Source organism: Pseudomonas sp. RHF3.3-3, assembly GCF_048069595.1.
GTDB lineage: Bacteria > Pseudomonadota > Gammaproteobacteria > Pseudomonadales > Pseudomonadaceae > Aquipseudomonas > Aquipseudomonas fuscovaginae_B.
In genome coordinates this window covers 6113545-6167899 of sequence record NZ_CP182250.1, presented here as the reverse complement: position 1 = coordinate 6167899, position 54355 = coordinate 6113545, and the positions used below count along the sequence as shown (strand labels likewise).

Annotated in this window: 60 protein-coding genes (1 of these 60 cut by a window edge); 31 read left to right on the top strand and 29 right to left on the bottom strand. The window is 64.0% G+C overall.

Going from position 1 to position 54355, the window contains the following annotated elements; genetic code table 11:
- The 5 genes from prfA to ACMGT0_RS27110 all read left to right on the top strand — a co-directional run.
- Positions 1-766, top strand: the 3' portion of a protein-coding gene (prfA, locus tag ACMGT0_RS27130; protein ID WP_054060645.1) for a peptide chain release factor 1. Its footprint begins 317 nt before the window's first position; only the last 766 of its 1083 coding nucleotides appear in the window; the start codon falls outside the window, past its left edge; the stop codon is at positions 764-766.
- On the top strand, positions 767-1597 hold the full coding sequence (gene prmC, locus ACMGT0_RS27125) for a peptide chain release factor N(5)-glutamine methyltransferase (protein WP_416770539.1): 831 nt from the start codon (positions 767-769) through the stop codon (positions 1595-1597).
- Entirely contained in the window at positions 1591-2346 is a 756-nt protein-coding gene (locus ACMGT0_RS27120) for a molybdopterin-synthase adenylyltransferase MoeB (protein WP_416770537.1), read from the top strand. The genes prmC and ACMGT0_RS27120 overlap by 7 nt, the downstream gene beginning before the upstream one ends.
- Entirely contained in the window at positions 2339-3130 is a 792-nt protein-coding gene (murI, locus tag ACMGT0_RS27115; RefSeq protein ID WP_416770535.1) for a glutamate racemase, read from the top strand. The genes ACMGT0_RS27120 and murI overlap by 8 nt, the downstream gene beginning before the upstream one ends.
- A 108-nt stretch (positions 3131-3238) precedes the next feature.
- A complete protein-coding gene (locus ACMGT0_RS27110; protein WP_054060979.1) occupies positions 3239-3757 on the top strand; it encodes an acyloxyacyl hydrolase in 519 nt (172 codons plus the stop codon).
- Positions 3758-3768: 11 nt separating this feature from the next.
- Here the strand turns inward: ACMGT0_RS27110 and ACMGT0_RS27105 are convergent, their stop codons facing one another.
- From ACMGT0_RS27105 to ACMGT0_RS27060, 10 genes are all read right to left on the bottom strand, one after another.
- A complete protein-coding gene (locus tag ACMGT0_RS27105; RefSeq protein ID WP_054060980.1) occupies positions 3769-5040 on the bottom strand; it encodes an SAM-dependent methyltransferase in 1272 nt (423 codons plus the stop codon).
- Entirely contained in the window at positions 5027-5827 is an 801-nt protein-coding gene (locus ACMGT0_RS27100; RefSeq protein WP_273823975.1) for a DUF1365 domain-containing protein, read from the bottom strand. The genes ACMGT0_RS27105 and ACMGT0_RS27100 overlap by 14 nt, the downstream gene beginning before the upstream one ends.
- Entirely contained in the window at positions 5824-7065 is a 1242-nt protein-coding gene (locus ACMGT0_RS27095; RefSeq protein WP_416770532.1) for an NAD(P)/FAD-dependent oxidoreductase, read from the bottom strand. The genes ACMGT0_RS27100 and ACMGT0_RS27095 overlap by 4 nt, the downstream gene beginning before the upstream one ends.
- On the bottom strand, positions 7062-7844 hold the full coding sequence (locus tag ACMGT0_RS27090) for an SDR family NAD(P)-dependent oxidoreductase (RefSeq protein WP_416770530.1): 783 nt from the start codon (positions 7842-7844) through the stop codon (positions 7062-7064). The genes ACMGT0_RS27095 and ACMGT0_RS27090 overlap by 4 nt, the downstream gene beginning before the upstream one ends.
- Complete coding sequence (locus ACMGT0_RS27085; protein ID WP_054060984.1) at positions 7841-8263, bottom strand: nuclear transport factor 2 family protein; 423 nt, start codon at positions 8261-8263, stop codon at positions 7841-7843. Before ACMGT0_RS27085 ends, ACMGT0_RS27090 begins: the two co-directional genes overlap by 4 nt.
- The gene (gene phrB / locus ACMGT0_RS27080; RefSeq protein WP_416770528.1) at positions 8256-9701 is read right to left on the bottom strand and encodes a deoxyribodipyrimidine photo-lyase; all 1446 of its coding nucleotides are present in this window, start codon (positions 9699-9701) and stop codon (positions 8256-8258) included. The genes ACMGT0_RS27085 and phrB overlap by 8 nt, the downstream gene beginning before the upstream one ends.
- Before the next feature lie 25 nt (positions 9702-9726).
- Positions 9727-10662 (bottom strand): MerR family transcriptional regulator, encoded by a 936-nt coding sequence (locus ACMGT0_RS27075; protein WP_054061756.1) that lies wholly within the window; start codon positions 10660-10662, stop codon positions 9727-9729.
- Between the two features lie 2 nt (positions 10663-10664).
- A complete protein-coding gene (locus ACMGT0_RS27070; RefSeq protein WP_416770526.1) occupies positions 10665-11633 on the bottom strand; it encodes a YbgA family protein in 969 nt (322 codons plus the stop codon).
- A gap of 113 nt (positions 11634-11746) precedes the next feature.
- On the bottom strand, positions 11747-11965 hold the full coding sequence (locus ACMGT0_RS27065) for a TIGR02450 family Trp-rich protein (protein WP_054060988.1): 219 nt from the start codon (positions 11963-11965) through the stop codon (positions 11747-11749).
- Positions 11962-12948, bottom strand: coding sequence for an NAD(P)/FAD-dependent oxidoreductase (locus tag ACMGT0_RS27060; RefSeq protein WP_273823964.1), 987 nt, complete (start codon positions 12946-12948; stop codon positions 11962-11964). Before ACMGT0_RS27060 ends, ACMGT0_RS27065 begins: the two co-directional genes overlap by 4 nt.
- 188 nt (positions 12949-13136) lie before the next feature.
- On the opposite strand from ACMGT0_RS27060, the gene ACMGT0_RS27055 reads away from it, so the two are divergent.
- Entirely contained in the window at positions 13137-14039 is a 903-nt protein-coding gene (locus ACMGT0_RS27055; protein WP_054060691.1) for a TIGR01777 family oxidoreductase, read from the top strand.
- A gap of 13 nt (positions 14040-14052) precedes the next feature.
- Positions 14053-15078: a ferrochelatase gene (gene hemH / locus ACMGT0_RS27050; protein WP_416770523.1), complete on the top strand. Its 1026-nt coding sequence runs from the start codon at positions 14053-14055 to the stop codon at positions 15076-15078.
- A 73-nt stretch (positions 15079-15151) separates the two neighbouring features.
- On the opposite strand, the gene ACMGT0_RS27045 is transcribed toward hemH, so the two are convergent.
- Positions 15152-16426, bottom strand: a complete 1275-nt coding sequence (locus ACMGT0_RS27045) for a uracil-xanthine permease family protein (RefSeq protein WP_054060693.1) — start codon at positions 16424-16426, stop codon at positions 15152-15154.
- A gap of 2 nt (positions 16427-16428) precedes the next feature.
- Positions 16429-17067 (bottom strand): uracil phosphoribosyltransferase, encoded by a 639-nt coding sequence (gene upp / locus ACMGT0_RS27040; protein WP_416770520.1) that lies wholly within the window; start codon positions 17065-17067, stop codon positions 16429-16431.
- 187 nt (positions 17068-17254) lie between these two features.
- Here upp and ACMGT0_RS27035 point away from each other — a divergent pair, with 187 nt between their 5' ends.
- From ACMGT0_RS27035 to ACMGT0_RS27025, 3 genes are all read left to right on the top strand, one after another.
- Positions 17255-17812, top strand: a complete 558-nt coding sequence (locus ACMGT0_RS27035) for a hypoxanthine-guanine phosphoribosyltransferase (RefSeq protein WP_054060695.1) — start codon at positions 17255-17257, stop codon at positions 17810-17812.
- A gap of 3 nt (positions 17813-17815) precedes the next feature.
- Entirely contained in the window at positions 17816-18289 is a 474-nt protein-coding gene (locus ACMGT0_RS27030) for a WbuC family cupin fold metalloprotein (RefSeq protein ID WP_054060696.1), read from the top strand.
- 72 nt (positions 18290-18361) lie between these two features.
- Complete coding sequence (locus ACMGT0_RS27025) at positions 18362-19303, top strand: AEC family transporter (RefSeq protein WP_054060697.1); 942 nt, start codon at positions 18362-18364, stop codon at positions 19301-19303.
- A gap of 16 nt (positions 19304-19319) precedes the next feature.
- Here the strand turns inward: ACMGT0_RS27025 and ACMGT0_RS27020 are convergent, their stop codons facing one another.
- From ACMGT0_RS27020 to gatC, 6 genes are all read right to left on the bottom strand, one after another.
- Positions 19320-19700, bottom strand: coding sequence for a carboxymuconolactone decarboxylase family protein (locus ACMGT0_RS27020; RefSeq protein WP_054060698.1), 381 nt, complete (start codon positions 19698-19700; stop codon positions 19320-19322).
- An 11-nt stretch (positions 19701-19711) separates the two neighbouring features.
- Positions 19712-20764, bottom strand: a complete 1053-nt coding sequence (locus ACMGT0_RS27015; RefSeq protein ID WP_416773557.1) for a calcium/sodium antiporter — start codon at positions 20762-20764, stop codon at positions 19712-19714.
- Positions 20765-20814: 50 nt separating this feature from the next.
- Complete coding sequence (locus tag ACMGT0_RS27010; protein ID WP_054060699.1) at positions 20815-21186, bottom strand: septal ring lytic transglycosylase RlpA family protein; 372 nt, start codon at positions 21184-21186, stop codon at positions 20815-20817.
- Positions 21187-21330: 144 nt separating this feature from the next.
- The gene (gene gatB / locus ACMGT0_RS27005) at positions 21331-22791 is read right to left on the bottom strand and encodes an Asp-tRNA(Asn)/Glu-tRNA(Gln) amidotransferase subunit GatB (protein ID WP_275044046.1); all 1461 of its coding nucleotides are present in this window, start codon (positions 22789-22791) and stop codon (positions 21331-21333) included.
- 134 nt (positions 22792-22925) lie between these two features.
- Positions 22926-24377 carry an Asp-tRNA(Asn)/Glu-tRNA(Gln) amidotransferase subunit GatA gene (gene gatA, locus ACMGT0_RS27000; RefSeq protein WP_416770516.1) on the bottom strand — a complete coding sequence of 484 codons (1452 nt, stop codon included), beginning with the start codon at positions 24375-24377 and terminating at the stop codon, positions 22926-22928.
- A 16-nt stretch (positions 24378-24393) separates the two neighbouring features.
- The gene (gatC, locus tag ACMGT0_RS26995) at positions 24394-24681 is read right to left on the bottom strand and encodes an Asp-tRNA(Asn)/Glu-tRNA(Gln) amidotransferase subunit GatC (protein WP_054061518.1); all 288 of its coding nucleotides are present in this window, start codon (positions 24679-24681) and stop codon (positions 24394-24396) included.
- Between the two features lie 210 nt (positions 24682-24891).
- On the opposite strand from gatC, the gene mreB reads away from it, so the two are divergent.
- The 8 genes from mreB to tldD all read left to right on the top strand — a co-directional run bounded on the left by mreB (position 24892) and on the right by tldD (position 36107).
- Positions 24892-25929, top strand: a complete 1038-nt coding sequence (gene mreB, locus ACMGT0_RS26990) for a rod shape-determining protein MreB (protein ID WP_002555108.1) — start codon at positions 24892-24894, stop codon at positions 25927-25929.
- 190 nt (positions 25930-26119) lie between these two features.
- Complete coding sequence (gene mreC, locus ACMGT0_RS26985) at positions 26120-27187, top strand: rod shape-determining protein MreC (RefSeq protein ID WP_416773555.1); 1068 nt, start codon at positions 26120-26122, stop codon at positions 27185-27187.
- Positions 27187-27678 (top strand): rod shape-determining protein MreD, encoded by a 492-nt coding sequence (gene mreD, locus ACMGT0_RS26980; RefSeq protein WP_019361976.1) that lies wholly within the window; start codon positions 27187-27189, stop codon positions 27676-27678. Before mreC ends, mreD begins: the two co-directional genes overlap by 1 nt.
- 67 nt (positions 27679-27745) lie before the next feature.
- Positions 27746-28342, top strand: a complete 597-nt coding sequence (locus tag ACMGT0_RS26975; RefSeq protein WP_416770512.1) for a Maf family protein — start codon at positions 27746-27748, stop codon at positions 28340-28342.
- Positions 28343-28398: 56 nt separating this feature from the next.
- Entirely contained in the window at positions 28399-29856 is a 1458-nt protein-coding gene (gene rng, locus ACMGT0_RS26970) for a ribonuclease G (protein WP_054058956.1), read from the top strand.
- Positions 29857-29934: 78 nt separating this feature from the next.
- A complete protein-coding gene (locus tag ACMGT0_RS26965; RefSeq protein WP_054061747.1) occupies positions 29935-33753 on the top strand; it encodes a YhdP family protein in 3819 nt (1272 codons plus the stop codon).
- A gap of 45 nt (positions 33754-33798) precedes the next feature.
- Positions 33799-34644 (top strand): carbon-nitrogen hydrolase family protein, encoded by an 846-nt coding sequence (locus tag ACMGT0_RS26960; protein ID WP_054058958.1) that lies wholly within the window; start codon positions 33799-33801, stop codon positions 34642-34644.
- Positions 34645-34664: 20 nt separating this feature from the next.
- Positions 34665-36107 (top strand): metalloprotease TldD, encoded by a 1443-nt coding sequence (gene tldD, locus ACMGT0_RS26955; protein ID WP_054061746.1) that lies wholly within the window; start codon positions 34665-34667, stop codon positions 36105-36107.
- Positions 36108-36156: 49 nt separating this feature from the next.
- Here the strand turns inward: tldD and yjgA are convergent, their stop codons facing one another.
- Positions 36157-36678: a ribosome biogenesis factor YjgA gene (gene yjgA / locus ACMGT0_RS26950; protein ID WP_054058960.1), complete on the bottom strand. Its 522-nt coding sequence runs from the start codon at positions 36676-36678 to the stop codon at positions 36157-36159.
- Positions 36679-36800: 122 nt separating this feature from the next.
- Here yjgA and pmbA point away from each other — a divergent pair, with 122 nt between their 5' ends.
- The 5 genes from pmbA to ACMGT0_RS26925 all read left to right on the top strand — a co-directional run bounded on the left by pmbA (position 36801) and on the right by ACMGT0_RS26925 (position 41169).
- Positions 36801-38147 carry a metalloprotease PmbA gene (gene pmbA / locus ACMGT0_RS26945; protein ID WP_416770508.1) on the top strand — a complete coding sequence of 449 codons (1347 nt, stop codon included), beginning with the start codon at positions 36801-36803 and terminating at the stop codon, positions 38145-38147.
- Between the two features lie 177 nt (positions 38148-38324).
- Positions 38325-38720 (top strand): hypothetical protein, encoded by a 396-nt coding sequence (locus tag ACMGT0_RS26940; RefSeq protein ID WP_054058962.1) that lies wholly within the window; start codon positions 38325-38327, stop codon positions 38718-38720.
- Entirely contained in the window at positions 38713-40089 is a 1377-nt protein-coding gene (locus tag ACMGT0_RS26935; RefSeq protein ID WP_054058963.1) for a class II fumarate hydratase, read from the top strand. The genes ACMGT0_RS26940 and ACMGT0_RS26935 overlap by 8 nt, the downstream gene beginning before the upstream one ends.
- 26 nt (positions 40090-40115) lie before the next feature.
- Entirely contained in the window at positions 40116-40556 is a 441-nt protein-coding gene (locus ACMGT0_RS26930) for a hypothetical protein (RefSeq protein WP_054058964.1), read from the top strand.
- 1 nt (position 40557) lies between these two features.
- Complete coding sequence (locus ACMGT0_RS26925) at positions 40558-41169, top strand: superoxide dismutase (protein ID WP_054058965.1); 612 nt, start codon at positions 40558-40560, stop codon at positions 41167-41169.
- Between the two features lie 238 nt (positions 41170-41407).
- Here the strand turns inward: ACMGT0_RS26925 and ACMGT0_RS26920 are convergent, their stop codons facing one another.
- The 10 genes from ACMGT0_RS26920 to ACMGT0_RS26875 form a co-directional block, all read right to left on the bottom strand.
- Positions 41408-41680: an HPr family phosphocarrier protein gene (locus ACMGT0_RS26920; protein ID WP_054058966.1), complete on the bottom strand. Its 273-nt coding sequence runs from the start codon at positions 41678-41680 to the stop codon at positions 41408-41410.
- Positions 41681-41696: 16 nt separating this feature from the next.
- Entirely contained in the window at positions 41697-42554 is an 858-nt protein-coding gene (gene rapZ, locus ACMGT0_RS26915; protein WP_017904305.1) for an RNase adapter RapZ, read from the bottom strand.
- Between the two features lie 2 nt (positions 42555-42556).
- Positions 42557-43021, bottom strand: coding sequence for a PTS IIA-like nitrogen regulatory protein PtsN (ptsN, locus tag ACMGT0_RS26910; protein WP_029532608.1), 465 nt, complete (start codon positions 43019-43021; stop codon positions 42557-42559).
- Positions 43022-43030: 9 nt separating this feature from the next.
- Positions 43031-43336 carry a ribosome hibernation-promoting factor, HPF/YfiA family gene (gene hpf / locus ACMGT0_RS26905; RefSeq protein ID WP_040064265.1) on the bottom strand — a complete coding sequence of 102 codons (306 nt, stop codon included), beginning with the start codon at positions 43334-43336 and terminating at the stop codon, positions 43031-43033.
- Between the two features lie 79 nt (positions 43337-43415).
- Entirely contained in the window at positions 43416-44912 is a 1497-nt protein-coding gene (locus ACMGT0_RS26900; RefSeq protein WP_054058967.1) for an RNA polymerase factor sigma-54, read from the bottom strand.
- A 194-nt stretch (positions 44913-45106) separates the two neighbouring features.
- Positions 45107-45832, bottom strand: a complete 726-nt coding sequence (lptB, locus tag ACMGT0_RS26895) for an LPS export ABC transporter ATP-binding protein (protein WP_054058968.1) — start codon at positions 45830-45832, stop codon at positions 45107-45109.
- A complete protein-coding gene (gene lptA, locus ACMGT0_RS26890; protein WP_054058969.1) occupies positions 45832-46377 on the bottom strand; it encodes a lipopolysaccharide transport periplasmic protein LptA in 546 nt (181 codons plus the stop codon). Before lptA ends, lptB begins: the two co-directional genes overlap by 1 nt.
- On the bottom strand, positions 46364-46936 hold the full coding sequence (gene lptC / locus ACMGT0_RS26885) for an LPS export ABC transporter periplasmic protein LptC (RefSeq protein WP_054058970.1): 573 nt from the start codon (positions 46934-46936) through the stop codon (positions 46364-46366). Before lptC ends, lptA begins: the two co-directional genes overlap by 14 nt.
- Before the next feature lie 8 nt (positions 46937-46944).
- Positions 46945-47469: a KdsC family phosphatase gene (locus tag ACMGT0_RS26880; RefSeq protein WP_054058971.1), complete on the bottom strand. Its 525-nt coding sequence runs from the start codon at positions 47467-47469 to the stop codon at positions 46945-46947.
- On the bottom strand, positions 47470-48444 hold the full coding sequence (locus ACMGT0_RS26875) for a KpsF/GutQ family sugar-phosphate isomerase (protein ID WP_054058972.1): 975 nt from the start codon (positions 48442-48444) through the stop codon (positions 47470-47472).
- 290 nt (positions 48445-48734) lie between these two features.
- Here ACMGT0_RS26875 and ACMGT0_RS26870 point away from each other — a divergent pair, with 290 nt between their 5' ends.
- The 8 genes from ACMGT0_RS26870 to hisG all read left to right on the top strand — a co-directional run bounded on the left by ACMGT0_RS26870 (position 48735) and on the right by hisG (position 54224).
- Positions 48735-49544 carry an ATP-binding cassette domain-containing protein gene (locus tag ACMGT0_RS26870; protein WP_017904297.1) on the top strand — a complete coding sequence of 270 codons (810 nt, stop codon included), beginning with the start codon at positions 48735-48737 and terminating at the stop codon, positions 49542-49544.
- Positions 49544-50341 carry a lipid asymmetry maintenance ABC transporter permease subunit MlaE gene (mlaE, locus tag ACMGT0_RS26865; protein WP_017904296.1) on the top strand — a complete coding sequence of 266 codons (798 nt, stop codon included), beginning with the start codon at positions 49544-49546 and terminating at the stop codon, positions 50339-50341. Before ACMGT0_RS26870 ends, mlaE begins: the two co-directional genes overlap by 1 nt.
- Positions 50341-50808, top strand: a complete 468-nt coding sequence (gene mlaD, locus ACMGT0_RS26860) for an outer membrane lipid asymmetry maintenance protein MlaD (protein ID WP_017904295.1) — start codon at positions 50341-50343, stop codon at positions 50806-50808. The genes mlaE and mlaD overlap by 1 nt, the downstream gene beginning before the upstream one ends.
- An 11-nt stretch (positions 50809-50819) precedes the next feature.
- Positions 50820-51479, top strand: a complete 660-nt coding sequence (locus tag ACMGT0_RS26855; RefSeq protein WP_054058973.1) for an MlaC/ttg2D family ABC transporter substrate-binding protein — start codon at positions 50820-50822, stop codon at positions 51477-51479.
- Entirely contained in the window at positions 51472-51777 is a 306-nt protein-coding gene (locus tag ACMGT0_RS26850) for an STAS domain-containing protein (protein ID WP_416770500.1), read from the top strand. The genes ACMGT0_RS26855 and ACMGT0_RS26850 overlap by 8 nt, the downstream gene beginning before the upstream one ends.
- A gap of 115 nt (positions 51778-51892) precedes the next feature.
- On the top strand, positions 51893-52132 hold the full coding sequence (locus ACMGT0_RS26845) for a BolA family protein (protein ID WP_017904292.1): 240 nt from the start codon (positions 51893-51895) through the stop codon (positions 52130-52132).
- A gap of 24 nt (positions 52133-52156) precedes the next feature.
- The gene (murA, locus tag ACMGT0_RS26840; RefSeq protein WP_054061742.1) at positions 52157-53422 is read left to right on the top strand and encodes a UDP-N-acetylglucosamine 1-carboxyvinyltransferase; all 1266 of its coding nucleotides are present in this window, start codon (positions 52157-52159) and stop codon (positions 53420-53422) included.
- A gap of 166 nt (positions 53423-53588) precedes the next feature.
- Entirely contained in the window at positions 53589-54224 is a 636-nt protein-coding gene (gene hisG / locus ACMGT0_RS26835; RefSeq protein WP_054058976.1) for an ATP phosphoribosyltransferase, read from the top strand.
- Positions 54225-54355 lie beyond the last annotated feature (131 nt).

Below are 54355 nucleotides of genomic sequence, written 5' to 3'. Positions count from 1 at the left end.
CCCCAACGACGGACGCAACGTGTTCCTCGAGATTCGTGCCGGTACCGGCGGCGACGAGGCGGCGATCTTCTCGGGCGATCTGTTCCGCATGTACTCGCGTTACGCCGAAAAACGCGGCTGGCGGGTGGAGATTCTCTCGGAAAGCGAGGGCGAGCATGGCGGCTATAAAGAGGTCATCGCCCGGGTCGAGGGCGAGAATGTCTACGGCAAGCTGAAATTCGAATCGGGCGCCCATCGTGTGCAGCGCGTACCGGCCACCGAGTCCCAGGGGCGTATCCATACCTCGGCCTGCACCGTGGCCGTGTTGCCCGAGCCGGACGAACAGGAAGCCATCGAGATCAACCCGGCCGACCTGCGCATCGACACCTACCGCTCCTCGGGGGCGGGCGGCCAGCACGTGAACAAGACCGATTCGGCGATCCGCATCACCCACATTCCGTCCGGGATCGTGGTGGAGTGCCAGGAAGAGCGTTCCCAGCACAAGAACCGGGCACGGGCCATGGCCTGGCTGTCGGCCAAGCTCAATGACCAGCAGGCCAGCGCCGCCGCCAACGCGATTGCCAGCGAGCGCAAGTTGCTGGTGGGCTCCGGCGACCGCTCCGAGCGTATCCGTACCTACAACTTCCCCCAGGGCCGGGTCACCGATCACCGTGTCAACCTGACCCTGTACTCCCTGGACGAAATCATGGCCGGTGGAGTCGAGGCGGTGATCGAACCGCTGCTGGCCGAATACCAGGCCGACCAACTGGCGGCGCTGGGTGACTGAATGACTATTATTGCCAGCCTGCTGCGCGCCGCTGAACTGCCCGACTCGCCAACCGCGCGCCTGGACGCCGAGTTGCTGCTGGCGGCGGCCCTGGGCAAATCCCGCAGTTACCTGCACACCTGGCCGGAAAAGATCGTCAGCAGCGAGGACGCGCAGACCTTCGGCGATTTCCTCCAGCGCCGCCGCGAAGGTGAGCCGGTGGCCTACATCCTGGGCCAGCAGGGCTTCTGGAAGCTCGACCTGGAGGTCGCGCCGCACACCCTGATTCCGCGCCCGGATACCGAGTTGCTGGTGGAAGCCGCCCTGGAACTGCTGCCGGCCACCCCGGCCAGGGTGCTCGACCTCGGCACCGGCACCGGCGCGATTGCCCTGGCCCTGGCCAGCGAGCGCCCGGCCTGGCAGGTCACGGCGGTGGACCGCGTGCCGGAAGCGGTGGCCCTGGCCGAACGCAATCGCCAGCGTCTGGGCCTGGATAACGCCACGGTGCTGCACAGTCACTGGTTCAGTGCCCTGCAAGGCCTGCGTTTTCAATTGATCATCAGCAACCCCCCCTACATCGCCGCGGCCGATCCGCACCTGGCCGAGGGTGACGTGCGCTTCGAGCCGGCCAGTGCCCTGGTGGCCGGTGCCGATGGCCTGGAGGACCTGCGCACGATCATCGCCCAGGCACCCGCGCACCTGGAGGCCGGTGGCTGGTTGCTGCTCGAGCACGGTTACGACCAGGCCGACGCGGTGCGCGGGCTGCTGGCGGCGCAAGGTTTCAGCGAGGTGCACAGCCGCACCGACCTGGGCGGTCATCAGCGCATCAGCCTGGGACGGCTGCCGTGCTGAACGATCAGGAGCTGTTGCGCTATAGCCGGCAGATCCTGTTGCGACAGGTCGATATCGACGGCCAGTTGCGCCTGAAACACAGCCGGGTGCTGATCGTCGGTCTTGGCGGCCTCGGTGCGCCGGTGGCCCTGTACCTGGCTGCCGCCGGCGTGGGCGAGTTGCACCTGGCGGATTTCGACAGCGTCGACCTGACCAACCTGCAACGCCAGATCATCCACGACACCGACAGCGTCGGTTCGAGCAAGGTCGACTCGGCCGTGCGCCGGCTGACCGCGCTCAACCCCGAGGTGCGCCTGGTCGCCCATCGCCAGGCCCTGGATGAGGACAGTCTGGGCGTGGCCATCGCCGCTGTCGACCTGGTGCTCGACTGCTGTGACAACTTTGCCACCCGCGAGGCGGTCAACGCCGCGTGCGTGGCGGCCGGCAAGCCGCTGGTCAGCGGAGCGGCGATCCGTCTCGAAGGCCAGTTGTCGGTGTTCGACCCGCGTCGCGCCGACAGCCCGTGCTACCACTGCCTGTACGGCCACGGCAGCGAGGCCGAGTTGACCTGCAGCGAGGCCGGAGTAGTTGGCCCGCTGGTGGGATTGGTCGGCAGCCTGCAAGCCCTGGAGGCGCTGAAGCTGCTCGCCGGCTTTGGCGACCCGCTGGTTGGCCGGTTGTTGCTGGTCGATGCCTTGAGTACGAAGTTCCGTGAGCTACGGGTCAAGCGCGACCCGCAGTGCAGCGTCTGCGGTAGCCGCCATGCGTGAGGCGCCGATCGGGGTGTTCGACTCGGGTGTCGGCGGCCTGTCGGTACTCAATGAAATCCACCGTCTGCTGCCCAACGAATCGCTGCTGTATATCGCCGACTGTGGGCACATTCCCTACGGTGAAAAAAGCCCGGAATACATTCGCCAGCGTTGCGAGGTGATTGCCGGCTTCCTGCGCGAGCAGGGGGCCAAGGCATTGGTGATCGCCTGCAATACCGCCACTGTCGCCGGGGTCGCCGACCTGCGCCAGCGTTACCCGGACTGGCCGCTGGTGGGCATGGAGCCGGCAGTCAAGCCGGCCGCCGCCGCCACCCGCAGTGGCGTGGTCGGCGTGCTGGCGACCACCGGTACCTTGCAGAGCGCCAAGTTCGCCGCCTTGCTCGACCGCTTCGCCAACGATGTGCGGGTGGTCACCCAGCCCTGTCCCGGGCTGGTCGAGATGATCGAGGGCGGCGACCTGCACAGCCAGGCCCTGCGCCAGCTGTTGTCCAGCTATGTCGAGCCATTGCTGGCGGCCGGTTGCGACACCATCATTCTCGGCTGCACCCACTATCCGTTCCTCAAGCCGCTGCTGCTGGAGATGGTTCCCGCCTCCATCAGCCTGATCGACACCGGCGCCGCAGTAGCCCGGCAGCTCCAGCGCCTGTTGCAGGCCCGCGACCTGTTGTCCACGGGGCCAGCCCGCGAGGCGCGGTTCTGGACCAGTGCTGATCCGCATCACCTCGGAAAGATCCTGCCCATGCTATGGAATAAACCAGGCAGCGTGGAAAGCTTCGAACGTTAGGAAAATTCTTGAAAAAGCCCTGGAATTTGCTGAACTTCTGCCTCGCGTCACGCTTCTATTGAAGGTCTTCCTCGCTGTAAAACATCCCTTTGAAATAGGATATTTCTGATGAAGAGATTGTTCTGTCTGGCTGCGTTGACGGCCGCGACCCTGATGTATGGCGTGACGGCACAAGCGGCCGGTGTCGAGTTTTCCCTTGGCCAGACCAGCGATTCGACCCAGACCTACCGCTTGGGCCTGCAATGGGATTGGGATAAAAGCTGGTTGCAAAGCGACGTCGGTCGCCTGACCGGCTACTGGAACGGCGCTTACACCTACTGGGACGGCGATAAGGTTTCCAGCAACCACAGCCTGTCGTTCTCGCCGGTGTTCGTGTACGAGTTCTCCGGGGCTTCGGTCAAACCCTATATCGAGGCGGGGATCGGCGTGGCGCTTTTCGCCCACACGGAAATCGAGGACAACAAGCTCGGCTCGGCCTTCCAGTTCGAGGACCGTCTCGGTTTCGGCCTGCGCTTTGCCGGTGGGCATGAAGTGGGGATTCGCGCCACCCACTATTCCAATGCCGGTATCCGCACGCCGAACGACGGTATCGAAAGCTACGCCCTGCATTACACGATGCCGCTGTAGCGTCCCGTCGTTCAGCCCTCGAAGCGCCCGAGCAACGGCTGCGGCCGTGCCGCCGGTTTGGCCAGCAGCAGTTGCGCGGTGCCCAGGGCGCGTTCGAGGAAACCGCCTTCGCAGTAACACAGGTAGAACTCCCACAGGCGCAGGAAATACACGTCATAGCCCAGCTCGGCCAGGCGCGGATGGGCCTGCTGGAAATTCTCGTGCCACAGGCGCAGGGTGCGCGCGTAGTGCAGGCCGAAGTCCTCCATGTGCAGCAGGTTCATGTCGGTGTGTTGACCGGCCACCTCAAGCAGCTTCTGCACACTGGGCAGCGCCCCGCCAGGGAAGATGTAGCGCTGGATGAAGTCGACGCTGTTCTTCGCCTGTTCATAACGTTGCTCGCGGATGGTGATGCTCTGCAGCAGCATCAGGCCGTCGCTCTTGAGCAGGCGGGCGCACTGGCGGAAGTAGTCGGGCAGGAAACGATGGCCGACGGCTTCGATCATTTCGATGGAGACCAGCTTGTCGTATTGGCCGGTGAGGTCCCGGTAGTCTTCCAGCAGCAGGGTGATCCGGTCCTGCAGGCCCAGGGCCTCGACGCGTTGGCGGGCATAGGCCAGCTGTTCGCGGGACAGCGTGGTGGTGGTGACCTTGCAGCCGTAGTGCTGGGCGGCATGGATCGCCATGCTGCCCCAGCCGGTACCGATTTCCAGCAGGTGATCGCCCGGCTTCAGTTCCAGCTTCTGGCAGATGCGTTCCAGCTTATTCAACTGGGCCTGTTCCAGGCTGTCTTCGGGGCTGAGGAACTGCGCCGCCGAGTACATCATGGTCGGATCGAGAAACTGCTCGAACAGGTCGTTGCCCAGGTCGTAGTGAGCCGCGATGTTCTTGCGCGAGCCCTGGCGGGTGTTGCGATTGAGCCAGTGCAATCCCTGGATGAAGGGCCTTCCCAGTCGGGCCAGGCCGCCTTCCATGGCATCGAGCACGTCGAGGTTGCTGACGAACACGCGGATCACCGCGGTCAGGTCCGGGCTGGTCCAGTAGCCATGGATGAAGGCCTCGCCGGCGCCGATCGAGCCGTTGCCGGCGACCAGGCCCCAGGCCGCCGGGTCCTGGACATGGATCTCGCCCAGCAGGCCGCTGCCGGGCTGGCCGAACAGCTGGCGCTCGCCGTCCTCGACCACCAGCAACTGGCCGTGACGCAGCGCTCTCAACTGGCGCAGCACGCCACGGCGCAGCAGACCGGTGCTGAAGCGGTTGGCGCTCCACAGGTTGTTCCTGGTCACCAGGCTAGGACTTTTCATGACGTTGTTCCTCGGGTTGCGCGGTGGCAATGCTGAAGGCGCCATCGGCGGCCTGGTGGGAGAAGAGGGGTGTCCGTTTGAGCAGCAGGCGCAGGGCCTGCCAGTAGATCGACAGGCAGGTCTTGGCGCTCATCCAGGGAAAGCGCCACAGGTGGCGATGCAGGCTGGCCCGGTCCAGGTCCTGGCGTTGCAGGTCGAGGGTGGCATCGAACAGCTTCAGTTCGCCCTGCCAGTCGGCCATGTGCACGCCGAGGCGTTCGCCGGGCTGGCTGAAACTCATACGGTATTGCAGGTCGCGGGGCAGGAATGGCGAGACATGGAACGACTTCGCCGCCGTGACATGCTGATGGCCCGCGCCGTTGGCGGCGAGCACGTAGTGGTAGCGCTCGCCCCAGGGCGTGTTGGTCACCTCGCAGAGAATCGCCGCCAGGCGCTCGTCGCTGTCGAAGCAGTAGAAGAAACTCACCGGGTTGAACGACAACCCCCAACTGCGTGGTTGCGTCAAAAGGCGCACGGCGCCTTGCGGCGCCTGGCCGAGGGCCAGGGCAACCTGCTGGCGTACCGCGTCGATCAACGGCATGCCCTGGCGGGTGAAGGCGCACAGGTGGTCGGTCTCGCGCCAGGCAAAGGGGGCGAAGCGGTGGCGGCCGGCCAGGGGGGAGAGGCCGAGGACGTTGTCCTGCTCGGCGAGGTCCAGGTACAGCAGGCCGATCCGGTAGCGGAAGGCGTGGCGCCGGGGCGCAAAGCGCCGGTGGCTGATCCAGCCGCTGTACAGGGCGCTGTTCACAGCTGCTCCCCGAAGGCACCGGCCACCCGCAGGGCGCTGTTCACGCCATCTTCGTGGAAACCGTTGGCCCAGTAGGCGCCACAGTAGTAGGTATGGCGATCACCATACAATTCCTCCCAGCGCTGCTGCGCGGCGATGGCGGCCAGGTTGTATTGCGGGTGGGCGTAGGTGTAGCGGGCCAGAACCTTGCGCGGGTCTATGTCGGCTGTCTGGTTGAGGCTGACGCAGAAGGTGGTGTCGCTGACGAGACCCTGGAGGATGTTCATGTTGTAGGTCACAGCCGCCTGGCGCTGGCCGCCGAGGCGATAGTTCCAGCTGGCCCAGGCCAGTGGACGCTGCGGCAGCAGTCGGGTGTCGGTGTGCAGCACCACCTCGTTGTCAGCGTAAGGCAGGGCGCCGAGGATCTGCCGCTCGGCCTCGCTCGGTTCGGCCAGCAACCGGAGGGCCTGGTCGCTGTGACAGGCGAACACCACCTTGTCGAAGCGTTCGCTGCCGGCGGCGCTGTGGATAACCACGCCCTGTTCGTCGCGTTCGACCCGGGTCACCGGGCAGTTGAGGCGGATGTTCTGGCGAAAACCGGCGGTCAAGGGGGCCACGTAGCTGCTTGAACCGCCCTCGATGACCCGCCACTGCGGACGGTCGTTGACCGACAGCAGGCCATGGTTGCTGAAGAAACGGACGAAGAACTGCAACGGGAAACCGAGCATGTCCGCCAGTGACATCGACCAGATCGCCGCCCCCATCGGCACGATGTAGTGCTGGATGAAGCGTTCGCCGTAGCGGCCATCGCGCAGATAGGCGCCGAGGGTGGTGTCGGCGGCGATGCGCTGTTGCTCGAGGTCGGCGAGGGCCTGGCGGTTGAAGCGCAGGATGTCGCGCAACATGCCCCAGAAGCCGGGCGACAACAGGTTGCTGCGCTGGGCGAACAGGCTGTTGAGGTTGTTGCCGTTGTACTCCAGGCCGCTGGCCGGGTCATGCACCGAAAAACTCATTTCGGTGGGCTTGTGGCCGACCCCGAGCTGGCCGAGCAGGCGGATGAAGTTCGGGTAGGTCCAGTCGTTGAAGACAATGAAGCCGGTGTCGATGGCATGGCGTTGGCCGTTGACCGTGACTTCGACCGTATGGGTGTGGCCGCCGATCCATTCGGCGGCTTCGAACAGCGTGATCGAGTGCTGCCGGTTGAGCAGGTAGGCGCAGGTCAGGCCGGAGATACCGCTGCCGATCAGGGCGATCTTCATGAGCGGTCCTCGGTCTGTTGGCCGTTGCGCGCCATGCGCTTGCCGATCGCCAGTTGCAGGCGCCTGGGCAGGCGTGACAGCGGCCAGAGCCCGGCCATGAACAGGGCCGGAAAGGCGATTTCCAGCGGCCGTCGAGGCAATCTCTCGCAGATGTGCTCGGCGGCCTTGTCGGCAGGCCAGCTCAGCGGCATCGGGAAGTCGTTCTTGCGGGTCAGCGGCGTGTCGACGAAGCCGGGGCTGACGATGGTGACGTCGATTCCCTCGTAGGCCAGGTCGATGCGCAGCGATTCGAACAGGTAGCGCATGCCGGCTTTCGAGGCGCCATAGGCCTCGGCGCGCGGCAGCGGCAGGAAGGTCACGGCGCTGGCGATGCCGACCAGGTGCGGTGTGGTGCCGGCCCGCAGCAGCGGCAGGGCGGTCTCGATGCAATAGCTGCTGGCGAGCAGGTTGGTGCGTACCACCCGTTCGACGACCGAGGCATCGAACTCCCGGGCGTCGACATATTCACAGGTGCCGGCATTGAGAATCACCGTGTCGAGGGCGCCCCAGGCCTGGCTGATGCGTTCACCGATCTCGCGCACCTGCTGGCTGTCGGTCAGGTCGCCGGGAACCACCAGCACCTGGCCCGGATAACGCTCGCCGAGCTCCTCCAGGGCCTGTTCATTGCGTGCGCTGACCGCCAGTCGGGCGCCACCCTTGAGCAACACTTCGGCCACGGCGGCACCGATGCCACTGCTGGCGCCGGTCAGCCAGATGCGGCGTGGGGGTTTGGGACTCATGCCATTCTCCTTTTCAGCCATGCGGTGGCCCAGCCGAGCAACGGCAGGTGGTCGTAGAGCAGGGCGCCGGCATCGAAGTAATCGCGATGGCGATAGACCTTTTCGTGCCAGAGCAGATGGGAACAGCCCTCGACATGGATCGGCTTGCCACCGGCCAGCCTGGGGTGGCGGTAGCTCATGTGCCAGCGCAGGTAGCCTTCGCCGTCGCGAACCGGGTCGAAGCCGTGGAAGTCGAACGCCAGTTCGCTGACGTTGCTGTACAGGTCGGCGAAATAACGGCGCACCGCCGGCAGGCCGTGAACCTCGTGCAGCGGGTCGGTGAAGTGCACGTCCTCGCTGTACAGTTCGTCGAGCAGCCCCAGGTTGTGCCTGTCCACGGCGCAAAAGCGCCGGGCGAAGTCGCGCAGGAACTCACTCATGCAGACCTCCGTCATCCTGGCGCGGCGCCAGGCTCTTGAACGCGGCCAGGGCCCGGTCGCGACTGCTGGCCAGATCGACGATCGGCTGCGGATAACCGGGCACGCCGAACAGCCCGCCGAGGGCGGCCGGGTTGTGCACGTCCTTTTTGTTCAGCGCCGCCAGTTCCGGCAGCCAGTGCTTGATGAACAGGCCTTCGCTGTCGAATTTCTGCGACTGGCTGATCGGGTTGAAGATGCGGAAGTACGGCGCCGCATCGGTGCCGGTGGAGGAACTCCACTGCCAGCCGCCGTTGTTGGCCGCCAGGTCGCCGTCGATCAGATGGCGCATGAAGAAGCGCTCGCCCTCGCGCCAGTCGATCAGCAGGTTCTTGGTCAGGAACATCGCCACCACCATGCGCAGGCGGTTGTGCATCCAGCCGGTGTCGAGCAACTGGCGCATGGCGGCGTCGATGATCGGCAGGCCGGTGCGGCCCTGCTGCCAGGCCTCCAGGTCCCGGGGCGCATGGCGCCAGGCCACGGCTTCGGTCTCCGGGCGGAACGCGCGATGCCGCGAGACCCGCGGATAACCGACCAGGATATGTTTGTAGAACTCGCGCCAGAGCAGTTCATTGATCCAGGTGATGGCGCCGGCGTTGCCGCTGTCGAACTCGCCTTGGTTGCTTTGCAGGGCCGCGTGCAGGCATTGGCGCGGGGACACCACCCCAGCGGCCAGGTAGGCGGAGAGTTGGCTGGTGCCGGGCTTGGCCGGGAAGTCGCGTTCGCTCTGGTAGGCGTCGATCTGCTGGTCGGCGAAGTGCTCCAGACGTCGCCGGGCTTCGCTTTCACCGGCGGGCCAGAGGTCGCGCAAGGCTTGGGAGGGGCTGTCGAAACCGTCGATCGCGGCTGGAACCGGGTCGCTCCCGATCGGCAGGGGCGCCTGGGTCGCAGGGGCCGGCACCAACGCCGGTAAGGCGCCATGCAGGCGGCTGTAGCAGACCTTGCGGAACTGGCTGAAGACCTGGAAGTAGCCGCCGGTACGGGTCAGGACACTGCCCGGGCGGAAGAACAGTTGGTCGAGATGGCTGTGGAAGGCGATGCCGTGGGCCTCGACGGTCTTGCTCACGGCGCGGTCGCGGCGGGTTTCGTGTACGCCATATTCCTCGTTGACGTGCACGGCATCAATGCCCAGCGACTGGCACAGTTCGAGCAGGACGGCGGGGGCCTGGTCCCAGGTATCCGCGTGGCGGATCAGCAGCGGGATGTTCAGCCCGGCCAGCGCCTGGCCCAGTTCGTGCAGGTTACGCAGCCAGAAGTCGACCTTGCACGGTGCATCGTCATGGGCCCGCCATTGCCCGGGAGTGAGCAGGTACACCGCCACCGTTGGCCCGCTGCGGGCCGCGGCGCTGAGCGCGGTGTTGTCATGCAGGCGCAGGTCGGTGCGCAGCCAGAACAATTGCATAGTCATTCCTTGGGGCCGGGGAGCATCAGAGCAGGCCGAGCCGGGTGAGGCTCTGGCAGGCCGCCAACGGATCCTGGGCGAGGCTCAGTCCGGGGTGGTCGTCAGTACAGGCGGACAGTTCGGTGGCGTGGATGCACACCGAGGCACCGGCGATCAGTACGGGTTGTTCGATCCCGCCGATCAGCCTGGGCAGCGCCGCCATATTCAGGGTCTTGCTGGAATACAGCAGCAACGCGCGGGCCTTGAGCTGTTCGACGGCCAGCGCCAGTTCGCCGGGTGGCACCGGCCAGTCGAAGACTTCCACCGGGCAGTCGGCGCTGCTCGCCAGCCAGGCGGTCAGCCACAGGTGGGGTTCGAGCGGCAGGTCCGACTGGTTGACCAGCAGCAGCGGCTGGCCCCTGAGCTGGCGGTTGTTGTGGTAGATCCGTGCGCCCAGCTTGCTGCGCAGCCAGGAATGGAAGAACACCCGCTCCATCTGTCCGCCGAACTGGCCCTGCCAGCGCTGTTCGAGTTCGGCCAGCAGCGGGATCAGCAACTGTTCGCAGACGGTGCGCGGCGGGTACAGCGACATCGCCTGGTTGAAACGGTCGTCGACCTGGCGCTCGTCCAGGCGGCCGATGGCCTGGACCAGGTCCTGGTGCAACCGGTGCCAGTCGTTTTCCGGCGCCTCGGCGGGCGGTTGCGGGGCGTCGAGCAACTGCTTGACCTGGCGCACCGCCACGCCGCGATTCAGCCAGGTCAGGATCGCCTGGATGCGTTGCACGTGGTCGGCGGAGAACAACCGATGACCCTTGGCCGTGCGATGGGGCACGATCAGGCCATAGCGACGTTCCCAGGCACGCAGGGTGACGGCATTGACCCCGGTCTGCCGGGCGACTTCGCGAATCGGCAGCCAGCCGGCGGCCAGGGCGCTGACATAGTCGGGATGGGACTCATCGTCTTCGGGGAGAGGCTTGGACATGATCAGATCGAGTTTCGCAGGCTGAGGTTTTCCGGGTGGGGTTGCAGATAGACCTGCAGGCCCACGTAGGGATCGGGGTATTGGCGGAAGTGGTGCTTGAGCAGGGTCAGCGGCACCACCAGCGGGACGATGCCGAGGCGGTACTGGCCGATGACCTGCTGCATTTCCTGCTTGTCCTCGGCGCTGATGGAATGCTTCAGGTAGCCGCTCAGGTGCTGCAGGACGTTGGTGTGGGTGCGGCGGGTGGCGCATTTCTTCAGGGCGCTCATCAACTGGCTGAAGTAGTGCGGGCCGATCTCGTTCGGATCGGCCCTGCCCATGCTGCCCAGCAGGTTGCCCAGTACCTTGTACTGCTCCGGGTTGTGGGCCATCAGCAGGTATTTGTGGCGCGAGTGAAATTCGGTCAGGGCGCGGCGGCTCAGGCCAGCGGCGAGCAGTTGCTGCCAGTCGGCGTAGGCGAACACCCGGGTCAGGAAGTTCTCGCGCAGCACCGGGTCGTTCAGGCGGCCCTCTTCCTCCACCGGAAGGTCGGGATGCAGGGCGCAGAAGGCGGCGGCGAACAGGCCACGACCGGCGTGCTCGGCGGGCCGTCCGCGATCCTGGTAGACCTTGACCCGCGCCAGTCCGCAGGACGGGGATTTCTGCATGAAGATGTAGCCGCAGATATCCGTCAGCTCATTCGCCATGCGCGTGCCGTAGTCGGTCAGCGCCTGGCTGACGTCCCGCTCCCCATGGACCGTGCCCACGGCCCTGGGCTGCTGCGGGTCACCGACCAGACGGATCGGCTCGCGCGGTGTGCCCAGGCCGATCGCCACTTCCGGGCAGACCGGGAGGAAATCGAAATGCTCGCTGAGGCTCTGGCTGCACAGCCGCGATTCCTTGTGCCCGCCGTTGTAGCGCACTTCGGCGCCCATCAGGCAGGCGCTGATGGCGATCTTCGGTTTGGTGCGGGAGACGCTGGACGTGGGCATTGCAGAACCTCGACGAATTACTTGTACAAGCGTGAATTCTTGTACAACTAGGTTTCATCATAGGTTCTATCTTGTACAAGTCAAATTCTTTGTACAGGATTGCCCTGGTCCGCTTATCGCCAGCCCATGCGCCAGCGTTCGGCGTTCTGCAACTGTTGCCAGGGGATGCGCTGGTTGCGGCGGGTCAGTACCGCCTGCAGTTCCAGCTCCAGCAATAGCGTGCCGGTTTCATCGTGGAACAGCTCGGTGACCAGGAAATGTCTTTCCCGGTTCTCCGGCCGGGCTGCTGTCCACTTCGACAGCAGCAGTTTGCGTGGGTTGATGCGATTCATGCCTGGTGTTCCAGCAGCCGGCGGGCGGCTTCCTGGCCGCTGAGCCAGGCGCCTTCGACCCGGCCGGACATGCACCAGTCGCCGCACACGTACAGGCCCAGGTCGGCGTCGGCCAGCGCCCCCCATTCGCGGGCACCGGCCGGCCGTGCATAGAGCCAGCGGTGGGCAAGGGTGAAGGCCGGGGCGGGCATGGTGATGTGCAGCAGTTCGGCGAACGCGCCGTGCAGGTGCTCGATCACCGCTTCCCTGGACAGGTCCAGGTGCTGCTTGCTCCAACTGCTGGTGGCATGCAGGACCCAGGTGTCGAGACGGTTGTCGCGCCCCGGCTTGCTGCGGTTGCGGGCCAGCCAGTCGAGCGGGCTGTCCTGTACGAAGCAGCCTTCCATGGGCGTCTCCAGCGCGCTCTCGAAGGCCAGGGCGACCGCCCAGGTCGGCTCCATCTGGACCCCCGCGGCGGCACCGGCGAGCTTCGGCGCGGCAGCGAGCAGCGCGGTGGCCTGGGGCGCCGGTGTGGCGATGACGACGTGACTGAACGGGCCGTGGGTGACCCCTTCGGCATCCTGCAGGTGCCAGTGCTGTTCACCCCGGAAGACTTCGGTGATCCGACAGCTGAAGTGGCTGTGCAGATCGCCGAGCAGGCCGCGGGTGATGGCGCTCATGCGCGGGGTGCCGACCCAGCGGGTCTGTTCGTCCGGCGATAGATTGAGCTGGCCGTTCTGCCAGGTGTAGAGCTTTGGCGCCCATTCGGCGACCCAGCCCTGGCCTTGCCAGCGCTGCACTTCGTTGACGAAGCGGCGGTCGCGGGCCGTGAAATATTGGGCGCCCATGTCCAGCGACCCGGCGTCGCTGCGTTTGCTCGACATGCGCCCGCCGCTGCCGCGGCTTTTGTCGAACAGCTCGATGGCGTGCCCGGCATCGTGTAACGCGCGAGCGGCTGACAGTCCGGCGATACCGGCACCGATTATTGCGATAGGTACAGTCATAGGGACCTCGTTACCTGTTTGCACAGACTACGCCGTCGGTAAAACCTGTACAATCTTATTTTTAGGTATAAGTCGCGACCATCCTGTCGTCTGAAGCTGTCCTATTGTTAAAACAGTCGAAAAGAAAAGAGCCTTGCCTATAAAAGTAGACTAACGCTCTTGGCAAAACGTTACGCGAGGACGCTCTCATGCACATATTGCTGACAGGCGGTACTGGTTTGATCGGGCGTCGGTTGTGCGAGCACTGGTTGGCGCAAGGTCATCACCTGACGGTGTGGAGTCGCCGGCCCGAGGAGGTTGCCCGCCTGTGCGGAGCCCAGGTGCGTGGCGTGCGGCATCTGGAGGAGTTGGCCGGCGAGCCGCTGGATGCGGTGGTCAATCTGGCCGGTGCGCCGATCGCCGAGCGTCCCTGGACCCATCGGCGCAAGGCGCTGCTGTGGAGCAGTCGGATCCAGCTGACCGAAACCCTGCTGACCTGGCTCGAAGGCCTGGAGCAACGCCCGGCGGTGTTGCTTTCCGGCTCGGCGGTGGGTTGGTATGGCGATGGTGGCGAGCGTGAGCTGAGCGAGGATTCACCACCGGTCAGCGAGGATTTCGCCAGCCAGTTGTGCATTGCCTGGGAGGAGACCGCGCAACGTGCGCAGGCCCTCGGCATGCGCGTGGTGCTGGTGCGAACCGGCCTCGTGCTGGCGGCCGAGGGCGGCTTTTTGTCGCGCCTGCTGCCGCCGTTCAAATGGTGCCTGGGCGGCCCGATCGGCAATGGCCGGCAGTGGATGCCGTGGATTCACCTGCGGGATCAAATCGCCCTGATTGATTTTCTTCTGCACCGCAGCGATGCCAGCGGTCCTTATAATGCCTGCGCGCCCAGGCCGGTGCGCAATCGCGACTTCGCCAGGGCGCTGGGACGGGTGTTGCACCGTCCGGCGCTGATCCCGCTGCCGGCTCCGCTGCTGCGGGTCGGCCTCGGCGAGTTGTCGCAGTTGTTGCTGGGCGGCCAGCGTGCCGTGCCCAAGCGCCTGCTGGCGGCAGGGTTCGAGTTTCAGTTCACCGATCTGCCCGCGGCCCTCGACGATCTGTCGGGTCGCCTCTGATATAGGACATTGCATGACCGATCACGCGTTGCTACTGGTCAACCTGGGCTCGCCGGCCTCTACTTCGGTGGCGGACGTGCGCAGCTACCTCAATCAGTTTCTGATGGATCCGTACGTGATCGATCTGCCCTGGCCGATCCGGCGCCTGCTGGTGTCGCTGATCCTGATCAAGCGGCCCGAGCAGTCGGCCCATGCCTATGCCTCGATCTGGTGGGAGGAAGGGTCGCCGCTGGTGGTGCTGAGCCGACGTCTGCAGCAGCGCATGACCGAGCAATGGCAGCATGGGCCGGTGGAACTGGCGATGCGTTATGGCGAACCGTCGATCGAGTCGACGCTGACCCGGTTGGCGGCACAGGGCATCCGCCAGGTGACGCTGGCGCCGTTGTATCCGCAGTTTGCCGACAGCACGGTGACCACGGTGATCGAAGAGGCGCGGCGGGTGGTCAGGGAGCGGAGGCTGGATGTGCAGTTTTCCATCCTGCAGCCGTTCTACGACCAGCCGGAATACATCGAGGCGCTGGTCGCCAGCACCCGGCCGCACCTGGAACAGAGCTTCGATCATTTGCTGCTCAGCTTCCACGGTTTGCCGGAGCGCCACCTGACCAAGCTCGATCCCACCGGCAGCCATTGCCTCAAGGATGCGGACTGCTGCCGGAATGCCTCGCCAGCGGTGCTTGCCACCTGTTACCGCGCCCAATGTCTGCGTACGGCGGCGGCGTTTGCCGAGCACATGGGCTTGGCGGACGGGCAGTGGTCGGTCTCGTTCCAGTCCCGGCTGGGGCGGGCGAAGTGGATCGAGCCCTACACCGAGGCACGCCTGGATGAACTGGCCAAGGCCGGAGTGAAGAAGCTTCTGGTGATGTGCCCGGCGTTCGTCGCCGACTGCATCGAGACCCTGGAGGAGATCGGTGACCGTGGGCGCGAGCAGTTCATCGAGGCGGGCGGCGAGGAGTTGGTGCTGGTACCGTGCCTGAACGATGACCCGCAGTGGGCGATGGCGCTGAACACGCTCTGTGAGCGGGCTCCGCGTTCCCTGTAGGAGCCGGGCTTGCCCTTGAAGCCGCCAAGCGCTTCGCGGGCAAGCCCGTCTCCTGCAGGGGGGCGTGGTGAGGTTATGCCAGCGGCTCGTCGGCCCTGTTCTTCTTCCAGCCGTCGTTGCCCGGCAGGATCAGGTTCAGCGCGATCGCGACGACGGCGCACAGGGCGATGCCCTTCAGGCCGAAATCGTCGGGGCCGGTACCACTGCCGACCAGCACACCACCAATGCCGAACACCAGTGTGACCGAGACGATCACCAGGTTGCGCGCTTCGCCCAGGTCGATCCTGTGGCGGATCAGGGTGTTCATGCCCACCGCTGCGATCGAGCCGAACAGCAGGCAGAGGATCCCGCCCATCACCGGTACCGGGATGCTCTGCAGCAGCGCGCCGAACTTGCCGATGAACGCCAGGGCGATGGCGAAGAGCGCCGCCCAGGTCATGATCTTCGGGTTGTAGTTCTTGGTCAGCATCACCGCGCCGGTCACTTCGGCATAGGTGGTGTTGGGCGGGCCACCGAACAGGCCGGCCGCGGTGGTGGCCAGACCGTCACCCAGCAGGGTGCGATGCAGGCCCGGCTTCTTCAGGTAGTCGCGACCGGTCACGCTGCCGACCGCGATCACCCCGCCGATATGCTCGATGGCCGGGGCCAGGGCCACCGGTACGATGAACAGGATCGCCTGCCAGTTGAATTCCGGTGCGGTGAAGTTCGGCAGCGCCAGCCAGGGCGCCGCGGCGATCTTCGCGGTGTCGACCACGCCGAAGTAGAACGACAGGGCGAAGCCCACCAGCACGCCGGAGATGATCGGCACCAGGCGGAAAATCCCCTTGCCGAACACCGCGACGATCAGGGTGGTCAGCAGCGCCGGCATGGAGATCAGCATCGCCGTGCGGTAGGGGATCAGCTCGCTGCCATCGCCGGCCTTGCCCATCGCCATGTTGGCGGCGATCGGCGCCATGGCCAGGCCGATGGAAATCACCACCGGGCCGATCACCACCGGCGGCAGCAGCCGGTCGATGAAGCCGGTGCCCTTGATCTTCACCGCCAGGCCCAGGAAGGTGTAGACGAAGCCCGCCGCCATCACGCCGCCCATGGTCGCAGCGAGGCCGAACTGGCCCTTGGCGAGAATGATCGGGGTGATGAAGGCGAAGCTCGACGCCAGGAACACCGGCACCTGACGGCCGGTGACCAGCTGGAACAGCAGAGTCCCCAGGCCCGCCGTGAACAGCGCGACGTTCGGGTCCAGGCCGGTGATCAGCGGCATCAGCACCAGTGCGCCGAACGCTACGAAGAGCATCTGCGCACCGGACAGCACCGTGCGCCAGAGCGGGTCGTTGAACTCATCCCGCATGTTCAGGCGTCCTTCTGCTTGGTGCCGAAAATCTTGTCGCCGGCATCGCCCAGGCCTGGAATGATGTAGCCGTGTTCGTTGAGTTTCTGGTCGACGGATGCGGTGTAGAGGGTCACGTCGGGGTGGGCCTTCTCGACCGCGGCGATACCTTCCGGCGCGGCGACCAGCACCATGGCGCAGATCTCCTTGCAGCCGGCCTTCTTCAGCAGGTCGATGGTGGCGACCATCGAGCCGCCGGTGGCGAGCATCGGGTCGATGATCATCGCCAGGCGCTCGTCGATTTCCGGCACCAGTTTTTCCAGGTAGGTATGGGCTTCGAGGGTTTCCTCGTTGCGGGCCACGCCCACGGCGCTGACCTTGGCGCCCGGGATCAGGCTGAGTACGCCTTCGAGCATGCCGATACCGGCACGCAGGATCGGTACCACGGTAATTTTCTTACCGGCGATTTTCTCGACTTGTACGGTGCCGCACCAGCCTTCGATGTCATAGGCTTCGAGGGGCAGGTCCTTGGTCGCCTCATAGGTCAGCAACGCTCCGACTTCCTGGGCAAGCTCACGGAAGTTCTTCGTGCTAATGTCTGCGCGGCGCATGAGGCCGAGCTTGTGACGGATCAGCGGGTGGCGGATCTCACGGATGGGCATAGGGAAAGGCTCCGAGGGCGGGCAAAAAAACCGGCCTAGATTAATCTATCCGGGGTTTATGTCCTATAGACCCGTAGTACGTTAGTCCAGAAACGCTTGATCTGACCTGCGCGGGTGCGTACCTTTGCCCGCTTTTCTTGCGCAGCCCCCTGTGCAAGTCCCCTTTGAGCACCCTTTGGAGAGCGCCATGTCCGCTGATCTCGAGCATATCCGTCAAGTCATGCGCGAAGCCGACTGCCTGTACACCAACGCTGAAGTCGAGGCGGCCATCGCCCGTGTCGGCGCCCAGATCAACGCCGACCTGGCCGAGCGCAACCCGGTGGTATTCTGCGTGATGAACGGCGGCCTGATCTTCTCCGGCAAATTGCTGCCCCACCTGGATTTCCCGCTGGAAGCGTCCTACCTGCACGCCACCCGCTACCGTAACGAAACCAGCGGCGGCGAGCTGTTCTGGAAGGCCAAGCCGGAAGTCTCGTTCATCGATCGTGACGTACTGATCATCGACGACATTCTCGACGAGGGTCATACCCTCGGCGCGATCATCGATTTCTGCAAGCACGCCGGTGCCCGCCAGGTGCACACCGCCGTCCTGATCGACAAGGAACACGACCGCAAGGCCCGGCCGGACCTCAAGGCCGACTACGTCGGGCTGCCGTGCATCGACCGCTACATTTTCGGTTATGGCATGGACTACAAGGGCTACTGGCGTAACGCTGCCGGCATCTTTGCCGTCAAGGGCCTGTAACCCATGGCCGGCCCCAGCTTTCTCGACGCTGCGTTGTTCGCCGACCTGGCCGCGAAGGCGGCGGCCAGTCCCCGTGGGCGCACGCACCACAACTTCCATGAGATGGACGAGCCGTGCCACCGCATGGCGGTCGGCCTGCAGCCGGGCACTTATGTGCCGCCCCATCGGCACCTGAGCGCGGACAAGGCGGAAACCCTGCTGGTGCTGCGTGGCAGCCTGGGCCTGCTGGTGTTCGACGAGGACGGTCAGGTCGTTACCCGGCGCGTCCTGCAGGCCGGTGGCGAATGCCCGGCGGTGGACTTGCCGGCCGGCGTGTTCCACGGCCTGGTGGTGCTTGAGCCCGATACCGTGATGTTCGAGTGCAAGGCGGGCCCGTATCGTCCGGTGGGCGAGGGCGAGATGGCCGCCTGGGCCCCGCGTGAGGGCGAGGCCGGAGTCGCTCAGTACCAGGCCTGGATGCGCGCGCAGTTCAACTGAGCCGCTCGGGCAGGATGGCCCGCTTTGCCGTATCATTAGCCTCCTAACGACGGGCAACGGATTCTCAGGGCAATGCTGGCCATCTTTCTCGATACACTGACCATCACCGCTCCGGTCTTCGCCATGTTGTTCCTCGGCGTGGCGCTCAAGCGCGTGGGCTGGATCAACGACAACTTCATCCACACCGCCTCGGCACTGGTATTCAACGTCAACATGCCGGCGCTGCTGTTCCTCGGCATCCTTCACGCCGACCTGCATTCGGCCCTCAAGCCCGGTGTGCTGGGCTACTTCGTCGTCGCCACCCTGGTGACCTTCGCCGGGGCCTGGGGCTGGGCGATCTGGCGCTGCCCCCGGGAAGACCGCGGGATCTACACCCAGGGCGCCTTTCGTGGCAACAACGGGGTGATTGGCCTGGCACTGGCGGCCAGCCTGTATGGCGACTACGGCATTTCCCTCGGGGCGATCCTCGCCGCGTTGGTGATCCTGTTCTACAACACCCTGTCGACCATCGTCCTGGCGGTCTACAGCCCGGTGATCAAGTCCGACCCGTGGAGCATCAGCAAGAGTGTGCTGAGCAACCCACTGATCATCAGCGTGATCGCGGCGGCGCCCTTTGCCTACTTCCAGATCGGCCTGCCCGGTTGGCTGGAAACGTCCGGCAACTATCTGGCGCAGATGACCCTGCCGCTGGCGCTGATCTGCATCGGCGGCACCCTGTCGCTGGCGGCGTTGCGCAAGAGTGGCGACATGGCGTTGAGCGCCAGCCTGGTGAAGATGGTCGGCATGCCGCTGTTCTCGACCCTGGGTGCCTGGCTCTGCGGCTTCCGTGGGGCGGAACTGGGCATCCTGTTTCTCTACTTCGGCAGCCCGACCGCGGCGGCCAGTTTTGTCATGGCCCGTGCCGCCAATGGCAACCACGAACTGGCGGCCGCGATCATCGTGATCACCACGCTGATGGCGGCGGTCACGACGAACATCGGCATTTTCGTCCTGCAGTGGGGGGGCTGGATCTGAGTCGGCCCTGTCGCGCTCAGTCGGCTTTCTGGTAGGCGTCGATCACTTCCTGCGCGGCGCGGAACGCATCGATCGCCGCCGGTACGCCGGCGTACACCGCGCAGTGCAGCAGTGCCTCGCGAATCTCTTCCACCGTGCAGCCGTTGTTCAGGGCGCCGCGCACGTGGCCCTTGAGCTCCTGCGGGCACTTGAGCGCGGTCAGCGCGGCGAGGGTGATCAGGCTGCGGGTCTTGAGCGGCAGGCCGTCACGGTTCCAGACGCCGCCCCAGGCGTGTTCGTTGACGAAGTCCTGCAGGGGCTGGCTGAACTCGGTGGCATTCCCCAGGGCGCGGTCGACGAAGGCATCGCCCATGACCTGACGACGCATTTCGACACCGGTTTTTTTCTGATCGCTCATTGCAGTGGCTCCTAGGAATGTTGGCGACGCCAGGCTCGCAGCGTACTGAACAGCAGATACACCAGCAGCGCCGGCAGGATGAAGAACAGCATCAGGTGTTCCAGCCGCACCGCCATCGGCATGCCGGTGGTGAACCACACCACGTGCAGCCCGTAGGCCAGGTACAGGCCGAGAAACAGCAGGCCCTCGGCACGGGTGATGCGATAGCCGGAGTAGAATACCGGCCAGCACAAGGCCGCGACGGCGAGCATTACCGGCAGGTCGAACGACAACGCGTTGGGCGAGACCGACAGCGGTTGCGGGGCGATCAGCGCGGTCACGCCGAGCACGCCCAGCAGATTGAACAGGTTGCCGCCGATCACGTTGCCGACGGCGATATCGCGCTGGCCGCGGATGGCGGCGATCAGCGACGTGGCCAATTGCGGCAGGGAGGTGCCGACCGCGACCACGGTCAGGCCGATGATCCTTTCCGACAGGCCCAGTTCCGTGGCCACTTCGACGGCGGCATCGAGCAGCAGGTGGCCGGCGAGGGTCAGCAGGGCCAGGCCGAGCAGCATCCAGAACGCACTGCTGAGCCAGGGCGCAGGCCGGCGCTGTGTTTGCAGCACGGGGGCGGGGTGCGGCAGGCCGTGTTGCGAGGTGCGCAGCAGCAACCCCAGGTACAGTGCAAACACCAGCAGCATCAGCACACCGTCGAAGCGGCTCAGCTCTTCGTTGAGGGCCAGGCCGAAGACCATGAGGCTGGCGACGATCATCAGCGGTATGTCCAGGCGCACCAGTTGGCGCGAGACCCGCAGCGGGATGATCAGCGCCGAGAGACCGAGGGTCACCAGGGTGTTGAAGATATTCCCGCCGATCACGCTGCCGACCGCGATGTCGGCGTTTTCCTGGAGGGCGGCCTGCAGGCTGACGGCCATCTGCGGGGCGCTGCTGCCGAAGGCGACGACGGTCAGGCCGATCAGCAGCGGCCGCACTCGCAGGCGGGCGGCCAGGCGCACGGCTGCGCGCACCAGCAGTTCGGCGCCGATGACCAGCAGGAACAGGCCGCCGAGCAGCTGGATCAGGCTCAGGATCGGCAGGTGGGTCAATCCGAAAATGGCGGGGCTCCCCGGGGTCAGTCGCTGAGGCTCTGGACGCGCACGCGCGCGGTACCGCTTTGTAGCATGCCCAGCTCTTCGGCGGCTTGTCGGGAAACATCGATCAGGCGTCCGCGGGTATGCGGGCCGCGATCATTGATACGGACCACGACGCTGCGGTCGTTGGCAAGATTGGTGACTTTTACCCGCGTACCGAACGGCAGTTGGCGATGGGCGGCGGTCAGGCCGTTCTGGTTGAAGGGTTCACCGCTAGCGGTGCGCTTGCCGTGGTGCTGGCGACCGTAATAGGAGGCCGTGCCGGTTTCGTCGTAGCCGCGCGGGTCGATATCGTGAGTGGCACAACCGGCCAGCAGGCTGAGGAAGGCAAGGGCGGCGAACAGGCGTTTCATCTGGGGGCGCTCCCTACAGAGATCGCATGGGGCGATCGATAGGTGGGAGCGGGCTGGCCCGCGAATGCAATGTGTCGGATACATCGTCTTCGCGGGTGAGCCCGCTCCCACAGTGGGCTGGTGTCAGGGCCTGTTTGGCCCGACTCAGCCTTCGAGCTTGCTTTTCAGCAGTTCGTTCACCTGTTGCGGGTTGGCCTTGCCCTTGGAGGCCTTCATCGCCTGGCCGACGAAGAAGCCGAACATCTTGCCGCGCTTGGCTTCGTCCGCCGCACGGTACTGCTCGACCTGCTCGGCGTTGGCCGCCAGCACTTCGTCCAGCACCTTCTCGATCGCACCGCTGTCGGTGACCTGTTTCAGGCCGCGGGCCTCGATCACCTGGTCGGCATTGCCTTCGCCGTTGGCCATGGCTTCGAACACGGTCTTGGCGATCTTGCCCGAGATAGTGTTGTCCTTGATCCGCAGCAGCATGCCGCCCAGTTGTTCGGCAGTGACCGGCGCCTGGTCGATTTCCACGCCCAGCTTGTTCAGCAGGCTGCCCAGCTCGACCATGACCCAGTTGGCCGCCAGCTTGGCGTCGGCGCTGATGGCGACCACCTGTTCGAAGTACTCCGCCTGCTCGCGGCTCGAAGCCAGGACGCTGGCATCGTACAGCGACAGGCCGTACTGCGACTGGAAGCGCTCGCGTTTCTGCGGTGGCAGTTCCGGCAGCTTGGCGCGCACTTCATCCAGGAACGAGTCCTCGATGATCACCGGCAGCAGGTCCGGGTCGGGGAAGTAACGGTAGTCGTTGGCTTCCTCCTTGCTGCGCATCGCCTTGGTCGTATCGGTGTTCGGGTTGTACAGGCGAGTCTGCTGGACGACCTTGCCGCCATCCTCGATCAGCTCGATCTGGCGTTGTACTTCGTAGTTGATCGCCTTCTCGATGAAGCGGAACGAGTTGACGTTCTTGATCTCGCAGCGTGTGCCGAACTCGGCCTGGCCCTTGGGGCGTACCGAGACGTTGCAGTCGCAACGCAGCGAGCCTTCGGCCATGTTGCCGTCGCAGATGCCCAGGTAGCGTACCAGTGCGTGGATCGCCTTGACGTAGGCCACGGCTTCCTTGGCACTGCGCATGTCCGGCTCGGAAACGATTTCCAGCAGCGGGGTACCGGCGCGGTTCAGGTCGATCCCGGTGGAACCGCTGAAGTCTTCGTGCAGGCTCTTGCCGGCGTCTTCTTCCAGGTGCGCACGGGTGATGCCGATACGCTTGACCGTACCGTCTTCCAGAGTGATATCCAGGTGGCCCTTGCCGACGATCGGCAGTTCCATCTGGCTGATCTGGTAGCCCTTGGGCAGGTCCGGGTAGAAGTAGTTCTTGCGGGCGAACACGTTGTGCTGGCCGATCTCGGCGTCGATCGCCAGGCCGAACTGCACCGCCATGTGCACCGCTTCCTGGTTCAGCACCGGCAGCACGCCAGGCATGCCCAGGTCGACCAGGCTGGCCTGGGTGTTGGGTTCGGAGCCGAAGGTGGTCGAACTGCCGGAGAAAATCTTCGATTGGGTGGCGAGCTGGGTGTGAATCTCCAGCCCGATCACGACTTCCCATTGCATGGTGTTTTTCCTCAAATCTTGCCAGGGGACTTTTGAAGCGTCGCGAGCGAAGGTAAGGCAAGGCGAAGGCTGGCGAGTAAGCGCAGTTGACTGTAGTCAATGAGCATTACGAGCCAGCTTTCAACGCAGCATTACCGAGCGCAGCAGCTTCAAAACCCCTGGGGGGTGCGGGTGTGCCAGTCAGTGTTCAACTGATACTGGTGCGCAACATTGAGCAAGCGGCCTTCCTGGAAATACGGGGCAAGCAATTGCACGCCGACCGGCAAGCCGTCGACGAAGCCCGCAGGCATGGACAAGCCCGGCAGACCCGCGAGGTTGGCGGTGATGGTGTAGAAGTCTTCCAGATACTCGGCGACCGGATCGTTGTTCTTGGCACCGATCTTCCAGGCCGGATTCGGCGTGGTCGGGCCGAGGATCACGTCGACTTCCTTGAAGGCGTTCATGAAGTCGTTCTTGATCAGGCGGCGGATCTTCTGGGCCTTGAGGTAGTAGGCGTCGTAGTAGCCGGCCGACAGGGCGTAGGTACCGACCATGATCCGGCGTTGCACTTCGGCACCGAAGCCTTCGCCACGGGAACGCTTGTACAGGTCGGTGAGGTCGGCCGGGTTCTCGCAGCGATAGCCGAAGCGTACGCCGTCGAAACGCGACAGGTTGGAGGAGGCCTCGGCCGGCGCGATCACATAGTAGGCGGGGATCGCGTGCTGGTTGTTCGGCAGGCTGATCTCCTTGATCACCGCACCGAGCTTTTCCAGCGCCTTGACGCTGTCGTGCACCCGTTCGGCGATGCGCGGGTCGAGACCGGCGCTGAAGTATTCCTTCGGCACGCCGATGCGCAGGCCTTGCAGCGAGTCGTTCAGGCTGGCGCTGTAGTCCGGCACCGGCTCATCGATGCTGGTGGAGTCCTGCGGGTCGAAACCGGCCATGCCCTGCAGCAGCAGTGCGCAGTCTTCGGCGGTACGGGCCAGCGGGCCACCCTGGTCGAGGCTGGAGGCGTAGGCGATCATGCCCCAGCGCGAAACGCGACCGTAGGTCGGCTTCAGGCCGGTGAGGTTGGTGAACGCCGCCGGCTGGCGGATCGAGCCGCCGGTGTCGGTCGCCGTGGCGGCCGGCAGCAGGCGCGCGGCAACTGCCGCGGCGGAACCGCCCGACGAACCGCCCGGCACGTGCTCCAGGTTCCACGGGTTCTTCACCTTGCCGTAGTAGCTCGACTCGTTGGCCGAACCCATGGCGAACTCGTCCATGTTGGTCTTGCCCAGGGTCACCGCGCCGGCGGCGGCGAGCTTGGCCACCACGGTGGCATCGTAGGGTGCCTTGAAGTTGTCGAGCATCTTCGAGCCGCAACTGGTGCGCACGCCCTGGGTGCAGAACAGGTCCTTGTGGCCGATCGGCGCGCCGAGCAGGGCACCGTTTTCGCCATTGGCGCGACGCACGTCGGCAGCCTTGGCCTGCTGCAGGGCCAGTTCCTCGGTAAGGCTGATGAAGCTGTTGACCTGCGGGTCGAGCTGGGCGATGCGCGCCAGCAGGGTGCGGGTCAGTTCTTCGGCGGAAAACTTCTTGTCGGCGAGTCCGCGGGCGATCTCGGCCAGAGTCATTTGATGCATTGCAGGCTCTTTCCCTTTAGTCGATGACTTTCGGAACCAGGTACAGGCCGTTTTCGACCGCTGGTGCGATGGACTGATAGGCCTCGCGGTTATTGCGTTCGGTCACGGCGTCGGCGCGCAGGCGCTGGCTCGCTTCCAGAGGGTGGGCAAGGGGTTCGATACCGTCGGTATCGACAGCCTGCATCTGGTCGACCAGACCCAGAATGCTGTTCAGGGCTTCGGTGGTGCGTGGAATATCGTCTGCGACCAGGTCCAGGCGGGCCAGGTGAGCGATTTTTTCCACGTCGGAGCGGTCAAGCGCCATGGGAATCTCCAGTGGAAAACAAAATGGAAGCTGTCCGGATGTTGGATTGGTGGAACACTACCGCATTTGCACGGTCACATGGCCGCGATTGTATGGGATGGTGCTCGGAAAAACGCCTAATTTAACATATTGGCGCCTTGCCCAAAATCCCCGTCGTTGTTAGAGTTTGCCGCACTTTTTTACCCACGCGTTGCCCAGGGTCCCTTTCCAATGTTCAAGAAACTGCGTGGCATGTTTTCCAGCGATCTTTCCATCGACCTGGGTACAGCCAACACCCTTATTTACGTGCGCGAGCGCGGTATCGTCCTGAATGAGCCATCGGTTGTTGCGATTCGCACCCATGGCAACCAGAAAAGTGTCGTCGCCGTCGGTACCGAAGCCAAGCGCATGCTCGGTCGTACGCCGGGCAACATTGCCGCCATTCGTCCGATGAAGGACGGTGTGATTGCCGATTTCAGCGTCTGCGAGAAGATGCTGCAGTACTTCATCAACAAGGTTCACGAAAACAGCTTCCTGCAGCCCAGCCCACGTGTGCTGATCTGCGTGCCCTGCAAGTCGACCCAGGTCGAGCGTCGCGCCATCCGTGAATCGGCGCTGGGCGCCGGTGCCCGTGAAGTGTTCCTGATCGAGGAGCCGATGGCGGCCGCGATCGGTGCCGGCCTGCCGGTCGAGGAAGCCCGTGGCTCGATGGTCGTCGATATCGGCGGCGGTACCACCGAAATCGCGCTGATCTCCCTGAACGGTGTGGTCTATGCCGAATCCGTACGTGTGGGCGGCGACCGCTTCGACGAAGCGATCATCACCTACGTGCGTCGCAACTACGGCAGCCTGATCGGTGAATCCACCGCCGAGCGCATCAAGCAGGAAATCGGTACCGCCTATCCGGGCGGCGAAGTCCGTGAAGTCGACGTCCGCGGTCGTAACCTGGCCGAAGGCGTACCCCGTGCCTTCACCCTCAACTCCAACGAAGTGCTCGAGGCGCTGCAGGAGTCCCTGGCGACCATCGTCCAGGCGGTCAAGAGCGCTCTGGAGCAGTCGCCTCCGGAACTGGCTTCGGACATCGCCGAGCGCGGTCTGGTACTGACCGGTGGTGGCGCACTGCTGCGTGACCTCGACAAGCTGCTGGCCCAGGAAACCGGCCTGCCGGTGATCGTTGCCGAAGACCCGCTGACCTGCGTGGCCCGCGGCGGTGGCCGTGCCCTGGAAATGATGGACAAGCACACCATGGACCTGCTCTCCAGCGAGTGAGTTCGCTGGCAGACGCTACGACGGTCCGTTCACAGGCAGCACTTTGCAGTGCTGCCTGTTGCGTTTATCTTCTGTCAATCTGCATCCAGGCCGGTTTGATGCCGTATGAATAAAATGTCTATTTGCCTGGGAGGAGCGGCTCATTAAACCGCTTTTCGCCAAAGGCCCCTCATTGGGCGTGCGCCTGCTGGTGCTGGTCGTGCTGTCGGTTGCGCTGATGGTGGTCGATGCCCGCTTCACGGTGCTCAAGCCGATCCGCAGCCAGGCCTCGCTGGTGCTGATGCAATCGTACTGGATCACCGACCTGCCGCAGCGGCTGTGGCAAGGCGTGGCCAGCCAGTTCGGCAGCCGTACCGAACTGGTCGCCGAGAATGAGAAACTCCAGACCGAGAACCTGCTGTTGCAGGGGCGCCTGCAGAAACTGGCCGCCCTGACCGAGCAGAACGTGCGCCTGCGCGAACTGCTGAACTCCTCGGCACTGGTCAACGAGAAGGTCGAGGTCGCCGAACTGATCGGCATGGACCCCAACCCCTTCACCCATCGCATCATCATCAACAAGGGCGAGCGCGATGGCGTGGTGCTTGGGCAACCGGTGCTCGATGCCCGTGGCCTGATGGGCCAGGTGGTCGAGTTGATGCCGTACACCTCCCGTGTGCTGCTGCTGACCGACACCACCCACAGCATTCCGGTACAGGTCAACCGCAACGGCCTGCGGGCGATCGCCAGCGGTACCGGCAACCCCGAGCGCCTGGAGTTGCGTCATGTCGCCGATACCGCGGACATCAAGGAAGGCGACCTGTTGGTCAGTTCCGGCCTGGGCCAGCGGTTCCCGGCCGGCTACCCGGTGGCGACGGTCAAGGAAGTCATCCATGACTCGGGCCAGCCGTTCGCCATTGTTCGCGCCGTGCCGACCGCCGCGTTGAACCGCAGCCGCTACCTGCTGCTGGTGTTCAGCGACAGCCGTACACCGGAAGAGCGGGCCAACGATGCGGCCCAGGCCCAGGAAGCCGACAAGCAGGGTGAGGGCGCGGCTGCGGTTCCGGCGACCGTGCCCAAGCCTGCGGCACCACCGGCCACGCCCGCCGCCACGGCCCCGGTACCCAAGCCGACCGCCCATGGCGCGGCGGCTGCCGCTGCCGCTGCCGCTGCCGCGCAGGGTGCGGCCAACAGCACTCCGGCGCCAAAACCGACCACCGCCAAACCCGCGGCCAAGCCGGCCAGCAGGCCGTCGGCGGCCACTCAACGGCAGGAGGAATGATGGCGGGCGCCACTCTTTCGCGTAACGGCTGGATCGTCTGGCTGACCTTTCTGATCGGCCTGCTGCTCAGTGTCTCGCCGTTGCCGCAGTTCATGGAAATCCTGCGTCCGCTGTGGCTGGCGCTGCTGCTGGCATTCTGGTCGCTGTACCTGCCGCACAAGATCGGCATGGTCACCGCGTTCCTGCTCGGCCTGGCCGAAGATGTGCTCTATGGCACCCTGCTCGGGCAGAGCGCGCTGATCCTGACGCTGATCACCTTCCTGGTGCTGTCGCTGCAGCAACGGCTGCGCATGTTCCCGATGTGGCAGCAGAGCCTGGTGATCCTGGTGATCTTCGGCCTGGCGCAGTTGGTCCAGCTGTGGCTGAGCGCCCTGACCGGCAACCGTCAGCCCACTCTCGCGCTGGTGCTGCCGGCCCTGGTCAGCGCGCTGCTGTGGCCCTGGGTCAGCTTCGGGCTGCGCGGATTGCGCCGGCGCTACAAGATCAACTGATTGAATCATCGGCCATTTCCCGGTGCCTGATGATCCGCGTGACGAGCCCCGACAAGGAGATGTCCTGATGAACCCGCTCTACCTGGCCTCCGGCTCGCCGCGTCGGCGTGAACTGCTGACCCAGATCGGTGTGCCGTTCACGGCCATCAGTGCCGATATCGATGAAACGCCCCTGAGCGACGAATCTCCCATGGCCTATGTCGAGCGCCTGGCGCGTGGCAAGGCTGCGGCCGGGCGTGCCGCCCTCGGTGCGGATGTCGTGGCCTGTGTGCTGGGCGCCGATACCGCCGTGGTGCTCGATGGGCGAATTCTCGGCAAGCCGCTGGACGAGGCGGATGCGGTCGCCACGCTGCTCGCCCTGTCGGGGCGCGAACATGAAGTGCTGACAGCCATCGCGTTGCTCGACGGCGAGCGCTGCGAGTCGCGGGTGGTTCGCAGTCTCGTGAAATTTCGTACTATCAAAACAGAAGAGGCACACACCTACTGGGCCAGCGGCGAACCCCGCGACAAGGCCGGGAGCTATGCCATTCAAGGTCTGGCGGCGGTTTTCGTGGAGAGCCTGAACGGCAGCTATTCGGGCGTTGTCGGCCTGCCTGTGTGCGAAACCGCAGAACTGCTTGGCCGTTTCGACATACCCTGTTGGCAAAACCTTATCGTGCGCTGATTGCCGCACCCCAGTGAACGGCAATAATTGTGAACACGCCTGAACGAGACGCAGCCATGAGTGAAGAGATCCTGATCAACATCACGCCGATGGAATCGCGCGTGGCGGTGGTAGAGAACGGTGTGTTGCAAGAGGTCCATGTCGAGCGGACGCAGAAGCGCGGTATCGTCGGCAATATCTACAAGGGCAAGGTGGTCCGGGTGCTGCCGGGCATGCAGGCGGCGTTCGTCGATATCGGCCTGGACCGGGCTGCGTTCATCCACGCCTCGGAAATCTCCATGCGCGAAGGCCCGGCGGTGGAAAGCATCAGCGCGCTGGTTCACGAAGGGCAGAGCCTGGTGGTGCAGGTCACCAAGGACCCGATCGGCACCAAGGGCGCCCGCCTGACCACGCAGCTGTCGATTCCGTCACGCTACCTGGTGTACATGCCACGCACCGCACATGTCGGCATTTCGCTGAAGATCGAAGACGAAGCCGAGCGCGAGCGGCTGAAGAAGGTGGTCAGCGACTGCGTGGCCCAGGAAGGCATCAAGGAGGCCGGCGGCTTCATCCTGCGTACCGCCGCCGAGGGCGCCGGGGCCGACGAGATCATGATGGACATCCGTTACCTGCGGCGCCTCTGGGACCAGATCGGTACGCAGATCAAGACCATCGGTGCGCCCAATGTGATCTACGAGGACCTCGGTCTGGCGCTGCGCACCCTGCGCGACCTGGTCAGCCCGAAGATCGAGAAGATCCGTATCGACTCCCGGGAAACCTTTCAGAAAACCACGCAGTTCGTCGCCGAGCTGATGCCGGAAATCGCCGATCGCCTGGAACACTACCCCGGCGAACGACCGATCTTCGATCTGTACGGTGTCGAGGATGAGATCCAGAAGGCCCTGGAGCGCAAGGTCCCGCTCAAGTCCGGCGGCTACCTGGTGGTCGACCCGGCGGAAGCCATGACCACCATCGACGTCAATACCGGGGCTTTCGTCGGTCATCGCAACCTCGAGGAAACCATCTTCAAGACCAACCTCGAGGCGGCCACCGCGATCGCCCGCCAACTGCGCCTGCGCAACCTGGGCGGGATCATCATCATCGACTTCATCGACATGGAGGACGAGGAGCATCAGCGCCAGGTGCTGCGTACCCTGGAAAAGCAGCTGGAACGCGACCACGCCAAGACCAACATCATCGGTATCACCGAACTGGGCCTGGTGCAGATGACCCGCAAGCGCACCCGCGAAAGCCTGGAGCAGGTGTTGTGCGAGCCGTGCAGCAGTTGCCAGGGGCGCGGCAAGCTGAAGACCCCGGAGACGGTTTGTTACGAGATTTTCCGCGAAATCCTCCGCGAGGCCCGTGCCTATCAGGCCGAAGGCTATAGAGTATTGGCCAACCAGAAAGTCGTCGACCGGCTGCTGGATGAAGAGTCGGGCAATGTCGCGGAACTGGAGGCCTTTATCGGGCGCACCATCCGTTTCCAGGTCGAAACCATGTACTCCCAGGAACAATACGACGTGGTGCTGCTCTGATTCCCTGTTCCGTATACATATTGCCCGCACTGCCTGAAGCCGGCCTTTTCATCGAATTCTGCCTGAGGGGCCACTGACATGGAGCGTTTGTCGCGCTTTGTTGCCGCGTTGACCCGCTGGAGCCTGGGCATCTGTGCGTTGCTGCTGGTATTGCTGGCGTTGTACGTCAGCCTGGGGCGGCAACTCGTGCCGCTGGTGGCCGAATACCGGGCCGATGTCGAAACCAGGGCGCAGGCGGCATTGGGCATGCCATTGGCCATCGGCAGCCTGGAAGGGCACTGGAGCGGGTTGGCACCGGTGCTGTCGGCCCACGATGTAATGATCGGTACGGGGGCCTCGGCCCTGCGCCTGGACCATGTGCAGGTGATCCCGGATATCCGCGCCAGCCTGCTGGCCCGCGAGCTGCGTATCGCCCGCCTCGAACTGCATGGGCTGCAGCTCAACCTCAGGCAGGGCGAGGATGGGCAATGGGCCCTCGAAGGCCTGCCGCGCCCGGCTGATGACCAGCCGCTGGACCCTGAACAGGTGCTCAAGCGCCTGCAGGTGATCGAGCAGTTGTCGGTGCTGGACAGTCAACTGACGCTGGAACCTTATGGCGAGTCGCCGCTGACCCTGACCTATGTCGGCCTGAACCTGCGCGTCGGCCCCGGTCGCCAGCGCCTCGATCTGCGCCTGAACCTGCCCGACGGCCAGCCACTGGCGCTCAACCTGACGACCCGCATGCGCCCCAGCGACTGGCGCCATGCGTCCGCCGAAGCCTACCTGAGCCTGCCGCAGAGCGACTGGGCGCGCTGGCTGCCGGCGAGCCTGGCCGGGAAATGGAAGATCGCCGAACTCAAGGCCGGCGGTGAATTCTGGTTGAAGTGGGCCGATGGCACGGTGCAGAGCGCCGTGGCGCGGCTCAATGCCCCGCAGTTTCGCGGTGGGTACGCCGATCGCCAGCCGGCGAAAATCGACAACCTCGCCCTCAATGCCTATCTGCAACGCAACGACCAGGGCTTTAGCCTGCTGCTCGACTCGCTGGCGATGAACCTGGGGGAGACCCGCTGGGAGTCCCACCTGCAATTGCAGCAGAGTGCCGCGACCGACAAGAGCGGTGAAGTGTGGCACGTGCAGGCCGATCGCCTGGACCTGACGCCGATCACTGCGCTGCTCGACAGCCTGGCGCCGCTGCCGCAAGGGCTGGCCACGGTGATCGACCACCTGAAAGTCACCGGGGCCTTGCGCAATGTGTTGCTCGATTACCGGCCACAGGAAACCGGTGACCGTCGCCTGAGCTTCGAGGCCAACCTCGAGCGGGTCGGTTTCGACGCCTATCACGGTGCGCCGGCGGCGCGCAATGTCACCGGCAGCATCAGCGGCGACCTGGGGCACGGCGAGTTGCGCATGGACAGCAAGGACTTCTCGCTGTTCCTCTATCCGATCTTCAACAAGCCCTGGCAGTACCTGCAGGCTAACGCCCGGCTGACCTGGAAGCTCGATCAGGAGGGCTTTACCCTGATCGCGCCCTATATCAAGGTGCTCGGCGAGGAGGGGCGGATCGCCGCCGACTTCCTGATCCGCCTGCATTTCGCCCCGGAGCAGGAAGACTACATGGACCTGCGGGTCGGCCTGGTCGACGGTGACGGACGTTTCACACCCAAGTACCTGCCGGCGGTGTTGAGCCCCTCCCTCGACGAATGGTTGCGTACCGCGATTCTCCACGGTGCCGTGGACCAGGGTTTCTTCCAGTACCAGGGTTCGCTGAACCACGATGCCGCCGCCGCCGCACGCAGCATCAGCCTGTTCTTCAAGGTCCATGACGCCGAACTGGCCTTCCAGCCGGGTTGGCCCCATGTCGGCAAGGTCAACGGCGATGTGTTCATCGAGGACAGCGGGGTGCGGATCAAGGCCAGCAAGGGCCAGTTGCTCGATACCCAGGTCAGCGATGTGATGGTCAACATCCCGCACTCGACCGCGGGCAAGGCGCCGCACATGTTCCTCGACGGCAACTTTGCCGGCGGTCTCGGCGATGGCCTGAAGATTCTCCAGGAGGCGCCGATCGGTACCGGCCCGACCTTTGCCGGTTGGCAGGGCGAGGGCAGCCTGCAGGGCAAGGTCAGGCTGGATGTTCCGCTGGAGAAGGGCGACGAGCCCAAGGTGCTGGTGGACTTCGCCACCGACCAGGCGCGGCTGAAGCTGGCTGACCCGAGTCTCGAACTGACCCAGCTCAAGGGCAATTTCCGTTTCGACAGCGACAAGGGCCTCAGTGGCGATGGCATCAGCGCCCAGGCGTTCGACCGGCCGATCACCGCGCAGATCAGTGCCGACGGCAAGCCTGGCAGCCTCAGCACCCGGGTCACCGCCAAGGGCCAGGTGGCCCTCAGGAAACTCACCGATTGGCTGGGCGTCAGCCAGCCGCTGCCGGTATCCGGCGACCTGCCTTACCAGCTGCAGTTGAACCTCGACGGTGCCGACAGCCAACTGATGATCAGTTCCAACCTCAAGGGCGTGGCCGTCGATCTGCCCGCTCCTTTTGGCATGCCGGCCAGCCAGGGGCGCGACAGCGTGTTCCGCATGACCCTGCAAGGTGCCGAACGGCGCTACTGGTTCGACTATGGCGAGCTGGCGAACTTCACCTTTGCCGCCCCGGGCGGCAGGTTCGCCGACGGCCGGGGGGAGTTGTTCCTCGGCGATGGCGATGCACAACTGCCGACGGTCAAGGGCCTGCGGGTACGTGGCGTACTCTCGGAACTGGACATGGAACCGTGGAAGGCGGTGATCGACCGCTATGCCGGCCAGGATCCGGGCGGCAATGCCAAACAGTTGCTCAGCAGCGCGGATTTCAAGGTCGACAAGCTCAGCGGTTTCGGCACCCGGTTCGACCAGGTCAGCCTGCAGATGGCCCGCAGTGGCTCGACCTGGGGATTGTTGATCGACAGCCAGCAGGCCAAGGGTAGTGTGACGCTGCCGGATGCCAAGGGGGCCCCGATCGGCGTCAAGCTGGCCTATGTGCGGTTGCCGGCCCCGGACCCGAGCGTGGTCGCCGATGAAAATGCACCGGACCCGCTGGCCTCGGTGGACCCACAGCAGATCCCGGCGCTGGATATCGCCATCGACCAGTTGTTCCAGGGCCAGGACCTGGTGGGCGCCTGGTCGCTGAAGGTGCGGCCGACGCCCAAGGGAATCCAGCTCAACGACCTCAATCTCGGCCTCAAGGGCATGCAGTTGCAGGGCAATGGCGGCTGGGAAGGCGCGCCGGGCAGCAGTGGCAGCTGGATCAATGGGCGCCTTGAGGGCAAGAACCTCGCTGATGTGCTCAAGGCCTGGAGCTTCGCGCCAACCGTGACCAGCGACGAGTTCCACCTCGATGTCGATGGCCGTTGGCCCGGCTCGCCGGCCTGGGTCGGGCTCAAGCGTTTCTCCGGCAGCCTGGATGCGACCCTGCGCAAGGGCCAGTTCGTCGAAGTCGAGGGCGGTGCCCAGGCCTTGCGGGTGTTCGGTCTGCTGAACTTCAACTCCATCGGTCGCCGCCTGCGCCTGGATTTCTCCGACCTGCTCGGCAAGGGCCTGAGCTATGACCGGGTCAAGGGACTGCTGGTAGCCAGCGATGGCGTATATGTCACCCGCGAACCGATCACGTTGACCGGGCCGTCGAGCAACCTGGAACTCAACGGTACGCTGGACATGGTCAGCGACCGGGTCGATGCCAAGCTGCTGGTGACCTTGCCGGTGACCAACAACCTGCCGATCGCCGCGCTGATCGTCGGGGCGCCGGCCATCGGTGGTGCGCTGTTCCTGATCGACAAGCTGATCGGCGACCGGGTCGCGCGGTTCGCCAGTGTGAAGTACAGCGTCACCGGTCCCTGGAAAGAACCGAAAATCACGTTCGACAAACCTTTTGAAAAGTCCAAGTAGCGCCCCATGGAGTAGCATGGTGGCCAGTCTTCCAAGGAGTGTGCCATGACTTTCTCCGTCATCCAGATGGTCAGCCAGGACGATGTGCTGGCCAACCTGACCCAGGCCCGTCGCCTGCTCGAGCAGGCCGCCGAAGGCGGTGCGCGACTGGCGGTGTTGCCGGAAAACTTCGCTGCCATGGGCCGTCGTGACGTCGCCGCGATCGGCCGGGCCGAGGCGCTGGGCGAGGGGCCGATCCTGCCGTGGTTGAAACAGGTCGCCCGCGACCTCAGGTTATGGATTGTCGCGGGTACCCTGCCGTTGCCGCCGGTCGGCCAGCCGGATGCCAAGTCCAATGCCTGCTCGTTGCTGGTCGACGACCAGGGCGAAACGGTGGCCCGCTACGACAAGCTGCACCTGTTCGATGTGGACGTGGCGGACAATCGGGGTCGTTATCGTGAATCCGATGACTATGCTCATGGTAGCCGGGTAGTGGTGGCCGATACGCCGGTGGGGCGTCTGGGCCTGAGCGTGTGCTATGACCTGCGCTTCCCCGAGCTGTACAGCGAACTGCGGCTGGCCGGTGCGGAACTGATCACCGCGCCCTCGGCCTTCACCGCAGTGACCGGTGCGGCGCATTGGGACGTGCTGATTCGTGCCCGTGCCATCGAGACCCAGTGCTATCTGCTGGCGGCTGCCCAGGGCGGCGTGCATCCGGGGCCGCGCGAGACCTTCGGGCATGCGGCGATCGTCGATCCGTGGGGGCGTGTCCTCGCCCGGCAGGATCAGGGCGAAGCGGTGTTGCTGGCCGAGCGTGACAGTAATGAACAGGCGTCCATCCGGGCGCGGATGCCGGTGGCGAGTCACCGGCGCTTTTTCTCGCAGGGCGCGCAGCGACCTGCATCGCAATGACGAAATAAGGCGCAAAACCTATGAGCGAGTTGTTGTCCTCAGTCAGCGAACACCTGTTGGCGCCGGGTGGCGTGACCATCGAAAACCTTCAATCGGTCCTGGGTGACCTGGCCGGGCCCGGCATCGACGCCGCTGACCTGTATTTCCAGGGGCAGATTTCCGAGTCCTGGGCGCTCGAAGACGGTATCGTCAAGGAAGGCAGCTTCAACCTGGACCAGGGTGTCGGCGTACGCGCGCAATCCGGGGAAAAGACCGGCTTCGCCTATAGCAATGCCATCACCCTCGACGCCCTGGGCGCAGCCGCGCGTGCGGCCCGTTCGATCTCCCGTGCCGGGCAGAACGGCCGGGTGCAAGCGTTCTCCGCCCAGGACGTGGCACAACTCTATGCACCGGACAATCCGCTGGACGTCCTGACCCGCGCCGAGAAAGTCGAGCTGCTCAAGCGCATCGACGTCGCCACTCGCGCCCTCGACCCGCGTATCCAGCAGGTTTCGGTGAGCATGGCCGGTGTCTGGGAGCGCATTCTGGTGGCCTCTACCGACGGTGGCCTGGCGGCGGACGTACGACCGCTGGTGCGTTTCAACGTCAGCGTGATCGTCGAGCACAATGGCCGGCGCGAGCGGGGTGGCCACGGTGGTGGCGGGCGTACCGACTACCGTTATTTCCTCAGTGAAGACCGTGCCATGGGGTATGCCCGCGAGGCCTTGCGCCAGGCGCTGGTCAACCTGGAAGCGGTCCCCGCTCCGGCCGGTACACTGCCGGTGGTGCTCGGTTCCGGCTGGTCTGGCGTCCTGCTGCACGAGGCGGTCGGCCACGGCCTGGAAGGCGATTTCAATCGCAAGGGCAGTTCGGCCTACAGCGGACGGATGGGCGAAAGGGTCGCTTCGAGCCTGTGCACCATCGTCGATGACGGCACCCTGGCCGGCCGTCGCGGCTCGCTGAGCGTCGACGACGAGGGCACTGCGACCGAATGCACCACGCTGATCGAGAACGGCGTGCTCAAGGGCTACATGCAGGACAAGCTCAATGCCCGCCTGATGGGCGTCGCCCGTACCGGCAACGGCCGCCGCGAATCCTATGCGCACCTGCCGATGCCACGCATGACCAACACCTACATGCTCGGCGGCGAAAGCGACCCGGCGGAAATCATCGCCTCGGTGAAGAAGGGGATCTACTGCGCCAACCTCGGCGGCGGCCAGGTCGATATCACCAGCGGCAAGTTCGTGTTCTCCACCAGCGAGGCCTACCTGATCGAGGACGGCAGGATCACTGCGCCGGTCAAGGGGGCGACGCTGATCGGCAATGGGCCGGAAGCCATGAGTCGGGTGTCGATGGTTGGCAACGACCTGGCACTGGACAGTGGTGTGGGCACGTGTGGCAAGGATGGGCAGTCGGTGCCGGTGGGTGTTGGCCAGCCGACCCTGAAGATCGACGCGATCACCGTGGGCGGCACGGGCGCGTAGGGGCCGGAGCGCTTGGGTGGGCCGCTTGCCGGCCCACCCAGGTCGACACTCAGCGCAGGCCGCGTTGGGTGTCGTCCAGCTCCCGGATGTACTTGAAGACTTTACGGCTGGAAGCCGGTGGCTTGTTGTGTGCCAGTTCGTGCTGGGCCTGGCGGATCAGCGAGCGCAGTTGCTGGCGGTCCGCCTCGGGGTACTCGCTGACGAACTTTTCCAGGACGTCGTCGTTGCCCGTGATCAGGCGATCGCGCCAGCGTTCGAGGTTATGGAAGCGTTCATTGTACTGCTTGGTGGAGGCATCGACCTGGTCGAGCACCACCCGGATGGCGTCGATGTCCTGGTCGCGCATCAGCTTGCCGATGAACAGGATGTGCCGTTTGCGCGCGATATGCGCGGTGTGCTTCGGCGCATCGGCCAGGGCACGGCGCAAGCCGTCGGTCAGTGGCAGTTTTGCCAGCAGGTCAGGCTTGAGTGTGGTCAGTCGCTCACCGAGATCAACCAGAGCATGCAGCTCGCGTTTGACCTGGGATTTGCTTTTCTCCCCATCGAGGGAGTCGTCGTAAGAATCAACCATGGTGGCAGTCCGCAAAGAAACGCCGCCATGATAACCAGTCGGGGGCCGCTTGTCCGGCCCGCTCGTTCGATGAGCGTGACTGAAAGCTGCATTTGAGTGGAGAAAGCTGAGTGGAGAAGACCATGAGCGCAGCACAAAGCGTTGGCCCGCAGGCCTTGCCGGCCCTGCAGGAGCAGGTCGAGCAGATTCTTGCCGAGGCCAGGCGCCAGGGGGCCAGTGCCTGTGAGGTGGCGGTGTCCGTGGAGCAGGGGCTGTCGACGTCGGTGCGCCAGCGGGAAGTGGAAACGGTCGAGTTCAACCGTGACCAGGGCTTCGGTATCACCTTGTACGTGGGGCAGCGCAAGGGCTCGGCCAGCACTTCGGCCAGTGGCGCCGAGTCCATTCGCGAAACCGTCGCGGCGGCGTTGGCCATCGCCAGGCACACCTCCGAGGACGAGTGCTCCGGGCTGGCCGATGCGGCCCTGATGGCCAAGCAAATCAAGGATTTCGACCTGTTCCACGAATGGAACATCACCCCGGAGCAGGCGATCGAGCGGGCGCTGATCTGTGAAGCGGCGGCCTTCGACGCCGACAGTCGGATCCGTAACGCCGACGGCACCACGCTGAGCACGTCCCAGGGTTGCCGGGTGTACGGTAACAGCCACGGTTTCATCGCCGGCTCGGCGTCGACGCGCCATAGCCTCAGCTGCGTGATGATCGCCGAAGGCGATGGGCAGATGCAGCGTGACTACTGGTACGACGTCAATCGCCAGGGCGAGCTGCTGGCCGACGCTGTCAGCATTGGCCGCAAGGCCGCGCAGCGGGCGGCCAGCCGCCTGGGCGCGCGTCCGGTGCCGACCTGCGAAGTGCCGGTGCTGTTTTCGGCGGAACTGGCCGGTGGGTTGTTCGGCAGTTTCCTGTCGGCGATTTCCGGCGGCAACCTGTATCGCAAGTCGTCGTTCCTCGAGGGCGCGCTGGGGCAACGGCTGTTCCCGCAGTGGCTGACCATCGATGAGCGTCCACACCTGATGCGGGCCATGAGCAGTTCGGCCTTCGACAGCGATGGCCTGGCGACCTATGCCAAGCCGTTCGTCGAGAATGGCACGTTGGTGTCCTATGTGCTGGGCACCTACTCGGGACGCAAGCTCGGCCTGCCGAGCACCGCCAACGCCGGCGGCGTGCACAACCTGTTCGTCACCCATGGGATCGAGGACCAGGATGCCCTGATTCGCCGAATGGGGCGCGGCCTGTTGGTGACCGAGCTGATGGGGCATGGGCTGAACATGGTCACCGGGGACTATTCCCGTGGAGCGGCCGGTTTCTGGGTGGAGAATGGCGAGATCCAGTTCCCGGTTCAGGAAGTGACCATTGCCGGCAACCTGCGCGACATGTTCAAGCAGATCGTCGCCGTGGGCAGCGATCTCGAGCTGCGCAGCAACATCCGTACCGGCTCGGTGCTGATCGAGCGGATGACTGTCGCCGGTAGCTGATCCACCGCCGCAACCCGAACGAAAAGGCGCGTCGCTCAAGCGACGCGCCTTTTTTTGTGCCGACGCCACCCTGAGCGAGCCTGTCCCTCAAGGAGGGGGACAGGCTCGCTTCGTCAGCGTTGTTTTGATTATCAATATCGTATAATAATAAATCTCATTATCGAATGAGCCTGGGTCATGAGTTCTGCCTTGCATGAGCAACCCTATCTGGACAGCTGGCGCTGGATGAGCCGCCAGATCCGCTGCGCACTGCTGCCGGACGAGCCCCGGCTGATCGACCATTACCTCGCCGAGGGCCGCTACCTGGCCTGTTGCACACCCACTTCACCCTGGACCATCGCTGCAACGTCCTTTCGCCTGCTGCTCGACACGGCCACCGATACCGCGTTGCCCTGGCACTGGCGGTCGTTATGCCTGGACCAGGCCTGGCGGCCGTTGCGCGATCTGGAGCGCCAGGCGCTATGCAATTGCCGGCTGCGCCGCTGGCAAAGCTTTGCCTGGCAGTTGGCGAACTGCTCGCTGCTGCCTTCCATTCCCCTGACTGAACTGGTGCAAGGATTTCCCGATGAGTAATACCCGTATCGAACGCGACAGCATGGGCGAACTGCAGGTGCCGGCCGAGGCCCTGTATGGCGCCCAGACCCAGCGTGCCGTGGACAACTTCCCCATCAGCCACCAGCGCATGCCGACGCAGTTCATTCGTGCCCTGATCCTGGCCAAGGCGGCTGCGGCACAGGCCAACGTCGAGCTCAGGCAACTGAGCGCAGCCCAGGGCAAGGCCATCGTCGATGCCTGCCAGGGCCTGCTCGAAGGCGATTTCATGCTGCACTTCCCGGTGGATATCTATCAGACCGGCTCCGGCACCAGCTCCAACATGAACGCCAACGAGGTGATCGCGACCCTCGCCAGCCGTCTGCTGGGTGAGCCGGTCAACCCCAATGACCATGTCAACTGCGGCCAAAGCAGCAACGACATCATCCCCACCACCATCCATGTCAGCGCCGCACTGGCCCTGCACGAGCAACTGTTGCCGGCCCTGGCGCACCTGGTGCGGGTCACCGAGGCCAAGGCGGAGCAGGTTCATCCGTTCATCAAGACCGGTCGCACCCACCTGATGGACGCCATGCCGGTGCGTCTGAGCCAGGTGCTCGATGGCTGGGCGGCACAGCTCAAGGCCAACGTCCTGCATCTGCAGAACCTGCTGCCCAGCCTGCAATCCCTGGCCCAGGGCGGTACCGCGGTGGGTACCGGGATCAACGCGCACCCACAGTTCGCCGAACTGTTCAGTCGCCAACTGAGCGCCTTGACCCGTGTACCGTTCACGCCAGGTGGCAACCTGTTCGCCCTGATCGGCTCCCAGGATACCGCGGTCGCCGTTTCCGGCCAGTTGAAGACCACCGCGGTGTCGCTGATGAAGATCGCCAACGACCTGCGCTGGATGAACTCCGGCCCGCTGGCCGGCCTGGCCGAGATCGAGCTGGAGGCCCTGCAGCCCGGTTCGTCGATCATGCCGGGCAAGGTCAATCCGGTGATTCCGGAAGCGACCGCGATGGTCGCCGCCCAGGTGATCGGCAACGACGCGACGATTGCCGTGGCCGGCCAGTCGGGCAACTTCGAACTGAACGTGATGCTGCCGATCATTGCCCACAACCTGCTGGGCAGCATCGAGCTGCTGGCCAATGCCAGTCGTCTGCTGGCCGACAAGGCCATCGCCAGCTTCAAGGTCAACGAGGCCAAGCTCAAGGAGGCGCTGTCGCGCAACCCGATCCTGGTCACCGCGCTGAACCCGATCATCGGTTACCAGAAAGCCGCCGAGATTGCCAAGAAGGCCTATCAGCAAGGTCGGCCGATCATCGAGGTGGCGCTCGAACATACCGATCTGCCCCGTAGCCAACTGGAAACCCTGCTGGATCCGGAAAAGCTCACGGCCGGTGGCGTGTAATCCACTGCATTGTCTGGAGGTTCGTCATGGAACACTGGAGACGCACGATCGAAAGGGCCAATCGCTATTTCAACCTTGGCGAGCTGGTCGATGCCCGCGAGCACTACCTGCAGGCCCTGGCCCTGGCGCAGGTGTTGTTCGAGCGCTGGCCGGATGCGGAGGAGGCGGTGGCCGCCTGCGTGATTTCCCACCACAACCTGGCGGACCTGCACCTGCGCCTCAATCAGCCGGAAGAGAGCGTCGAGTACCTGTGCGCCATTCACCAGCGCCTGTTGCAGGCGATGCAGGACACTCGGCTTCCCGTCGCGCTGCGTGAGGCCGCGCTGCACCAGAGCAGCAAAACCTACGTCGAACTGCTGGCCTTCATTAGCGAGTACGGCGAGTACCCCCGCACCAGCCGCCTGCTGCACAGCCGGACGGCCTCCTCGGGCGCTGTCCCGTCGAGTCATCAACATGGAGTTCATTGAAATGCCCTACGCCTTGCCTGCGCTGCCCTACAGCTACGACGCCCTGGAACCGCATATCGATGCCAAGACCATGGAGATCCACTACACCAGGCACCACCAGACCTACGTCACCAACCTCAATGCGGCTGTCGAGGGATCGCAGTGGGCCGACTGGCCTGTCGAGGCGCTGGTGGCCGCGGTTGGCCAGTTGCCGGAGAACATGCGTCCGGCCGTGATCAACCATGGCGGCGGCCATGCCAACCACTCGCTGTTCTGGGCGGTGATGAGCCCGCTGGGGGGCGGCGAGCCGGAGGCGGCGCTAGGACGAGCCATCGACGAGCAACTGGGCGGCTTCGAGGCGTTCAAGGAAGCCTTCACCAAGGCCGCGCTGACGCGTTTTGGCAGCGGCTGGGCGTGGCTGAGCGTGACGCCGGAGAAAAAACTGGTGGTCGAGAGCAGTGGCAACCAGGACAGCCCGCTGATGAACGGCAATACGCCGATCCTCGGCCTGGACGTCTGGGAGCATGCCTATTACCTGCTGTACCAGAACCGTCGCCCGGAATACATCAATGCTTTCTACAACGTGATCAACTGGCCGGAAGTCGAACGGCGTTATCTCGCGGCCCTGGCGTAAGACAGACTACCCACAAGATCCAGAGCCGATGATGGAGACAGATGCCGTGGCAATGAGCAGAGGGCGGCGATTTCGCCAGGGAGTTGGCTGGCTGTTGTTGCTGGCTGGAGTGGTGCTGCTCGTTGCCCGGTTGTTCGGCTGGCTGGCGGGTGCCTGATCAGCGGCAGGTTATCCGCTGCAGGCAGGCCTGCTGCCCACCGCTGATGGGGGAGCGGGCTTGCCCGCTCCGCAGGGGGGGTTATTCGCCTTCGTCGAAGTAGTTGTTGATCAACGCCACCAACGCCGCCATGGCCTCGTCTTCCTGTTCGCCTTCGGTCTTTATGTGGATCCGGGTGCCCTTGCCCGCAGCCAGCATCATCATGGCCATGATGCTCTTGCCGTCGACCATGCTTTCGGGCGTGCGCCCGACCCGGATCTGGCAGGGATACTGGCCGGCAACGCCGACGAACTTCGCTGAAGCGCGGGCATGCAGGCCCAGCTTGTTGATGATTTCGATTTCCAGAGCGGGCATCGCGATGGTGATCCTTTCAGCTAAGGTCGCGGTGGCGGACCTGGACGTTCTTCAGGGACTGCTGCAACAACTGACCCAGGCGCTCGGTCAGGTAGACGGAGCGGTGGTGCCCGCCGGTGCAGCCAATGGCAATGGTGACGTAAGCACGGTTGCTGGCGGCGAAGCGTGGCAACCATTTGAGCAGGTAGCTGGAAATGTCCTGGAACATCTCCTCGACGTCCGGCTGTGCGGCGAGGTATTCGGCTACCGGCTGGTCGAGCCCGGACTGCTCGCGCAGTTCCGGTTTCCAATACGGGTTGGGCAGGCAGCGCACGTCGAACACCAGGTCGGCGTCCACCGGCATGCCGCGCTTGAAGCCGAACGATTCTACCAGAAATGCGGTGCCCGGTTCCGGCTGGTTCAGCAGCCGCAGCTTGATGGTATCGCGCAACTGGTAGAGGTTGAGATTGGTGGTGTTGACCTTGAGGTCCGCCAGGTCGGCAATCGGCCCCAGCAGGTTGCTCTCGTCGCGGATGGCTTCGGCCAACGAGCGGTTGGCGCTGCTCAGGGGGTGGCGTCGACGGGTCTCGGAGAAACGCTTGAGCAGGGTTTCCTCATCGGCATCCAGGTACAGCACGTCGCACTGGATATGTCGGCCGCGGACTTCGTCCAGCAGTTCGGGGAAACGTGACAGGTGGCTGGGCAGGTTGCGCGCGTCGATGGACACGGCGACCAGCGGTTGCGCCAGCTCGGTATGGATCAACGCCCGTTCGGCCAGTTCCGGCAGCAACCCGGCCGGCAGGTTGTCGATGCAGTAATAGCCGCTGTCCTCGAGTACGTCGAGGGCGGTGCTTTTACCTGAGCCGGAGCGGCCGCTGACGATGATCAAGCGCATGGTTACTGACCGTTCTGCACGTCCAGGACAACCTGATACAGGGCTTCATTGCTTGGTGCGCTACGCAGGCGGTCGCGCACCTCCTTGCGGTCCAGCATGCTGGCAATCTGCCGCAGCAGTTCCAGGTGCGCATCGGTGGCAGCCTGCGGGACCAGCAGCACGAACAGCAGGTCGACCGGGGCGCCGTCGATGGCGTCGAAATCGATAGGGGCGTCCAGGTGCATCAGGGCACTGATGGGCGCTTCGCAGCCCTTGAGCCGGCAGTGGGGGATGGCGATGCCATTGCCAAAGCCGGTGGAGCCGAGTTTTTCCCGGGCGATCAGGCTCTCGTAGACATCCTGCATCTCCAGATCGGGCACTTCGCGGCTGATCAGGTTGGCAATTTGTTCGAGTGCACGCTTTTTACTGCCGCCCGGCACGTTCACCAGGGAACGGCCGGGGGTCAGGATATTTTCAAGTCGAATCATGGGAGGGTGTTAACGACCCGTACCTTGGAGCAGGTGCAGGTTCTTTTCCTTGTGCTTTTTCAGTTGGCGGTCGAGCTTGTCGGTCAGCAGGTCGATTGCTGCATACATGTCGTCATGTTCTGCATTGGCAACCACCTCGCCGCCGTGGATATGCAAAGTGGCCTCGATTTTCTGCTTCAGTTTCTCGACGGCCATTGTCACCTGTACGTTGGTGATCTTGTCGAAGTGGCGTTCCAATCGGTCGAGTTTTTCACCGATATAGACACGCAGTGGTTCGGTCACTTCCAGTTGGTGTCCACTGATGTTGACTTGCATACAGCTTCTCCTTCGTTGCCAGTGCATAAAGCGGCAAGCCTGATGGCTTGCCACTGGAACGCTGTGGCACGCCCGGCGGTTACATCAACCGCTTCCGTTCGCTGGAAGGCGCGATTCCGAGGGACTCGCGGTACTTGGCGACGGTACGACGGGCGACCTGAATGCCTTGTGCCTCCAGTAAACCAGCGATCTTGCTGTCACTCAACGGCTTTTTCTGATTTTCCGCCGCCACCAGTTTCTTGATGATCGCGCGGATCGCCGTGGACGAGCATTCGCCGCCTTCGGAAGTGCTGACGTGGCTGGAGAAAAAGTATTTCAGTTCGTAGATACCGCGGGGGGTATGCATGAATTTCTGGGTGGTGACCCGGGAAATGGTCGACTCGTGCATGCCCACCGCTTCGGCGATGTCGTGCAGCACCAGCGGCTTCATCGCCTCGTCGCCGTACTCCAGGAAACCGCGCTGATGCTCGACGATCTGGGTGGCGACCTTCATCAGCGTCTCGTTGCGGCTCTGCAGGCTCTTGATGAACCAGCGCGCCTCCTGCAACTGGTTGCGCATGAAGGTGTTGTCGGCACTGGTGTCGGCACGGCGGACGAAGCCGGCGTACTGCGGGTTGACCCGCAGGCGTGGCACCGATTCCTGGTTCAGTTCCACCAGCCAGCGTTCGTTGTCCTTGCGCACGATCACGTCGGGGACCACGTACTCGGCTTCGGTCGACTCGATCTGCGAGCCGGGGCGCGGGTTGAGGCTCTGTACCAGTTCGATGACCTGGCGCAGTTCGTCTTCCTTGAGTTTCATGCGCCGCATCAACTGACTGTAGTCGCGGCTGCCCAGCAGGTCGATGAAATCGGTGACCAGGCGCTTGGCCTCGTTCAGCCAGGGGGTCTTGGCCGGCAGCTGGCGCAGTTGCAGCAGCAGGCATTCGCCGAGGTTGCGCGCGCCGATGCCGGCGGGCTCGAACTGCTGGATGCGATGCAGGACGGCCTCGATCTCGTCGAGTTCGATGTCCAGCTCCGGGTCGAACGCTTCGAGAATCTCTTCGAGGGTCTCGTCCAGGTAGCCCTGGTTGTTGATGCAGTCGATCAGGGTCACGGCGATCAGGCGATCGGTGTCGGACATCGGAGCCAGGTTCAGTTGCCACAGCAGGTGGCTTTGCAGGCTTTCGCCGGCCGAAGTGCGGGTGGTGAAGTCCCACTCGTCGTCATCGTTGCCGGGCAGGCTGCTGGCGCTGGTCTGGTAGACGTCTTCCCAGGCGGTGTCGACCGGGAGTTCGTTCGGAATGCGTTCGCTCCACTCGCCTTCGTCGATGTTGTCGACGGTGGGGGCGGTTTCCTGCTGGTAGGAGGTTTCCGGGATTTCGGGCGTGGTGTTCTGCTCGGCCTTGTCGGCCATTGGATCGCTGTTATCGAAGTCGTCGCCTTCTTCCTGGCGTTCGAGCATCGGATTGGATTCCAGGGCTTCCTGGATTTCCTGCTGAAGATCCAGGGTCGACAATTGGAGCAGGCGGATGGCCTGTTGCAGCTGCGGCGTCATCGTCAGCTGCTGGCCCATTTTAAGGACTAGCGATGGTTTCATGGCAGGGGCTTAACACCTTATTTGCCGGCGCGCATGCGCCATCCACTACAGGGCGCCGGAGCGCCAAACATAAGCAAATTATATGCCCGAAACCGGAGTGTTTGCCTAGAGCGCTGTAACAATAAAAAGCCGGAAAAAGCGGTGGTTTTTATCGAAAACTCATGCGCTCAGGCGGGTATTGGGTTCCCCGATGCTTACAGGCGGAACTCGTGGCCCAGATAGACTTCCTTGACCAGTTCGTTGGCCAGGATGGTTTGCGAATCGCCTTCGGCGATCAGTTGTCCATCGTTGACGATATAGGCGGTCTCACAGATATCCAGGGTCTCGCGGACGTTGTGGTCGGTGATCAGTACACCGATGCCCTTGGCCTTGAGGTGATGGATGATCTGCTTGATGTCGCCCACGGAAATCGGGTCGACACCGGCGAACGGTTCGTCCAGCAGGATGAACTTCGGCGCGGTGGCCAGGGCACGGGCGATTTCCACGCGGCGTCGTTCACCACCGGACAGGCTCATGCCGAGGTTGTCACGGATGTGGCTGATATGGAATTCCTGCAGCAGGCTTTCCAGCTCCTTGCGACGGGCGGCCTTGTCGAGGTCCTTGCGGGTCTCGAGGATCGCCATGATGTTGTCGGCCACCGACAGCTTGCGGAAAATCGAGGCTTCCTGGGGCAGGTAGCCGATCCCGGCGCGGGCGCGGCCGTGCATCGGCTGGTGGCTGACGTCCTGGTCGTCGATCAGCACGCGACCCTGGTCGGCCTGGACCAGGCCGACGATCATGTAGAAACAGGTGGTCTTGCCAGCACCGTTGGGGCCGAGCAGGCCGACGATCTGTCCGCTTTCGATCGACAGGCTGACGTCACGCACGACCTGGCGACTTTTATAGGCCTTGGCCAGATGCTGGGCTTTCAGAATTGCCATTACTGGGCCTTGTGCTCGTCAGTTTTCTTTTTCGGCTGGATAACCATGTCGATGCGCTGGCGCGGCGTGGTGATCGGGCTGCCGTTGGCGCGACCGGCGGTTGCCACCTGTTTCACCGTGTCGTAGACGATCTTCTCGCCTTCGGTGGTGTTGCCTTCGTTGACCACCTTGGCCTGGTCGATCAGGACGATGCGGTTCTGCTGGGCATGGTACTGGATGGTCTTGCCGTAGCCGCGGACCGGCTGCGGGTCGGTGGCTTTCTGCTTCTGCTCGAAGTAGGCCAGGTTGCCCACGGAGGTCACCACGTCGATGGCGCCGTCCTTGGTCCGGGTGAGCGTCACGGTGTTGCCCTTAACGATCATCGAACCCTGAGTGATGATGACGTCGCCCTTGTAGGTGGCGATGCCCTGCTTGTCATCCAGTTGAGCGTCGTCAGCTTGAATGCGGATGGGCTGCTCGCTGTCGTTCGGCAGAGCCCAGGCGCTCACGCTTCCCAGTGCTGCGCCCAGGCTGAGCAAAATAGGGAGGGTTTTAACGAGACTCATACTGTCCTCTTACGTTCGATAGCAGGTGCATCCTGCTTTCTTCCAGATAGGCTTTCATGCCCTTGCCCGTGGTCACGCCGTTGGGGCCGTCGATTCTAACGGCTTGCTCGGTCTGCGCATATTGCTTCTGTGGGAATACTGTCATCCGGGTCGTGGTAATGATGACATGGCGCTGTTTTTCGTCGGTGCGCGCGACCCGCACCGAGTCGATCAGCTCGACCTCGGTGCCGTCCGGGTTGACCTCGGCGCGTTCGCTCTGGACGTGCCAGGGGAACGCGGTGCCGCGGTAGACCTGCAGGTCCGGCTTGGTCACCAGGGTGACGTCGGAAACCTTGAGATGCTCGACCTTGTCACCGGTCATGTCGTACTGCACCTTGCCGTCGGGCATGTACTGGACGCTATGGGCATTGATCGCATAGTAGTCGATGGCATTGTTGTCCACCGGTGCGGCCGTCTGTTCCAGGAAGCGTTCCGGGCTGATGTTCCAGTAGCCAACGGCCGCGAACAGGGCGGCAATGACTCCGAACAGCAGAATGTTGCGAATCTTCTTGTTCAGCATAAAAGGCTCTACAGGTAGGCGGCGTGGGCCGCTTCAAGGCTGTCCTGGGCGCGCAGGATCAGCTCGCAGAATTCGCGCGCGGCGCCCTCGCCGCCACGTGCCTGGGTCACGCCGTGGGCGTGTTCGCGCACGAAGCTCGCGGCATTGGCCACGGCCATGCCCAGGCCGACGCGGCGGATCACCGGCAGGTCAGGCAGGTCGTCGCCCAGATAGGCGACCTGTTCATAGTCTAGGCCGAGTTGGGCGAGCAGGGCGTCAAGCACCACCAGCTTGTCTTCGCGGCCCTGGAACACATGGGGGATGCCCAGGTTCCTGGCGCGTCGCTCGACCAGCACGGTCTTGCGGCCGCTGATGATAGCGGTTTGCACGCCAGCCGCCATCAGCATCTTGATACCCTGGCCGTCCAGGGTGCTGAACGACTTGAACTCGCTGCCATCCTCGAGGAAGTACAGGCGACCGTCGGTAAGGACGCCGTCGACGTCGAATACCGCCAGCTTGATGTTCTTGCCGCGTTGCAGCAGATCAGTGCTCATTTACATTACTCCGGCGCGCAGCAGGTCGTGCATGTTCAAGGCGCCGACCGGGCGATCCTCGTCATCGACCACCACCAGGGCGCTGATTTTATGGTCTTCCATGATCTTCAGGGCCTCGGCGGCGAGCATCTCGGCCCGGGCGGTCTTGCCGTGAGGGGTCATGACCTCTTCGATCAGGGCGCTGTGGATGTCGATGGTGCGATCCAGGGTGCGACGCAGGTCGCCATCGGTGAAGATCCCGGCGAGGCGACCGTCGGCTTCGACGATCACGGTCATGCCCAGGCCCTTGCGAGTCATTTCCATCAGCGCGTTTTTCAGCAGGGTACCGCGCAGCACCTGTGGCAACTCGTCGCCGGCGTGCATGACGTTTTCCACTTTCAGCAGCAGGCGCCGCCCCAGGGCACCGCCCGGATGGGAGAACGCGAAGTCTTCGGCGGTGAAACCACGGGCTTCGAGCAGGGCGACGGCCAGGGCATCGCCCATCACCAGGGCTGCGGTGGTCGACGAGGTGGGTGCCAGGTTCAGCGGGCAGGCCTCGTGTTCGATGCGGGCGTTGAGGTTGACTTCGGCGGCCTTGGCCAGCGGCGAGTCCGGGTTGCCGGTCAGGCTGATCAGCTGGATGCCCAGGCGCTTGATCAGCGGCAGCAGGGTGACTATTTCCGAGGTCGAGCCGGAGTTCGACAGGGCCAGGATGACGTCATCGCGGGTGATCATGCCCATGTCGCCGTGGCTGGCTTCGGCCGGGTGGACGAAGAAGGCCGGGGTGCCGGTGCTCGCCAGGGTCGCGGCGATCTTGTTGCCGATGTGCCCGGACTTGCCCATGCCGAGCACGACCACGCGGCCCTTGCTGGCCAGAATCATCTCGCAAGCGCGTACGAAATCTGCGTCGATGTGGGCCAACAAGCCTTCCACGGCTTCTACTTCGAGGCGGATGGTGCGTTGTGCCGATTGAATCAGGTCGCTGGATTGGCTCATGTCAGAAATCGTATAGCCCGATGAAAAGGCGCGATTATAGCGGTAATGAGCAATTCCCTCACGCTTGATCGTTGCTCTTTACGCCGTGGGTGTAGGAGGCGGCTGTCAGTTTTCGCTCGGGTGTGTGTCAAAACCGACTGTCCCTCGCCTGAACAAGCGCGGCTTCGGCCTTGGGCGGCTCGTATCAGCAGTGATATAGTTCGCGACCAGTTCGGCCCGCTCAGGATGTGCGCACCTCTTTTTACAGGGGCCTGGTGTCCGAGACAGAGGCTGCATCGCAAGGAGTCTAGATGAGCGTCGATAACGCCTACGCGGTCGAGCTGAAGGGGGTTACCTTCAAGCGCGGCGCGCGCAGCATCTTCAATAATGTCGATATTCGCATTCCGCGGGGCAAGGTCACCGGCATCATGGGGCCCTCCGGATGTGGCAAGACCACCCTGTTGCGGTTGATGGGCGCGCAGTTGCGCCCCAACAGCGGCGAGGTCTGGGTCAACGGCCGGAACCTGCCGGCGCTGTCGCGCAGCGACCTGTTCGACTCGCGCAAGCACATGGGCGTGCTGTTCCAGAGCGGGGCGCTGTTCACCGATCTGGATGTCTTCGAGAACGTCGCCTTTCCGCTGCGGGTGCACACCGAGCTGCCGGAGGAGATGATTCGCGACATCGTCCTGCTGAAACTGCAGGCCGTTGGCCTGCGCGGCGCGGTCGACCTGATGCCCGACGAGCTTTCCGGCGGCATGAAGCGGCGCGTGGCCCTGGCACGGGCGATCGCGCTGGATCCGCAGATCCTCATGTACGACGAGCCGTTCGTCGGCCAGGACCCGATCGCCATGGGCGTGCTGGTGCGGCTGATCCGCCTGCTCAACGATGCCCTGGGCATCACCAGCATCGTCGTCTCCCATGACCTGGCGGAAACCGCGAGCATCGCCGACTACCTGTATGTGGTGGGGGACGGGCAGGTGCTGGGCCAGGGCACGCCCGAAGAACTGATGAATGCCGATAACCCGCGCATTCGCCAGTTCATGACCGGCAATCCGGATGGTCCCGTGCCGTTCCATTACCCGGCGCCGGATTACCGCGCAGATCTGTTGGGGAAGCGCTGATGCGCAAGCATTCATTGATCGAGAGAATTCGTCTGTTCGGGCGTTCGGGCATCGACGTGCTCGCGGTGCTCGGGCGTTCGACGCTGTTTCTGTTTCACGTGCTGTTCGGCCGTGGCGGCATCGGCGGCGGTTTCGGCCTGCTGGTCAGGCAGTTGCACGCCGTGGGTGTCATGTCGCTGGTGATCATCGTCGTATCCGGGATCTTCATTGGCATGGTGCTGGCGCTGCAGGGCTTCAATATCCTGTCCAGCTACGGTTCCGAGCAGGCGGTGGGGCAGATGGTCGCCCTGACGCTGCTGCGCGAGCTGGGGCCGGTGGTCACCGCCTTGCTGTTCGCCGGCCGTGCCGGCTCGGCCCTGACCGCAGAAATCGGCAACATGAAATCCACCGAGCAGCTTTCCAGCCTGGAAATGATCGGTGTCGATCCGCTCAAGTACATCGTCGCGCCCCGGTTGTGGGCCGGCTTCATTTCCCTGCCGCTGCTGGCGATGATCTTCAGCGTGGTCGGCATCTGGGGCGGTTCGTGGGTGGCGGTGGACTGGCTGGGCGTCTACGACGGCTCCTACTGGGCCAACATGCAGAACAGCGTGACCTTCAACGGCGACGTGCTGAAGGGGATTGTCAAGAGCATCGTGTTCGCCTTCGTGGTGACCTGGATTGCCGTGTTTCAAGGCTACGACTGCGAGCCCACTTCGGAAGGGATCAGCCGTGCCACTACCAAGACCGTGGTCTATGCCTCCCTGGCAGTACTCGGCCTGGACTTTATTCTGACCGCCTTGATGTTTGGAGATTTCTGATGCAAAACCGCACCCTGGAAATCGGTGTCGGCCTTTTCCTGCTGGCCGGCATCCTGGCTTTGCTGTTGCTGGCATTGCGGGTCAGTGGGCTATCCCCTACGGCAAATACTGAAACATATAAACTTTACGCGTACTTCGACAATATCGCCGGTTTGACTGTCAGAGCCAAGGTGACCATGGCCGGTGTGACCATCGGCAAGGTCACGGCGATCGATCTGGACCGCGACAACTTCACGGGGCGGGTGACCATGCAAGTCGACAAGAGCGTGAACAACCTGCCGACTGACTCGACCGCGTCCATCCTCACCGCGGGTTTGCTCGGTGAGAAGTACATCGGTATCAGCGTGGGCGGGGAAGACACCCTGCTCAAGGATGGCGGAACCATCCATGACACCCAGTCGGCGCTGGTACTGGAAGATCTGATCGGTAAATTCCTGCTCAATACCGTTAATAAAGACGCCAAATGAGGAGTTTTTCCATGATCTCTATCTTGCGCCGTAGCCTGCTGGTATTGCTTGCGGCGTTGCCGCTGATGGGCAATGCCGTGGCGGCTCCTTCTGCCCACGACCTGGTGCAGGACACCACCAACAAGATGCTCGCCGATCTCGCGGCGAACCGGGAGAAGTACAAGCAGAACCCGGGTGACTTCTACAACTCGCTGAACGCCATTGTCGGCCCGGTGGTGGACGCCGAAGGCATTTCCAAGAGCATCATGACCGTCAAGTACTCGCGCAAGGCAACGCCCGAGCAGATGGCCCGCTTCCAGGAAAACTTCAAGCGTGGCCTGTTCCAGTTCTATGGAAACGCGCTGCTCGAGTACAACAACCAGGGCATCACCGTCGATGCGCCCAAGGACGAGTCGGGTGACCGCACCAGCGTCGGCATGACTGTCAAGGGCAACAACGGCGCGATCTATCCGGTTTCCTACACCCTTGAGAAGATCAACGGCGAATGGAAACTGCGCAACGTGATCATCAACGGCATCAACATCGGCAAGCTGTTCCGTGACCAGTTCGCTGACGCGATGCAGCGCAACGGCAACAACCTGGACAAGACCATCGACGGCTGGGCGGGTGAGGTGGAGAAGGCCAAGGCCGAATCCGAGAAGAACCCGCAGAAGGATAGCGGCGGTGAGTGAGGCCAGCATTCGCCTGGGTGAGGCGGGTGAACTGCACCTGGCCGGCGTGCTCGACTACAGTACCGGCGCGGCCTTGCGCAAGCAGGGGCAGGTGCTGATCGAGTCGAGCGACGCCGCGGCGCTGGTGGTCGATTGTTCGGCGGTGGAGAAGTCCAGCAGCGTCGGCCTGGCCCTGCTGCTGGCCTTCATGCGCGATGCGGCCAGGCTTGGCAAGTCCTTCAGCATCCGGGGCATGTCCCGGGAAATGCGCGAAATCGCCGAGGTTTCCGAACTGACGGAACTGCTGGGCGTTCAATAATTGGCGCAAGGCTCGAAGCCCCCCGTCAGAGTCCTGCTCATGCGGGGTTCGCAGGCGCGGGGCTTTTTTGTATCATGACCGACCCGCGCGCGTTGGGCGCCGATCGAGGTTGAGCATGCAGGCCACCGAAGTAAAAAGCTTCCTTGAAGAAAAGCTGCCAGGAACCCAGGTTGAAGTTGAGGGCCAGGGCTGCAACTTCCAGTTGAATGTGATCAGTGACGAACTGGCGGCCTTGAGCCCGGTAAAGCGTCAGCAGAGCATCTATGCGCATTTGAACCCATGGATCGCCGATGGCAGCATCCATGCGGTCACCATGAAATTTTTCAGCAGCGCGGCCTGGGCCGAGCGCACCTGAGCCTGAATTGGCGTCGAGATTCCTATGGATAAACTGATTATTACCGGCGGCGTTCGTCTTGATGGCGAAATCCGCATCTCCGGGGCAAAGAACTCCGCCCTGCCGATTCTGGCTGCCACCTTGCTGTGCGATGGCCCGGTCACCGTGGCCAACCTGCCGCACCTGCACGACATCACCACCATGATCGAGCTGTTCGGGCGCATGGGCATCGAGCCTGTGATCGACGAAAAGCTTGCCGTGGAAATCGATCCGCGCACCATCAAGACCCTGGTGGCGCCGTACGAGCTGGTGAAGACAATGCGTGCGTCGATCCTGGTACTGGGCCCGATGGTTGCCCGTTTCGGTCAGGCCGAAGTGGCCCTGCCGGGCGGCTGCGCCATCGGCTCGCGTCCGGTCGACCTGCACATCCGCGGCCTGGAAGCCATGGGCGCGGTGATCGACGTCGAGGGCGGCTACATCAAGGCCAAGGCGCCGGAAGGCGGCCTGCGTGGCGCGAACTTCTTCTTCGATACCGTCTCCGTGACCGGTACCGAGAACATCATGATGGCCGCGGCCCTGGCCCGCGGTCGCAGCGTGCTGCAGAACGCCGCGCGCGAACCGGAAGTGGTCGACCTGGCGAACTTCCTCAATGCCATGGGCGCGAAGATTTCCGGCGCCGGCTCCGACACCATCACCATCGACGGTGTCGAGCGCCTGCATTCGGCGAACTACAAGGTCATGCCTGACCGCATCGAGACCGGCACCTACCTGGTGGCGGCCGCTGTCACCGGTGGCCGGGTCAAGGTCAAGGATACCGATCCGACCATCCTCGAAGCGGTCCTGGAAAAGCTCAAGGAATCCGGCGCGGTCATCACCACCGGCGAGGACTGGATCGAGCTGAACATGCATGGCAAGCGGCCGAAGGCGGTCAACGTGCGCACCGCGCCGTATCCGGCGTTCCCGACCGACATGCAGGCCCAGTTCATCTCCCTCAACGCGATTGCCGAAGGCACTGGCGCGGTGATCGAGACCATCTTCGAAAACCGCTTCATGCACGTGTACGAACTGCACCGCATGGGTGCCAGGATCCAGGTCGAGGGTAACACCGCGATCGTCACCGGCACTGAAGTCCTCAAGGGTGCTCCGGTCATGGCCACCGACCTGCGGGCGTCGGCCAGCCTGGTGATTTCGGCGCTGGCCGCCGAAGGCGACACCCTGATCGACCGGATCTACCACATCGACCGTGGCTACGAGTGCATCGAAGAGAAGCTGCAGATGCTGGGTGCCAAGATCCGTCGCGTTCCGGGCTAGCCATTGCGGGTGACGGTCCGGCTCCGCCCTGGCTGGAGCCGGCTTGCTGGCGATCGCGGTGTGTCACTGACCCATCGCGATCGCCAGCGAGCCGGCTCCTACAGGGAATGCGCTTCGGTCTGTTAGAGTGTTGCAATATCCTGAATTGAAGGACCTAGGTTTCCCCATGCTGACCATTGCACTGTCCAAGGGCCGTATCCTCGACGATACCCTGCCGTTGCTCGCCGAGGCGGGTATCGTGCCCACCGAGAATCCGGACAAGAGCCGCAAGCTGATCATTCCGACGACCCAGGAGGATGTCCGCCTGCTGATCGTTCGTGCCACCGACGTGCCGACCTATGTCGAGCATGGTGCAGCCGACCTCGGCGTCGCCGGCAAGGATGTGCTGATGGAGTACGGCGGCCAGGGACTGTACGAGCCGCTGGACCTGCAGATCGCCCGCTGCAAGCTGATGACCGCTGGCGCCGTCGGTGCGGTCGAGCCCAAGGGCCGGCTGCGGGTGGCGACCAAGTTCGTCAATGTCGCCAAGCGCTACTACGCCGAGCAGGGCCGTCAGGTCGATATCATCAAGCTGTATGGCTCGATGGAGCTGGCGCCGCTGATCGGCCTGGCCGACAAGATCATCGACGTCGTCGACACCGGCAACACCCTGCGGGCCAACGGCCTGGAACCCCAGGAACTGATTGCGACCATCAGCTCCCGCCTGGTGGTGAACAAGGCCTCGATGAAGATGCAGCACGCCCGTATCCAGTCCCTGATCGACACCCTGCGCAAGGCAGTGGAGTCGCGACACCGTAGCTGACACACATGCGCGGCCCTGAGCCGCGCCCATCTATCCGTGTCATAGCCGGAATTCTCAGGTGCCCACGCGGATGGCTTGGTAGTCTGGGGCGCGTGATCGCTATTGAGCGTCAGCGCCCACCGGGCGCCTGA

What these genes read in the sequence shown, in the direction of transcription:
- ACMGT0_RS26975 (WP_416770512.1), top strand. Translation starts at nt 27,746, where the DNA reads ATGAACCCGCTCTACCTGGCCTCCGGCTCGCCGCGTCGGCGTGAACTG.
- gatA (WP_416770516.1), bottom strand. Translation starts at nt 24,377, where the DNA reads ATGCATCAAATGACTCTGGCCGAGATCGCCCGCGGACTCGCCGACAAG.
- rng (WP_054058956.1), top strand. Translation starts at nt 28,399, where the DNA reads ATGAGTGAAGAGATCCTGATCAACATCACGCCGATGGAATCGCGCGTG.
- yjgA (WP_054058960.1), bottom strand. Translation starts at nt 36,678, where the DNA reads ATGGTTGATTCTTACGACGACTCCCTCGATGGGGAGAAAAGCAAATCC.
- ACMGT0_RS27065 (WP_054060988.1), bottom strand. Translation starts at nt 11,965, where the DNA reads ATGAATCGCATCAACCCACGCAAACTGCTGCTGTCGAAGTGGACAGCA.
- mreB (WP_002555108.1), top strand. Translation starts at nt 24,892, where the DNA reads ATGTTCAAGAAACTGCGTGGCATGTTTTCCAGCGATCTTTCCATCGAC.
- phrB (WP_416770528.1), bottom strand. Translation starts at nt 9,701, where the DNA reads ATGCAATTGTTCTGGCTGCGCACCGACCTGCGCCTGCATGACAACACC.
- mlaD (WP_017904295.1), top strand. Translation starts at nt 50,341, where the DNA reads ATGCAAAACCGCACCCTGGAAATCGGTGTCGGCCTTTTCCTGCTGGCC.
- lptC (WP_054058970.1), bottom strand. Translation starts at nt 46,936, where the DNA reads ATGCTGAACAAGAAGATTCGCAACATTCTGCTGTTCGGAGTCATTGCC.
- ACMGT0_RS26965 (WP_054061747.1), top strand. Translation starts at nt 29,935, where the DNA reads ATGGAGCGTTTGTCGCGCTTTGTTGCCGCGTTGACCCGCTGGAGCCTG.
- ACMGT0_RS26925 (WP_054058965.1), top strand. Translation starts at nt 40,558, where the DNA reads ATGCCCTACGCCTTGCCTGCGCTGCCCTACAGCTACGACGCCCTGGAA.
- ACMGT0_RS26935 (WP_054058963.1), top strand. Translation starts at nt 38,713, where the DNA reads ATGAGTAATACCCGTATCGAACGCGACAGCATGGGCGAACTGCAGGTG.
- prmC (WP_416770539.1), top strand. Translation starts at nt 767, where the DNA reads ATGACTATTATTGCCAGCCTGCTGCGCGCCGCTGAACTGCCCGACTCG.
- ACMGT0_RS27095 (WP_416770532.1), bottom strand. Translation starts at nt 7,065, where the DNA reads ATGAAGATCGCCCTGATCGGCAGCGGTATCTCCGGCCTGACCTGCGCC.
- ACMGT0_RS27105 (WP_054060980.1), bottom strand. Translation starts at nt 5,040, where the DNA reads ATGAAAAGTCCTAGCCTGGTGACCAGGAACAACCTGTGGAGCGCCAAC.
- ACMGT0_RS26940 (WP_054058962.1), top strand. Translation starts at nt 38,325, where the DNA reads ATGAGTTCTGCCTTGCATGAGCAACCCTATCTGGACAGCTGGCGCTGG.
- ACMGT0_RS26845 (WP_017904292.1), top strand. Translation starts at nt 51,893, where the DNA reads ATGCAGGCCACCGAAGTAAAAAGCTTCCTTGAAGAAAAGCTGCCAGGA.
- ACMGT0_RS26920 (WP_054058966.1), bottom strand. Translation starts at nt 41,680, where the DNA reads ATGCCCGCTCTGGAAATCGAAATCATCAACAAGCTGGGCCTGCATGCC.
- gatC (WP_054061518.1), bottom strand. Translation starts at nt 24,681, where the DNA reads ATGGCGCTTGACCGCTCCGACGTGGAAAAAATCGCTCACCTGGCCCGC.
- ACMGT0_RS27060 (WP_273823964.1), bottom strand. Translation starts at nt 12,948, where the DNA reads ATGACTGTACCTATCGCAATAATCGGTGCCGGTATCGCCGGACTGTCA.
- mreD (WP_019361976.1), top strand. Translation starts at nt 27,187, where the DNA reads ATGGCGGGCGCCACTCTTTCGCGTAACGGCTGGATCGTCTGGCTGACC.
- ACMGT0_RS27075 (WP_054061756.1), bottom strand. Translation starts at nt 10,662, where the DNA reads ATGTCCAAGCCTCTCCCCGAAGACGATGAGTCCCATCCCGACTATGTC.
- hpf (WP_040064265.1), bottom strand. Translation starts at nt 43,336, where the DNA reads ATGCAAGTCAACATCAGTGGACACCAACTGGAAGTGACCGAACCACTG.
- tldD (WP_054061746.1), top strand. Translation starts at nt 34,665, where the DNA reads ATGAGCGAGTTGTTGTCCTCAGTCAGCGAACACCTGTTGGCGCCGGGT.
- ACMGT0_RS26960 (WP_054058958.1), top strand. Translation starts at nt 33,799, where the DNA reads ATGACTTTCTCCGTCATCCAGATGGTCAGCCAGGACGATGTGCTGGCC.
- ACMGT0_RS27010 (WP_054060699.1), bottom strand. Translation starts at nt 21,186, where the DNA reads ATGAAACGCCTGTTCGCCGCCCTTGCCTTCCTCAGCCTGCTGGCCGGT.
- ACMGT0_RS26855 (WP_054058973.1), top strand. Translation starts at nt 50,820, where the DNA reads ATGATCTCTATCTTGCGCCGTAGCCTGCTGGTATTGCTTGCGGCGTTG.
- hemH (WP_416770523.1), top strand. Translation starts at nt 14,053, where the DNA reads ATGACCGATCACGCGTTGCTACTGGTCAACCTGGGCTCGCCGGCCTCT.
- ACMGT0_RS26930 (WP_054058964.1), top strand. Translation starts at nt 40,116, where the DNA reads ATGGAACACTGGAGACGCACGATCGAAAGGGCCAATCGCTATTTCAAC.
- ACMGT0_RS27045 (WP_054060693.1), bottom strand. Translation starts at nt 16,426, where the DNA reads ATGCGGGATGAGTTCAACGACCCGCTCTGGCGCACGGTGCTGTCCGGT.
- ACMGT0_RS27035 (WP_054060695.1), top strand. Translation starts at nt 17,255, where the DNA reads ATGTCCGCTGATCTCGAGCATATCCGTCAAGTCATGCGCGAAGCCGAC.
- upp (WP_416770520.1), bottom strand. Translation starts at nt 17,067, where the DNA reads ATGCCCATCCGTGAGATCCGCCACCCGCTGATCCGTCACAAGCTCGGC.
- ACMGT0_RS27055 (WP_054060691.1), top strand. Translation starts at nt 13,137, where the DNA reads ATGCACATATTGCTGACAGGCGGTACTGGTTTGATCGGGCGTCGGTTG.
- ACMGT0_RS27030 (WP_054060696.1), top strand. Translation starts at nt 17,816, where the DNA reads ATGGCCGGCCCCAGCTTTCTCGACGCTGCGTTGTTCGCCGACCTGGCC.
- ACMGT0_RS26880 (WP_054058971.1), bottom strand. Translation starts at nt 47,469, where the DNA reads ATGAGCACTGATCTGCTGCAACGCGGCAAGAACATCAAGCTGGCGGTA.
- ACMGT0_RS27025 (WP_054060697.1), top strand. Translation starts at nt 18,362, where the DNA reads ATGCTGGCCATCTTTCTCGATACACTGACCATCACCGCTCCGGTCTTC.
- lptB (WP_054058968.1), bottom strand. Translation starts at nt 45,832, where the DNA reads ATGGCAATTCTGAAAGCCCAGCATCTGGCCAAGGCCTATAAAAGTCGC.
- rapZ (WP_017904305.1), bottom strand. Translation starts at nt 42,554, where the DNA reads ATGCGCTTGATCATCGTCAGCGGCCGCTCCGGCTCAGGTAAAAGCACC.
- ACMGT0_RS27090 (WP_416770530.1), bottom strand. Translation starts at nt 7,844, where the DNA reads ATGAGTCCCAAACCCCCACGCCGCATCTGGCTGACCGGCGCCAGCAGT.
- ACMGT0_RS27085 (WP_054060984.1), bottom strand. Translation starts at nt 8,263, where the DNA reads ATGAGTGAGTTCCTGCGCGACTTCGCCCGGCGCTTTTGCGCCGTGGAC.
- hisG (WP_054058976.1), top strand. Translation starts at nt 53,589, where the DNA reads ATGCTGACCATTGCACTGTCCAAGGGCCGTATCCTCGACGATACCCTG.
- ACMGT0_RS27110 (WP_054060979.1), top strand. Translation starts at nt 3,239, where the DNA reads ATGAAGAGATTGTTCTGTCTGGCTGCGTTGACGGCCGCGACCCTGATG.
- lptA (WP_054058969.1), bottom strand. Translation starts at nt 46,377, where the DNA reads ATGAGTCTCGTTAAAACCCTCCCTATTTTGCTCAGCCTGGGCGCAGCA.
- ACMGT0_RS26875 (WP_054058972.1), bottom strand. Translation starts at nt 48,444, where the DNA reads ATGAGCCAATCCAGCGACCTGATTCAATCGGCACAACGCACCATCCGC.
- mlaE (WP_017904296.1), top strand. Translation starts at nt 49,544, where the DNA reads ATGCGCAAGCATTCATTGATCGAGAGAATTCGTCTGTTCGGGCGTTCG.
- ACMGT0_RS26870 (WP_017904297.1), top strand. Translation starts at nt 48,735, where the DNA reads ATGAGCGTCGATAACGCCTACGCGGTCGAGCTGAAGGGGGTTACCTTC.
- ptsN (WP_029532608.1), bottom strand. Translation starts at nt 43,021, where the DNA reads ATGATTCGACTTGAAAATATCCTGACCCCCGGCCGTTCCCTGGTGAAC.
- murI (WP_416770535.1), top strand. Translation starts at nt 2,339, where the DNA reads ATGCGTGAGGCGCCGATCGGGGTGTTCGACTCGGGTGTCGGCGGCCTG.
- ACMGT0_RS27070 (WP_416770526.1), bottom strand. Translation starts at nt 11,633, where the DNA reads ATGCCCACGTCCAGCGTCTCCCGCACCAAACCGAAGATCGCCATCAGC.
- ACMGT0_RS26900 (WP_054058967.1), bottom strand. Translation starts at nt 44,912, where the DNA reads ATGAAACCATCGCTAGTCCTTAAAATGGGCCAGCAGCTGACGATGACG.
- pmbA (WP_416770508.1), top strand. Translation starts at nt 36,801, where the DNA reads ATGAGCGCAGCACAAAGCGTTGGCCCGCAGGCCTTGCCGGCCCTGCAG.
- ACMGT0_RS27020 (WP_054060698.1), bottom strand. Translation starts at nt 19,700, where the DNA reads ATGAGCGATCAGAAAAAAACCGGTGTCGAAATGCGTCGTCAGGTCATG.
- murA (WP_054061742.1), top strand. Translation starts at nt 52,157, where the DNA reads ATGGATAAACTGATTATTACCGGCGGCGTTCGTCTTGATGGCGAAATC.